The sequence below is a fragment of the Streptomyces sp. NPDC020958 genome, from assembly GCF_055562175.1.
In genome coordinates this window covers 1-52735 of the sequence record NZ_JBVHFU010000003.1, presented here as the reverse complement: position 1 = coordinate 52735, position 52735 = coordinate 1, and the positions used below count along the sequence as shown (strand labels likewise).

Sequence of the window (52735 nt, the reverse complement as noted above, 5' to 3'; positions counted from 1 at the left end):
CCGCCGACAGGCGGCGGGGGGGCCCGGGGGCCCGGGGGCGGGCGGGGTGCCCCCGGGGGCCCCGCCCCCCCCCCCCCCCCCCCCCCGTGGCACGGGCGCGTCAGGACCAGGTGGCCACCAGGTAGCAGACGCCGTACGGGGCGTCCTCGTAGAGCAGTCCCCCGGCGAGGTCCGCGTTCTCGGCAGCGCCGGCGAGGACCTGCCAGGGCGCGCGGCCGGACGCCTTGAGCCGGTACGCCAGTCCGGCGTCGAGTTCCCTGATCGCCGCGAGGTCGGCCGCGCCGAGCGCCCGGGCGACCTCGGCGTCGAAGGGGGCGGCGCGCTCGTCGAGGTAACCAGGTGCTTTGAGGGTGCGGCAGGCGCTGGCGTCGCCCATGACCAGCAGCGCCACCCGGGCGGCCCGGCCGGCCAGTTCCCGGCCGGTCGCGACACACTGCTCCGCCTCCAGCGGCTCGCCGACACCGAGCGCCTCGACCGGGGCACCGGCCCACCCGTACCGCTCCAGCAGCCAGGCCCCGACGGCGAGCGAGCCGGGCAGTTCCCGCTCCCCGTCCGTCCCCTCGCCGGCCCGTCCGCCCTCCGGCCGGCCGGTGGCTCCCAGGTGTACGTCGATCCCGACGCCGTAGCCGCGGAAGGTGCCACGGCTGCCCTGGGGGAACACGCCGCGGCCGGGCTGCTCCGCAGGGCCGACGACCAGCAGCAGGTCGGGGCGGGCCGCGGCGAGCACGCCGAGCGCGCCGGCGCAGGCGGCACGGACCACGTCCAGCTCGGGCGCGGCGCCCGCCGCGACCTCGGGGACGAGGAGCGGCGGACAGGGGCAGACGGCTGCTGCGACAAGCATGAACGGCAGCCTACTTCCGGGCGACGCGATTCAGCGCCGCCCTGCGCAAGGCCCGCGCGGTCCAGGCCCCACCCGCGCTCGGTCCGCGCGATTCAGGCGCCTCCCGCACCCGGGTCCGGCTGCTTCCATGCCCAGGGCCAGGACTCCGGGTGGGTGCTCCACGCCAGTTCGGCCAGCCGGTACATCACGCGGTGCGTGGACATCGCGCCGTCGACGGCCGCGTAGTACATGTCGCCGTCCCCCACCCGGTAGACCTGCCGGCGCTTCTGGCGCAGGACGACTCCCGGACGGTGGGTGCAGGCGATTTCGTACAGGCGGGCGCGGCGGTCGACGACCACGACCCAGCGCCCCGTCCCCCTGCCCGCCCCTTCTGGATGACCCCGGCGCGCGCTCAGTGCGCCGCGCAGCCTCCCGTCGCCGCCGGCAGCGGCTCCGGTACCCCGATCTTCGGGAGGCCCAGCATGACACCCGCCGGTCGGGCCGCCTCCACCGCGTTCCGCTTCTCCCAGGCGTCGCCCGCGCGGGTGCGCCGTACGCCGAGCGTCGGGCCCTCGGCGAGGAGGTGGTGCGGGGCGGCGTAGGTGATCTCGACCGTGACGACGTCGCCGGGGCGGACCTCCTGGTCCGGCTTGGTGAAGTGGACCAGCCGGTTGTCGGGGGCGCGGCCGGAGAGCCGGTGGGTGGCGCCGTCCTTGCGGCCCTCGCCCTCGGCGACCATCAGTTCCAGGGTGCGGCCGACCTGCTTCTTGTTCTCGTCCCAGGAGATCTCCTCCTGGAGGGCGACGAGACGCTCGTAGCGCGCCTGGACGACCTCCTTGGGGATCTGGCCCTCCATGGTGGCGGCCGGGGTGCCGGGGCGCTTGGAGTACTGGAACGTGAAGGCCTGGGTGAAGCGCGCCTCGCGGACGACGTGCAGGGTCTGTTCGAAGTCCGCCTCGGTCTCGCCGGGGAAGCCCACGATGATGTCGGTGGTGATCGCGGCGTGCGGGATGGCGGCGCGGACCTTCTCGATGATCCCGAGGTAGCGCTCCTGCCGGTAGGAGCGACGCATGGCCTTGAGGACGGTGTCCGAGCCGGACTGGAGCGGCATGTGGAGCTGGGGCATCACGTTCGGCGTCTCGGCCATGGCGGCGATGACGTCGTCGGTGAAGTCACGGGGGTGCGGGGACGTGAACCGCACCCGCTCGAGGCCCTCGATGGTGCCGCAGGCCCGCAGGAGCTTGCTGAACGCCTCGCGATCGCCGATGTCGGAGCCGTACGCGTTGACGTTCTGCCCGAGCAGCGTGATCTCGCTGACACCCTCGGCCACCAGTGCCTCGATCTCGGCGAGGATGTCGCCGGTGCGGCGGTCCTTCTCCTTGCCGCGCAGGGCCGGGACGATGCAGAAGGTGCAGGTGTTGTTGCAGCCGACGGAGATCGAGACCCAGGCTGCGTAGGCGCTCTCGCGCCGGGTCGGCAGGGTGGAGGGGAACGCCTCCAGCGACTCGGCGATCTCGACCTGCGCCTCCTGCTGGACGCGGGCCCGCTCCAGCAGCACCGGCAGCTGACCGATGTTGTGCGTGCCGAAGACCACGTCGACCCAGGGGGCCTTCTTCACGATGGTGTCGCGGTCCTTCTGCGCGAGGCAGCCGCCGACCGCGATCTGCATCCCGGGCCGGTCCGCCTTCCTCGGCGCGAGCCTGCCGAGGTTGCCGTACAGCCGGTTGTCGGCGTTCTCCCGCACGGCGCACGTGTTGAAGACCACCACGTCGGCGTCCCCGTCCGCCCCCTCGGGCGCGCGCACGTATCCGGCCTCCTCCAGCAGTCCGGACAATCGCTCGGAGTCGTGGACGTTCATCTGGCACCCGTAAGTGCGCACTTCGTAGGTCTTGGGTGCCTGAACGTCCACTACCGGGCTCCGGTCGCTGCTGCTGGTCATGCGTCAAGGGTAGGCGGTCCCGGGCGGGAGGCCGTCCGGCAGCCGCCGCGGGCGGGCCGGAGTGGTCCGGCCCGCCCGTTCCGTCATCGCCGGACGGGCCCGTTCATCTCCGGAAGAGTTCATTCAGGTCCGACTGCGGGAGCTGAACCTCGGCGTACGAGAAGGTGCCCCGCTCCGCCAGCTCCCGTGCCGCGCCCAGCAGCTGCGCGTACACCGCCCGCGCGATGCTGCCGCCCACCGTGACCCGGCGCACCCCGAGTTCACGCAGCTCGGCCAGCGACAGGTCGCCGCCCGTCAACCCCATGACCACGTTCAGCGGCCCGTCGATCTCCTTCACCAGGGTGCCGATCGTCGCCGCGTCGGCCGCGCCCGGCACGAACGCGCAGTCCGCGCCCGCCGCGAGGTAGGCGTTGGCCCGGTGAACGGCCTCGGCGAGCGGGCCTCCGGTCAGCAGCACGTCGGTGCGACCGACCAGGACGAACGGCTCGCCGGCCGCGTCGACGGCCTGGCGTGCGGCACGGATGCGGTCGGCCGAGAGCTCCGGGTCGTACAGCGGGCGGGAGCGGTCGCCGGTGAAGTCCTCGATGTTGCCGCCCGCGGCTCCTGCCCCCAGGGCCAGCGCGATCGTCTCGGCCACGGTCTCGGGCGCCCGGCCGAAGCCGTCCTCCAGGTCCGCGCTCACCGGGACGCGCAGCTCCGCGGCGATCTCACCGATGCGACCCATCATCGTGTCGCGGTCGATCCGGTCGCCGCCGTAGTCGTGGTCCGGGCGGCCCAGGGAGAAGGCCACGCCCGCGCTGGTGGTGGCCACGGCCGGGAAGCCGGCCGACTCCAGGACACGGGCGCTTCCCGCGTCCCAGGCGTTGGGCAGCAGGAAGCAGCCTTCCCGGTGCAGTTCGACGAAGCGTGCGGCCAGTTCACGGCGTTGGATGTCCACACCGGCCAGTCTGGCAGCCGGCACTGACACTCCTCCGGCGCTCGACGTGCCGAAGCGCCGGAGTGCCGGAGTGCCGGAGTGCCGGAGTGCCGGAGCGGAGTCAGTGCCAGAGTGCCGGACGGCGTACTGTCGGGGGCGTCCGGCGTCCGCTCGACCGAACCACCGAGGAGCCTCCGTCCCGTGACCTGCCGAGTCGTCCTCGTCGCCCCGGCGATCACCCCTTCGCTGCGGCGGGCCCGCTTCGACGACGGCGACTCCATCGAGAACCCCGGGGCGGTGGCGCTGGCCCTGCCCGCCGCCGGACGCGCGATCAGCTCGCCCAGCGTGCGCTGCCGTGAAACGGCCGCCGCGCTGGGCCTGGACGCCGCTGCGGAGCCCGCACTGGCGGGCCTGGACTCCGGACGCTGGCGGGGGCGGACGCTGGAGGAGGTCGGTGCCGTCGAGCCGCAGGCGCTGGTCCGATGGCTGTCCGAGCCGGGGGCCGCACCGCACGGGGGCGAATCGGTACGGGAGTTCTGCGCGCGCATCACCACGTGGTTGGAGACCGCCGGCGAGGCGGCGGGCAGAACCGTCGCCGTGGTCGAGCCGGAGGTGGTCCGGGCCGTGGTGCTGCACGCGCTGGGAGCGCCCGAGGCCGCGTTCTGGCGCCTGGACGTGCCGCCGCTGACGGCGACGGAGGTCACGGGCGGCCCCGGCCGCTGGAACGTACGGCTCGGCCAGGCCGGCGGCTAGCCCCCGGCAGGGCTGCGGTCAGTGCTCGTCGTCCGGTGTCCAGCCCTGGCTGCGCAGCACCGCCGAGACGTCCGGGGCCCGGTAGTGCGCGCCCTTGAGGACGTTGCCGTCGGCCCGTCGGGCGACCTGCCCGTCCGGACCCAGCTTGCTCATGTTCGAGCGGTGGATCTCGGCGAGCACCGCGTCGAGGTCGATGCCGTGCACCAGTGCGGTGCCGTACGCCACGTAGACGACGTCGGCCAGTTCGTGCGCGAGCCGGTCCAGGGGCCCGGCGACCGCGACCTCGGCGACCTCGGCGGCTTCCTCGGCGAGCAGTTCCCCACGGTGCGCGGCCAGTTCGGGGGACACCTCGGTCGGAGTGGTGCGGGCGTCCAGGCCGAAGGCGCGGTGGAACTCCCTGACGAGCCGGGCGGGCGAGGTGCTGGTCGGAGCGTCGGCCGAGGTGTGGCTGGTCATGCGGACGACTCTAGCGTCCGCCGCGGACAGTCCCGTTCCGTCGCGCCACGGGCGGTCCCGGTCCGCCGCCGGTTCCCCCCGGCCTGGTCAGGACCGTGACCGGCTGGCAGGATCGCCCGCATGTCCAAGGTGTTCCCCCGTATCGGCAGGCGCCGCGCGCTCCAGGGCGCGGCCGCCGGCGCCGTCGTGTTCGGGCTGCTGCTGTGGTGGCTGCTGCCGCTCGGCGAGGAGCCGCCGACCGGGACGATCACCTTCAGCACGGGCACCCTGGCCGGGGTCTACCAGGACTACGGCGAACGGCTGCGCACCGAGCTGGGCAAGGACATGCCGGGGCTGAAGGTGAAGCTGGTGCAGAGCGCCGGCTCGTACGAGAACGTACGGCGGGTGGCCACCGGCCAGGCCGACTTCACCATCGCGGCGGCCGACGCGGTGAAGACGTACGAACTGAACGACGGCAGGGGCGCCGGCCGGCTGCGCGGCGTGGCGCGGCTCTACGACGACTACGTCCAGCTGGTCGTGGCGCGGGACTCGGGCATCACCGACGTCGCGCAGCTGCGGCACAGGCGGGTCGCGATCGGGCTGCCCAACTCGGGGGTGCGGCTCATCGCCAACCGGGTGCTCAAGGCCGCCGGGATCGACCCGGCGAAGGACATCACCCCGGTGTCCGACGGCATAGACACCGGCCCCGACCAGCTGCGGCAGAAAAGGATCGACGCGTTCTTCTGGTCGGGCGGGCTGCCGACCAAGGGGCTCGTGGACCTCGCGAAGCGGTTCCCGTTCACGTTCGTCCCGATCGACGGGAACCTCGTCACCAGGCTGCACTCCGAGGGCGACGCCGCGCTCTACTACCGGGCGACCAACATGCCCGAGTCGGCGTACCCGGCCGTGCAGGAGAACACCCCGGTGGCGACGATCGCGGTGTCCAACGTCCTGATCACCCGCAAGGACGTGGACCCGCGCCTCACGGAGTGGGTGACCCGCACGGTGATCAAGAGCCGGGACGACATCGGCAACCACGTCCACTCCGCCCAACTGGTGGACCTGCGCACCGCGATCTACACGGACCCCCTGCCCCTGCAGGAGGGCGCACGCCGCTACTACCGCTCGGTGAAACCCTGACGGGAGCGCCCCGGTGCTCTCGGGGCCGCGGGGCGGTGCCCGACGAGCGTGCTCACTCTCCCCGCGGCACCGAAACGGTCACCCGCAACCCCCGTGGCTCATGGTGCTCGTACGACAGCGAACCCCCGCCCGCCGCGAGCAGCGCCCGGGTGATCGACAGCCCCAGCCCCGACCCCTTCACGTTCTGGTGCCGTCCGCTGCGCCAGAACCGGTCCCCCACACGCGCGAGTTCCTCGTCGGTGAGCCCCGGCCCCGTGTCGGTGACCACGACCTTCGCGGCCCCGCCGTCGACGGCCACGGCCACCTCGACCACGCCGCCCTCCGGCGTGAACTTCACCGCGTTGTCGATCACCGCGTCCAGTGCGCTGGACAGCGTGACGGGGTCGGCCCACCCGGTGGTCGGCGGGCAGTCACCGGCCAGCCGGACGCCCTTCGCCGCGGCGGCCGGCGCCCACGCGGCGACCCGCTCCCGGGTCAGTTGCCCCACGTCGGTCAGCATCAGGTCCGCCTCGGCGTGCTCGGCCAGCGCCAGGTCGAGCAGGTCGTCCAGGACCTGGGCGAGCCGCTTGCCCTCGGTGCGGACGGAGGCGATCTCCTCGTTGCCCTCGGGGAGTTCGAGGGCGAGCAGTTCGATGCGGAGCAGCAGCGCGGCGAGCGGGTTGCGCAGTTGGTGGGACGCGTCGGCGACGAACGCCCGCTGCTGCTCCAGCACGTCCTCGACGTTGTCGGCCATCTCGTTGAACGCGTGGGCCAGCCGTCTGAGTTCCGGCGGGCCGCCGGCCGCCGCGACCCGGGACTTCAGCCGCCCGCTGGCGATCGCGTGCGTGGTGGCGTCCAGGATCCGTACCGGCCGCAGCACCCAGCCGGTCAGCCTGAGCGCGGCGCCGACGGCGAGCAGCATCGCGGCGAACTCGCCGGCGCCGATGAACAGCCAGCCGCGCAGGGTGCGGGAGCGCATCTGGCCGGTGGGCGAGTCGGTGACCACGACGGCGACGACGTCGCCGTCCCGGATGACCGGGGAGGCCACCACCAGCCGGGTGCGCTGCCAGGGCCACACCTGCGCGGGGTCGTGGCTGCGACGGCTCAGGAGCGCCTCGTCGAACGCTTCCCTGACCTCGCCCGTCGTCGGCAGCACCCAGTCGTCGGGGGCGTTGGCCATGGAGGACGCGTTGCGGTAGAAGACGCCCGCGCGGATGCCGTAGACGCCGTAGTAGCTGGCGAGTTCGCGGCGCAGGGTCTCCAGCCGGTCGTCGGTGCGCATGGGGCGGGCGGTGGTGGGCGCGTCGGTGACGAACTGGGCCAGGGCCGCGAACCGCGCGGTGTCGTCGATCCGGTCGACGACGACCTTCTGCTGCTGGGCGGAGGCCGTGCTGACGGCGAGCGGGACGCCGAGCGCGAGCAGCACGGCCGCCAGCAGGACGATGAGCAGCGGGAGGAGACGTGTGCGCACCCGTCCCCGCTAAGCGGCCGGGGCGACGAGCCGGTAGCCGACGCCGCGTACCGTCTCGATGAGGGCGGGCATGCGCAGCTTGGCGCGCAGGGAGGCGACATGGACCTCCAGGGTGCGACCGGTCCCCTCCCAGCTGGTGCGCCACACCTCGCTGATGATCTGCTCCCGGCGGAACACCACGCCGGGCCGCTGGGCGAGCAGTGCCAGCAGGTCGAACTCCTTGCGGGTGAGCTGGACGACCGTGCCGTCCACGCTGACCTGGCGGGTGGGCAGTTCGATACGGACCGGGCCGAGCCGCAGCGCGCTGTCGCCTTCGCCGCCGGCCTGGCCCTCGTCGTGGTGGGTGCGCCGGCTGACGGCGTGGATCCGGGCGAGCAGTTCCCCGGTGTCGTAGGGCTTCACCACGTAGTCGTCGGCGCCGAGGTTGAGGCCGTGGATGCGGGAGCGGACGTCGGAGCGGGCGGTCACCATGATCACCGGGGTGCCGGTGCGCTTGCGGATCTTGCCGCAGACCTCGTAGCCGTCCTGGTCGGGCAGGCCGAGGTCGAGCAGGACGACGTCGTAGGCGTCGCTGTCGGGTACGAGGGCCTTGAGCGCCTCCTCGCCGCTGCGCGCGTGGGTGACGGAGAATCCGTGCCGGGCCAGGACGGCGGAGAGTGCGGCGGCGACGTGGTTGTCGTCCTCGACGAGCAGCAGTCTCATCCCGGCCCCCTCCGGCTGCAGTGAACGTACGCGCACGCGTGCGTGCATCAGGGCAGTCACGCTGATGGACGCGGGCGGCGTCAAGTGGGTTCCGGCGGTGGGCGGGTTCCGTTACGCGGCCGATATACGGCCGGGTCGACCCTGCTACGACAGGTGTCCGAATGCTATCGGATCGTGATGCTCAGATCTCGCTCAGATGTAATGACGCTGGTCATGCGCCCTCATTACATTCCTCCGAAACCGAGGAGGACGGAGCCCGATAGCGATGACCGAAGTATCGGTGGCCGAGGAAGACAAAGCCGCGACCGGCGAACTGGTCGTCCTGAAGAGCGTCAACAAGCACTTCGGCGCGTTGCACGTGCTCCAGGACATCGAACTGACGATCGATCGCGGTGAGGTCGTCGTGGTGATCGGCCCCTCCGGGTCCGGCAAGTCCACCCTGTGCCGCACCATCAACCGCCTGGAGACCATCGACTCCGGAACGATCACCATCGACGGCAGGCCGCTGCCCCAGGAGGGCAGGGAACTGGCCCGGCTGCGCGCCGACGTCGGCATGGTCTTCCAGTCCTTCAACCTCTTCGCGCACAAGACGGTGCTCGAGAACGTGATGCTCGGGCAGCTCAAGGTCCGCAGAACAGACAAGAAGCAGGCCGAGGAGAAGGCCCGCGCGCTGCTCGACCGGGTCGGCGTGGGCACCCAGGCCGACAAGTACCCCGCACAGCTCTCCGGCGGCCAGCAGCAGCGCGTCGCCATCGCCCGGGCACTGGCGATGGACCCGAAGGTGATGCTCTTCGACGAGCCGACCTCGGCCCTCGACCCCGAGATGATCAACGAGGTCCTGGAGGTCATGCAGCAACTGGCCCGGGACGGCATGACGATGGTCGTGGTCACCCACGAGATGGGCTTCGCCCGCTCGGCGGCGAACCGGGTGGTCTTCATGGCCGACGGCCGGATCGTCGAAGAGGCCGCCCCCGACCAGTTCTTCAGCAACCCGCGCAGCGACCGGGCCAAGGACTTCCTGTCGAAGATCCTGCACCACTGACCCGCGCGGCGATCCAGCACCCTCTCATCACTTCTTAAGGACGTTCCTCATGCAGCTCCGCAAGGTCACCGCCGTCTCGGCCGCCGTGCTCGCCCTCGCCGTGTCCGCCACCGCGTGCGGCGGCGACAAGAAGGACAGCGGTTCGTCGGGCGGCGGAAAGATCAAGATCGGCATCAAGTACGACCAGCCCGGTCTCGGCCTGCAGAACCCCGACGGCTCCTTCTCGGGCTTCGACGTGGACGTGGCCACGTACGTCGCCGGCCAGCTCGGCTACAAGCCGAACCAGATCGAGTTCGTGCAGACCAAGAGCGCCGACCGGGAGAACGCCCTCGCGCGCGGTGACGTGAAGTTCATCGCGGCCACCTACTCGATCACCGACGAGCGCAAGGCGAAGGTGGACTTCGCCGGCCCGTACCTGCTGGCCCATCAGGACCTGCTGGTCAAGAAGGACTCGACCATCTCCAAGGGCACGGACCTCAACGGCAAGAAGCTGTGTTCCGTGACCGGTTCGACCTCGGCGCAGAACCTCCAGAAGACCATCGCCCCGAAGGCGAACCTCAAGGAGGTCGGCACCTACTCGGAGTGCATCGCGGGCCTGCAGAGCGGCGCCGTCGACGCCGTGACCACGGACGACTCGATCCTCGCGGGCTTCGCCTCGCAGGACAAGTACAAGGGCCAGTTCAAGCTCGCCGGCCTGAAGCTGAGCAACGAGAACTACGGCATCGGCGTCAAGAAGGGCGACTCCGCGACCGTCGACAAGATCAACAAGGCGCTGGAGAAGATGGTCTCCGACGGCTCCTGGCAGAAGGCCGTCGACAAGAACTTCGGCCCGGCCGACTACAAGAACGAGCCCGCCCCGAAGGTCGGCGTCATCGTCAAGTAAGGCGCCACGCACGGCGGAGTCCCGCGCGGATCGCGGGACTCCGCCGACGCGGGGATCCGGCAGCAGGCCCTCGCACGGTTCCTCGGGCGCGCCGCGGCCACCGCTTCCCCGGCGGCGGCGCGCCATGCCCTCCACGTACGCCACACACCCGGAAGCGCGGGAAATCGTGTTCGACTTTCTTCAAGGCTACGACGTCCTAGGGGCGTTCTGGACGACGGTGGAACTGACCGTCCTCTCCGCCGTCGGCTCCCTGGTCTGGGGCACCCTGCTGGCCGCGATGCGGGTCAGCCCGGTCCCGCTGATGCGCGGCTTCGGCACCGCCTACGTCAACATCGTCCGGAACATCCCCCTGACGGTCATCATCATCTTCACCTCGCTCGGTCTCGCCGACATCTTCGGCGTCACGCTCGGCACCCAGGACTTCAAGGCCCAGGGCTTCCGCCTCGCGGTGCTCGGTCTGACCGCCTACACCGCGGCCTTCGTCTGCGAGGCACTCCGCTCCGGCATCAACACCGTGCCCGTGGGACAGGCCGAGGCGGCCCGCGCGATCGGGCTGAACTTCTTCCAGACCCTGCGGATCATCGTGCTGCCGCAGGCCTTCCGCGCGGTGATCGGCCCGCTGGCCAACGTCCTGATCGCGCTCACCAAGAACACCACGGTGGCCGCGGCGATCAGTGTCGCCGAGGCCGCCGCCCTGATGAAGACGATGATCGAGAACGAGGCCCAGACGCTGGCCATCGGCGCGGTCTTCGCCTTCGGTTTCGTGGTCCTGACCCTCCCGACCGGCCTGTTCCTCGGCTGGCTCGCCAAGCGCCTGGCGGTGAAGCGATGAGCTCGGTCCTGTACGACACCCCCGGGCCCCGCGCCAAGCGGCGCAACGCGCTGCTCTCCATGGTCTTCCTGCTGCTCCTCGCCCTGCTGGTGTGGTGGGTCTGGCAGAAGCTGGACGACAAGGGCCAGCTGAAGTGGGCGCTGTGGCAGCCGTTCACCACCTCCGAGGCGTGGACCACGTATCTGCTGCCGGGCCTCGGCAACACCCTCAAGGCGGCGGCGCTCGCCATGGTGATCGCCCTGCCGTTGGGCGCGGTCTTCGGCATAGCCCGGATGTCCGACCACGCGTGGGTGCGGATCCCGGCGAGCTGGGTCGTGGAGTTCTTCCGCTCGATCCCGGTACTGCTGCTGATGCTGTTCGCGAACGAGTTCTTCGTCCGTTCCACCGACGTCGGCAGCGACGAGAGGCCGCTGTACGCGGTCGTCACCGGCCTGGTGCTCTACAACGCCTCGGTGCTCGCCGAGGTCGTCCGGGCAGGCGTCCTCGCCCTGCCGAAGGGGCAGACCGAGGCGGCGTACGCGATCGGGCTGCGCAAGGGGCAGACGATGACCGGCATCCTGCTGCCGCAGGCGGTCACCGTGATGCTGCCCGCCATCGTCAGCCAGCTCGTGGTGATCGTGAAGGACACCGCGCTGGGCGGAGTGATGCTCCAGTTCACGGAACTGCTCACGGCACGCGGCACACTGGCCGCCAACTACGCCAACGTCATCCCCAGTTTCGTCGTCGTCGCCGTCATCTTCATCCTGCTGAACCTCGCGCTCACCACGTTCGCGTCCTGGCTCGAGGCCCGGCTGCGGCGCAGCAAGCGCGGCACCGGCGCGGTCCTGGGCGCCGAGGACGTCGACGAACTGAACGCGGCCGAGGTGGGTGGCGGCTTCGGCTCGGGAGCGTCCGCCTGACGCCCGGTCAACCCGCGTGAGACACCCGAGGGCGGCGGTCGTACGATCGCCGCCCTCGGGTGTGCGCGGCGCCGTGACGGGGTCCGCGCGCCCGCCATGCTGACGTGTCCCCGGGTGCGCCGCTTGACCCGCTGGCGCCCAGTCTGTTGCATACGTTCTGTGATCGTGCACCCTGCTCCACCAATCTGTTCATCCATGTCCGCCGGGACTTGCGTACGGGCAGGGGGCGTCGCGCCGTGGACCCGGTGATCATCGTCGGAGCGGGGCCCGTCGGGCTCACGCTCGCCCTGGCGCTGGCCCGTCAGGAGGTGCCGTCCGTCGTCCTGGACGAGGGGCCGGGCAAGGACGAGTCCCGGCCGGCGCGCACCGTGGTGCTGCCCGAGGACACCGCCGTTCTGATGACCCGGCTGAGCGGGGCCCCGCTGGACGAGCTGGGGGCCCGCTGGACCGGCTGGCGGTCGATGCGCCGCCGGCAGGTGATGCGCGAGGTGCTCTTCGACGACGCCACCGAGCCGTCACCGCTGCACATCGCCCAGCACGTGCTGACGAACGCCCTGCGCGCCGCGATCGCCGACGAACCACTGGTCAAGGTCGCCACCGACAGCCGCCTCGACGGCGTCGAGCAGGAACGCTCCGGCGTCACCGCGCACACCCGTGGCCCCAGGGGCACCTGGTGGCGCGGCAGCTACCTGGTCGGCTGCGACGGCCCGCGGTCGACCGTGCGCAAGCTCCTGGACATCCGCTTCCCGGGCCGCACGGCGGTGGAGCGGCACGCGGTCGCCGCGCTGCGCGCGGAACTTCCGTGGCCGGGTCAGGCGTTGCTCCATCGGACACCGCCGTGGCGGACGTCCGGGCCCTCGGCCGGGGAGGTGACCGCCCGCCCCCTCCCGGACGGCGTCTGGCGCCTGGACTGGCTGCTGCCCCCCGGCAAGGACCTGGTGACGCCCGAGCTCCTCGTCAACCGGATCCGCGAGACGCTCGCGGGCTGGACGGGCGGCACCACACCGCCGTACGACCTCCTGGACACCGGGGTCCACACGGTGCACCACCGGCTCGCCCGCCGGTGGCGGGTGGGCCGGGTGTTCGTCGCCGGGGACGCGGCCCACCTGCTCGGCGCGCTCGGCACCCACGGGCTGGACGAGGGACTGCGGGACGTCGACAACCTGGCCTGGAAGCTGGCCCCGGCCTGGCACCACGGCCCGCACGAGGCGCTGCTGGACAGCTACCAGACCGAGCGCCGCACGGCGGTCGCGGCCCGGCTGCGCGCCGCCGACCAGGTCCTGCCGGTGCTGCGCGGCGGCCGGGGGTTGCGCGGGTTCGTGCCGGGCGCGTCCCGGGGGCACGACGCGCTCCTCACCGACGGTCACCTGGGACACGGCGCGCTCGGTGCGCCGGGGGCGTACGCCGACTCGCCTCTCGCGCCCCGGCAACTGGAGCACGAGATCCCGGTCGACACCCCGCCGGGCGCCCCGGTCACCGATGTCCGGGTCACCGCGGAGGACGGGACCTTCGTGCCGCTGCGTTCGCGGCTGGGCCGCGGTGCGCTGCTGGTGGTCCTCGTCGCGCCGGGTACGGGCGTGTGGGACCGCAAGCACTGGGTCTCCGCCGGGATCATGCCCCGGCTCGCGGCGGCCGTGACCGCGCTGCCGCACCCGGCCGAGCTGCTGGTCGCCGAGGCCTACCCCGGCGCCCCGGCGCACACCGTGCTGCTCGTGCGCCCCGACGGACATCTGGTCACCGCCCTCAACGGGGTCCGGCCGGCCGATCTGTACTCGGCCGCCGAGGCGACTCTGGGCGGCAAGGAAAAGGACCGGCCGGAAAAGGAGCGAACGGAAAAGGAGAGGACGGAAACGGCGAGGACCGAAGCGGAGAGGACGGAGACGGCGAGGACGGAAGTGGAGGCCGACACCCGGGCCGGTTCCCGCGCGCGGTGACCGCGGTCACCCTGCGGTCCACCATGTGACTGTGAGTTGACCGGCCCGCACCGGCATGGTGTACTCCGCATCGTGAACGACACCACTGTGCGCCTGTGGCGGAAGGTCCATGTGGACCTGGTCCGCTATGCGGGCTGCGTGTGTCTTCCGTCCTGCTGACTTCGCATCTCCCTTTCTCTCCGGGCGCCGTCTGCGCCCTGTTCTGCGAACTCTCATCAGGAACGGTGCACGTGTCTGCCTCCCTCTCCTCCTCCGTTTCCGCTTCCGCCGCCGCGCCCCTCGACGCGCCCACCCAGGCGGACCTCCTCGACTTCGTCCGGCGTACGGCCACCGACGCCGAGCTGATCGCCTCACTCCCGCTGGACCCCGAGGGCCGCACCTGGATCCGGCTCGACGGCCCCGGCGGCAGCGAGGCCTGGCTGATCGGCTGGCCACCCGGCACCGGCACCGGCTGGCACGACCACGCCGATTCCGTCGGCGCCTTCCTCACGGCGGCCGGCGAGCTCAAGGAGCACTCGCTCGCCACCCGGCTGCCCACCGACGGCTGGCGGACCCTGGAGCTCTCCGAGGGCGTCGACCGCGAGCGCCGGCTGCCGGCCGGAAAGGGCCGCTCGTTCGGGCGCGACCACGTCCACGAGGTGCTCAACGAGTCCACCGAGCACCACGCGATCTCCGTCCACGCCTACTACCCGCCGCTGCCCCGGATCCGCCGCTACAGCCGCAGCGGCCAGGTGCTGCGCCTGGAGCAGGTCGAGCGCCCGGAGGACTGGCAGTGAGCGGTCCGGAAGAGCAACCACTCGGGATAGACGAGTTGCTGGAGCGAGTACGGACCGGCTACCGGCGCGTCGAGGCGCAGGAGGCGCACGACGCGGCCCAGGTCGGCGAAGCGCTGCTCGTGGACATCCGGTACGCGGCGCTGCGGGAGCGCGACGGACTGATCCCCGGCGCCCTCGTCATCGAGCGCAACGAACTGGAGTGGCGCCTGGACCCCCAGGGCAGTCACAAGATCCCTGAGGCCACCGGTCACGACCTGCGCATCGTCGTGATCTGCAACGAGGGCTACGCCTCCAGCCTGGCCGCCGCCTCCCTGCACCAACTCGGCCTGCACCGCGCGACCGACCTGATCGGCGGCTTCCAGGCCTGGAAGGCTGCGGGGCTCCCGGTCACCCGCTAGCGACCCGACTGCCCTGCAGCCCCCGCACTACGGTGTTCCGCTCCGGGCGGCGTCACCGCGGCCCTCGACGAGGACGGCGAGCCCGTCGAGCACGCGCCCGAGACCGAACTCCCAGGCGTGCGCGGGGCTGTACGCGGCGCCGTGCGCCGTGCCGGCCGCCGTGCCCACCCGTGCGGCGGTGGGGTAGACCCGCGGGTCGAGAACCCTCTCCAGCAGGGGGGCGTTGGCCGCCCACCACTGTTCGTCGTCCATCGCGCTGTCCCGCCGGGCGGCCCGGGCCTCCGCCGCCGACCTGGCGTTGGCCTGGACGAAGGTGAGCAGGAACGTCAGGGCCGCATCCAACTCGACGTCGTCGAGCCCGAGTCCGTCCAGCGCCGACAGTTCGTGTTCGTACTTGGCCATCATCCCCGGACCCAGCGGCGGCCGCCCGGTGGAGATCGCCGCCGCCCACGGGTGCGCCTCGAACAACGCCCGGTTCTCCTCCGCGACGGCGGTCAGTCGAGCCCGCCACGGGCGTCCGGCGGTGTCGGTCCGGGGCATCCGGAGGTAGACGGTGTCCAGCATGAGGTCCAGCAGCTCGGCCTTGCCCGGCACATAGGTGTAGAGCGTCATGGGGACCACTCCCAGCTGCTGGGCGACGCGCCGCATGGTCAGCGCGTCCAGGCCCTCGGCGTCCGCCAGTGCGATGGCGACGGCGACCACCCGGTCGACGTCGAGCCGCTGCTGCGGACCGCGCCGCGGGGCGGTGGGGACACGCCAGAGCAGTTCCAGGGAACGGGCCGGATCACCGGCGCTGCTGCGGTGGAGGGACATTCGGACATCCTCCCCCACAACCATCTCTGTACGCAGTACAGTGTACGGCGTACAGAGATGGTTAGTTGCCTTCCGGAATCAAGGGGTCCTCATGTCGATCACCGCCTCCGCCGTGTCCCTGAACGTCGACGACGTCACGGCGTCCAGCGCGTTCCTCACCGACCACTTCGGATTCCGCGAGGAGCTGGCCGCCGACGGTTTCGCCTCCCTGACCCGCGACGACGCGGGGATGAACGTCATCTACCTGCGCAGGGGTCTTGCCTCGCTCCCCGCGGACCAGCGCGAGGACCACGCCGACGGGGTGATCCTCGCCTTCGTGGTCGACAACCTGGAAGCCGAACTGGCCCGCCTGACCGCCGAGGGCGTCACGATCACCATGCCGCTGCGCGAGGAGCCGTGGGGCGAGCGCGCCTTCCAGGTCACCGACCCCAACGGCGTCATCGTCCAACTCGTCGACTGGAACGCCCCCGGCGGCCACTGAGCGACGGGCGGGCCTCGGGCGTGTTGTCGCCCTAGTCCTTCGCCGTCGCCACGGTCACCGCCGGCACCCGTAGCGCCACCCGCCCGGGCAGGGCCGCGGCCACCAGGGCGAGCAGCGCGGCGGTCGCGACGACGGTCACGTACAGCAACGGCGTGACCGTCGGCGCGGCCCGTCCCGTCATGCCGACGCTGAACGCGGTCAGTACGGCGACCGCGATGCCGCTGCCGAGCGCCGTGGCCAGTGTCAGCACCGCAAGCACCTCCCTGCGCAGCATCCGCAGCACCTGGCGACGGGTCGCGCCGGCCAGCCTGAGCAGCGCGAACTCGCGGACGCGGTCGGTGACCGACATCGCGAGCGTGTTGACCACGGCGATGGCGGTGAAGGCCAGCACCAGCCCCATGGCGAGGTAGTTGACCTCGGCGTTGTCCCGCTGCCGGTCGGCCTGGAGGGAGTCCGCCGCGGCCGGCGAAAGAACGTCGAGCCCCGGGAACTTACGGAGCGTAGTCACGAGTTGTGCTTGTGTACGGGCGGTGCTGACCAGGACGGAGGAGGCGAGCGGGTTGTCCACGTGGTGTACGACGAGGTCGTGGGCGAAAGTGAGGTCGCCGAAGCCGAGACCCCGGCTGTAGACGGCGGCGACGGTGAGCGTGGCGGGCGTGCCGTCGCCGAGGGTGACCCGCAGGGTGCTGCCGGGCCTGAGGTGGTGCTGTCCGGCGGCCAGTTCGCTGACCGCGACGGTGCGGTCGGTCAGCCGGCCGAGGGAGCCGGCGGTGACCTCGGGGTCCCAGGTGCGGGTGAGTCCTTCCGGGGTGACGCCCTGGGCCGGGTACTTGTCGAGTCCGATGCGGACCGTCGTGCGGACCACTTCGGTGACGGCGTCGTGGTGGGCGCGCAACCGCCGTGCCGCCTCGGCCGGTACGCCCGGTCCCCGGGCGGCGACGACCCAGTCGGCGGTGACTCCGGCGCGGCTCTGGGCGCGGGCGGCGTCGGCGAGGGTCGACTGGACGAACAGCACGGTGCAGGTCATGCCGACGAGCAGGGTGAGGGGGGTGACGACGGAGGCCATCCGGGCGGCGTTGCCGCGCAGGTTGGCGGTGGCGAGCCGGCCGCCGTGACCGGTGAGGCGCAGGGGGCCGGCGAACAGCAGCGCGGCCGCCCTGACCAGCAGCGGGCCGAGCAGTGCGACGGAGGTGGCGAGCACAACGACGGCGAGGAAGGTGACGGGAGTCGACGCGGGCTCGGTGCGCAGGGAGGTGAGCAGGACGACGAGGGCGGCTCCACCGGCGAGCAGCAGCAGACCGGCGGCGATCCGTCCCGGGGCGGGCCGGGCGGGCTCGATCCTGGACTCGGCCAGCGCCTCGGTCGGCCGGATCCGGCTGATCCGCCGGGAGGCGATCCGGGCGGCCCCCCAGGCACCGGCCAGGGTCGCGGCGAGGGCGGCGAACGGCGGGAAGACACCGGTGGTGTGCTGAAGCGTGGCGGGTACGGCGCCCATGGCGACGAACCTGCTCTGCAGCCAGGCGCCGAGGGGCAGGCCGAGGAGCGCGCCCAGGGTGCCGGCCAGGGCGCCGACGACCAGCGCCTCCCGGCCCAGCAGCCGGCGGATCTGCCCGGGGGTGGCGGCGATGGCGCGCAGCAGGGCGAGTTCGCGGTGGCGTTGCTGGACGGTGAGCGCGAAGGTGCCGACGACCACCAGGATCGCCACGAGCAGCGAGGTACCGCCCATGGCGGCGCCCATGCTGACCAGCCGGACCCTGGCGGCGGCAGCGTCGAGGAACTCCACGGGGCCGCGCGCGTCCCCGGTGGAGACCTGGGCGGTGGTACCGGCCAGCGCCCGCTTCACGGCCTGCTCCAGCCGGCCCGGGTCGGTGCCCTGCGCGGGCAGCACACCGAACGCGGTGACCTGCCCGGGGTGCCCGGCCAGCCTGCGGGCCTCGGCAGCGGAGAAGAAGAGGGACGTCTGGTGGCGCACGTCCGTGGCCGGGGCGGCGACTCCGGTGATCCGGTAGGCGCGCGGGCTCTGCGTCGACTGCACGGTGAGCAGGTCGCCGGGCCGCAGCCCGGCACGGGCGGCGAGGTCGCGGTCGACGACCAGGTCGGTGGCGGCCCGCGGCGCGGTACCGGTGACCAGCCGGTAGGGGGTGAGCGGGGCGGACTCCCAGGCGTGGCCGTAGGCGGTACGGCCGCCCGTGCCGGCCGGGGTCGAGGGCTGTGCGAGGAAGGTCAGTTCGGGCACGACTCGCGCGACACCGGGCGTGCGGGCGATGCGGGCGGCGAGGTCCGCCGGCAGCCAGGCGCGTTCGGCGATGGGTTTCGCCTTGTGCTTGACCTTGGTCCTGCCGTGCTTGTGCTTGACAGTGGTGCGGTGGACGTACTGGTCGGCGGAGACCACGACGGGCGCCGCCGCGTAACGCTCGGTGCGGATCGTGCCGCGCAGTCCGGTGTCGAGGAGGGTGCCGCAGGCCGAGATCAGTGCGGCCGCGCACAGCAGAGCGAGAAAGGCTCCGAGGAAGGCGGCCTTGCGGGCGCGGACGGTCTTGAGTGCGTAGCGCAGCATCATGGCGTACACCGTCGTTCACCCGGTGGTCGCGGGGCACTGCGGTGGTCCGGCGTCTTCGCCGGGGGTTATCCCCACCCCGTCGGCACGCACCGCCCCGGATCCGGCCGCCCGTCAGAAGTCGTCGCCCGCCAGGAAGTCGGTGTCCTCGCCCTCCTCCTCCAGGGCCTGCCGGACGACTCTGAGGGCCATGCCCTCGGAGTACCCCTTGCGGGCGAGCATGCCGGCGAGGCGGCGGATGCGCCGGTCGCGGTCGAGTCCCCGGGTGGCGCGGAGTTTGCGGGCGACGAGTTCGCGGGCCGTCTCCTCCTCCTGCTCGGAGTCGAGTCGGCCGACGGCGTCGTCGATGAGCGCGGAGTCGACGCCTTTGGTGTGCAGTTCCCTGGCGAGGGCGCGCCGGGCCAGCCCCCGGCCGTGGTGCCGGGACTCCACCCAGGCGTCGGCGAACGCGCTGTCGTTGATCAGCCCCACCTCCTCGAACCGCGACAGCACCTCCTCGGCGACGTCGTCCGGGATCTCCCGCTTGCGCAGGGCGTCCGCGAGCTGTTTGCGGGTGCGCGGGGTCCCGGTGAGCAGGCGCAGGCAGATCGCCCGCGCCCGCTCGGCCGGGTCCGCTGGAGGCTCCCCCTGCTCGGCCCTCGACGAGGAGGAGGAGCCCCCGTCCTCACCGGACGGCTCCCCGAAGCCGCGCCGACGGCGCGTCCCGGGCTTCCGCGAGCCACGGCCGGGTGTCCCGTGACCGCGGTGCCCGTCCGGACCGTCGGATGCCCCTTCGCCCCCGTACCCGCCTGTGCCGTGGGCCTGTTCGCCGTCCCCGGTGGAGCCCGGGTGGCCCCCGGTGCCCCTCCCCCGTAGGGCACCGGGGGACGTGTACTCGTGGTCGGCCCAGTCGGTTCGTCGTGTCACGGCGTCAGCTCTTGGCGGTGGTGGCCTTGGGCTTGGTGACCTTGGCGGCGGCCGGGGCGGGCACCGTCTTCGCCGTGTCGTCCGCGGCCGCGGTGGTGACCGCCGCGTCGGCGCCCGGCTCGGCGGCGGGCTCCTCCGGGCGGACCCCGACGCCCAGTTTCTCCTTGATCTTCTTCTCGATCTCGTTGGCCAGGTCGGGATTGTCCTTGAGGAAGTTGCGGGCGTTCTCCTTGCCCTGGCCGAGCTGGTCGCCCTCGTACGTGTACCAGGCGCCGGCCTTGCGGACGAACCCGTGCTCCACGCCCATGTCGATCAGGCCGCCCTCGCGGCTGATGCCCTGGCCGTACAGGATGTCGAACTCGGCCTGCTTGAAGGGCGGCGCGACCTTGTTCTTGACGACCTTCACACGGGTGCGGTTGCCGACCGCCTCGGTGCCGTCCTTGAGGGTCTCGATGCGGCGGATGTCGATACGCACCGAGGCGTAGAACTTCAGCGCGCGGCCACCGGTCGTGGTCTCCGGGGAGCCGAACATCACGCCGATCTTCTCGCGGAGCTGGTTGATGAAGATCGCGGTGGTCTTGGACTGGTTGAGCGCACTGGTGATCTTCCGCAGCGCCTGGCTCATCAGACGGGCCTGCAGACCGACGTGGCTGTCGCCCATCTCGCCCTCGATCTCCGCGCGCGGCACGAGCGCGGCGACGGAGTCGATGACGATGAGGTCGAGGGCGCCGGAGCGGACCAGCATGTCCACGATCTCCAGGGCCTGCTCGCCGTTGTCCGGCTGGGAGAGGATCAGGTTGTCGATGTCGACGCCGAGCTTCTTGGCGTACTCGGGGTCGAGGGCGTGCTCCGCGTCCACGAACGCGACCTGGCCGCCGGCCTTCTGGGCGTTGGCCACGGCGTGCAGGGTCAGGGTCGTCTTTCCGGAGGACTCCGGGCCGTAGATCTCCACGACGCGGCCCCGCGGCAGGCCACCGACACCGAGGGCGACGTCGAGCGCGGTCGAGCCGGTCGAGATGACCTCGATGGGCTCCTTGGCCCGCTCGCCCATGCGCATGACGGCGCCCTTGCCGAACTGCCGTTCAATCTGTGCGAGCGCGGCGTCGAGCGCCTTCTCGCGGTCGGTTCCTGCCATGGGTTCCACCCGGTTTGCTTGAGTCGATCGCTTCACGTCAAAGACGCTAACGCCTGCCACTGACAATGCGCCCCGACGCCGGTCCGGCCTGTGGATAACTCGGGGACATATCCATCGAAAACATGCCGAACTGACACTGGATTCCCCGTAGTGAGCCGAGCCGGAGCTTCTATAAGAATGGATGTTCGATTTTCGTGTCAAGCGCACCACACGGCACTCCCGCACTTCCCCGCACGGCACTCACCCGCCCCGCACGGACGGCTTCCGAGGCCCTGTCCCGCCCGCGGCCCGCACTGCCTGGCGAGGGGGTCACCCACTCGTGAGTTACCGCATGACCGCGCCCGTCGTGCCGCGATGCTCGAAGAGGCGGCTGGTGGACGGCGCCGCCCTGTGTGCCATGACCGGGAGAGCGCATGACACGTGAGACGGGACGACGTGGCCTGGACGAACACGCCGTACTGCTGGCCGCGGGGCTGGCGGACCTGGCGGTGAGCACCCTGGGGACCGCGTGGGGGATGGTGCGGGGGCTGCTGCGGCGCTCGGACGCCGGGGCGCTGGCCGCGGAGGCCGAGCACGACCTCGCCGCACGGGGCCGATTGGTCCTGGACCGGTACACGGCCGTCCCCCCGGCCCATCTGGAGGTCCTCGCCCGGCGGGCCGCCACGATGACTGACCGCTGGGATCCGGGCGCCTTCAAGAGCCGCGTCGACGACGTACTGCGCCGCTTCGCCGCCCAGTAAGCCGATCTGTTCGCGGCGATCGACCCGCTCCTGGCCCCGGTGGCCGAGCAGCTGGAGGCGGCGGTCACGGACGGCAAACGGCTGCGGGCGGCGTTCTGCTACTGGGGCTGGCGCGCGGTCGGCCAGCCGGACCAGCGACGCGCTGGTCCGGGGGGGCGGCCTCCATGGAGCTGGTGCACGCCGCGGTCGTCGTGCACGACGACCTCATCGACGACAGCCCGCTGCGCCACGGCCGCCCCACCCCGCACATCGCCCTGCGCACCGCCGTGACGGACCGTCCGCACGCCGGCGACACCGCACGGTCGCTGGCGATGCTCGTGGGCGATCTGCTGATGTCGCTGGCCGGCCAGCTCTTCGCGACCTGCGGACTGCCCGCCGCCTACCTCGCCCGGGCCCGCCCTCTGCGGTCGATGCTGGCCCGGGACCTGATCGCGGGCGAGTGCCTGGAGATCCTGCGCACCGGGGCCGGTCCGGACACCGCCGCCTCGCTGAAGGTGATCCGTTACAAGACCGCCAAGTACACCGTCGAGCAGCCTCTGTTGATCGGTGGTGCCCTGGCCGGAGCCGGTGAGCGGCTGCGCGAGGGGTTGTCCGCGTACGGGCTGCCGCTGGGTGAGGCGTTCCAGCTCCGCGACGACCTTCTCGGGCTGTTCGGGGCACCGGAACACACCGGCACGGCGTCCCGGGCGGCGTCCCCCGCAGCAGGCGCTGGCCCCCGCCGGCCGTCACGGTCTCCTGACCGCCGCGGCCTGCGCCGGGCGCGCGGTGCCGCCGACCGCGGGGGCGGTCAGGACGGGCTCTCCTCGGGCTCCTCGGCCGGTCGCTGCCCTGTCAGCCGACGCGCGCGCGTGAGCATCCCCGGTCCGCCCGTGCCGCGGCGGCGGTGGCCGTGCACGCGAGGGTCGTCGGTGACGTCGTACCGCTTCACATAGGCGCCCAGGAAGGCCTGGAGCGTGGCAACCGCCGGGATCGCGATCAGGGCTCCGACGGCACCGAGGAGCGCGGTGCCCGCGATCACCGACCCGAAGGCGACCGCGGGGTGGATGTCGACGGACTTGGAGGTCAGCTTGGGTTGCAGCATGTAGTTCTCGAACTGCTGGTAGACCACGACGAACACCAGCACCCACACCGCGTACAGCGGGTTGACGGTGAACGCGATCAGCATCGGCAGCGCGCCCGCGAGATAGGTGCCGATGGTGGGGATGAACTGCGAGACCAGACCCACCCAGACGCCCAGCACGGGCGCGTAGGGCACGCCGAGCGCCTCCAGCAGGATGTAGTGGGCGATGCCCGAGATCAGCGCCATCACACCGCGCGAGTACAGGTAGCCGCCGGTCTTGTCGACGGCGATCTCCCAGGCGCGCAGCACCTCGGCCTGCCGGGCGGGCGGCAGCACGGAGCACAGGGTGCGGCGCAGCCGGGGGCCGTCGGCGGCGAAGTAGAAGGCGAACAGCCCGATCGTCAGCAGCTGGAACAGGCCGCCGAGCACCTGCCCGGACACGTCGAGCACACCGGCCGCGCTGTTCTGCGCGTACTTGCGCAGCCAGTCGGAGTGCAGCAGGCCCTCCTGGACGTCGACCCGTCTCACGTGGGTGTGGAAGGTCTCGTTGACCCAGTTGATGACCGAGTCCAGGTAGTCCGGGAAACCCTCGACCATCTTGATGATCTGGCCGGCCAGCATCGAGCCGAGCAGGGTGACGAACCCCGCGACGGCGATCGCCAGGCCGAGGAAGACCAGGAAGGTGGCGAAGCCGCGGCGCATACCGCGCAGGGACATCCAGCTCACCGCGGGCTCGATGGCGAGCGCCAGGAAGAACGCTATGAGGATGTTGATCAGCAGGCCGGTGAGCTGGTGGAAGGCCCAGCTGCCCAGCTGGAACGCGGCGATGAGGGCGAGCGCCAGCACCATGGCGCGTGGCAGCCAGCGCGGCATGCGGGCGCCCAGCGGCGCGGCGCCGGGTGCCGGGGAGGCGGCGGGCGGCGTCGTGCCTGCCGGGGATGCGTGCCGGGCGGTACGCCCGTCGTCGTCAGTGGGTGCCACGGTGCAAGTCTCGCCGACGCCACCGACAACGCGTGGCCCGTGCCCGATCTCCGTGCACGGTCAGCGCTTCTCCCCCGGAACGTTCATGACCGCGCAGACCACGCGCCACACGTCCTTGGCCTCCCAGCCGGAGTCCAGCGCCTGGTGCACGGTCAGTCCGCCGAGTTCCGTCATCACATGATCGCGCGCGAAGGTGTCGGCGTACCCGGACGAACCGAAGTGTTCCGCCATCCGCTGCCAGAAGACCGTCAACCGCATGACACCAGTATCCCGCCCCTGAGAGTGGGCCCTGCCCGGGACCGCTTGCCGATACCGCTTTCCGCCCTACGGTCTTTCGCATGTCCGAAACCGGAGCTTCCCCACTCCCCCCTACGCCCCCGGTGCGCTCCCCCCTCTTCCGCGCCGAACAGTTCATGTGGCTCACCGCGCGCGTGCTGGAGCAGCGTCTGTTCTCGTACCACTTCCTGAACGGCGGTCCCGATCCGGTGGAGACGGCGCTGGACGCCTACCGCAACGAGGACGGCGGCTACGGCCACGCCCTGGAGCCCGATCTGCGCGGTCCGGTGAGCCAGCCGCTGCACACGGCGCACGCGCTGCGCGTCCTGGACGCGATCGGGCGGTGCGGCGGCCAGCGGGTGGAGCGCGTGTGCCGCTATCTCACGTCCGTCTCCACCGCGGACGGGGCACTGCCGGCGATCCATCCGAGCCAGCGCGGCTATCCGACGGCTCCCTTCGTCCCGGTCGTCGACGACCCGCCCAGTGAGCTCCTCGCCACCGGACCGGTGGTGGGCCTGCTGCACCGCAACGAGGTGTGGCACGCGTGGCTGTTCCGGGCCACGGACTTCTGCTGGGAGGCGGTGGAGTCCCTGGACAAGACGCACCCCTACGAGGTGGAGGCCGCGGTCGCCTTCCTGGACGCGGTACCCGACCGCCCGCGCGCGGAGGCGGCCGCCGACCGGCTGGGTCGCCTGGTGCGCGAGCACCGGCTGGCCGCGCTGGACCCGGGCCGCCGCGACGCGTACCCGGTCGCGCCCGGCTACGCACCGGGCGAGCACCACTTCCCGCACGACTTCGCCAGGTCCCCGGACTCCCTCGCGCGCGCGTGGTTCACCGACGTGGAGATGGAGCGGTCGCTGGAGTTCCTCGCCGCCGAGCAGTCCGAGGACGGCGGCTGGCCGATCCGGTGGCGGCGGTGGGCACCGGCCGCCGCTCTGGAGGCCCGCCCCCTGGTGACGATCGAGGCGTTGCGCACCCTCAGGGCGTACGGCCGCTTCGTGGGGTGACCGGTCTCTCAGCCGGTCACGGCGCGCAGCCCCGCCGTCACCACCACGGCGACGCCCACGACGACCAGGAAGGGCGCGCGCAGCAACAGCGCCACGGCCGCCGCCCCGACCCCGGCGGCCCGGGCGTCCAGCACCAGCGTGTGCCCGTGAGCGAAGGTCTGCTGGGCGGTGAGGGCGGCGAGCAGGGCCACCGGCAGCAGGGCGGCCAGCCGCCGCACCATCGGCCGCTCCAGGGCGCCTGTGGGTACCAGCAGTCCGGCGAGCTTGACGGCGTAGCAGCCGACGGCGGTCGCGGCGATCGCGGTCCAGAAGTTCACCGGGTCTCCTCGGGGGAGTCGTCGTGGGTACGGCCGGTCCGCCGGCCGGAGACGAACAGGGCCGCCGGCGCCGCCAGCGCGGCCACCAGGACCGGGACGCCGGCGGGCAGCACCGGCAGCAGGCCGAGCCCGAGCAGCGCCGCGAGGGCGGCCACCGCGCGGTCGGTCGTGGACTTCAGCATGGGGGCGAGCAGCGCCAGGAAGACGGCGGGTCCGGCCGCGTCCAGGCCCCAGGCGTCGGTGTTCCCCACGGCCTTGGCGCCGAGCGCGCCGAGCAGGGTGGTGAGGTTCCACAGCACGTACAGGGTCAGCCCGGTGACCGTGAAGCCGATCCGGGCGGCGCGCCGCGTGGGCTGGGCGAGGGTCACCGCGGTGGTCTCGTCGATCACCCACTGGGCGGCGAACGGCCGCACTGCGCGCGGGAGGGCGAGCATCTGGGAGAGCCGCAGCCCGTAGAACGCGTTGCGCGCCCCCAGGAAGAAGGCGCCGGCCGCCGCGGTGAGCGGGTTGCCGCCCGCCGCGAGCGCGCCGACCAGGGCGAACTGGGAGGCGCCGGTGAACACCAGGAGGCTGAGCGCGCAGGTCTGGAGCAGGCCGAGCCCGCTGCCTGCCGAGGTCACCCCGAAGGCGAACCCGGACAGTCCTACGGCGACGCCGACGCCGAGGGCGTCCCGGACGACGGCGGAGTCCGGCTTCGGCGCGCCTGCGTTGCCGTGCGTGTCCGCGAGTGCTGTCTGCTGTGCCACGCCCGGGACGTTACGGGGGCTCTCACCGCGTGTCTTGTACGTTCTTGCGCTCGCGTTGGTAGGCACCGGGCGGGACGCCGACGATCCGGGCGAAGTGGCGGTTGAGGTGCGGCTGGTCGGTGAAGCCGACGGCGACGGCCGCGTCGGCGGGGGCCGTGCCGGCGTCGAGCAGGTGCCTGGCCCGGCGCACCCGGGCGTCGGTCAGCCAGGTGTGCGGTGGCATGCCGTACGCGTCGCGGAACGCCCGCAGCAGGGCGAAGGGGCTGCTGCCGAGGCCGGTGGCGAGGCTTTCCAGGGTCGGCGGCTCGGCCATCCGGTCCTCCAGCACGGCACGCGCGCGTGCGGCGAGCCGGGCGCCGGCGGTGCGGACCGGCCGCTGTGGCAGCGGGCCGCCGTTGAGCCGCAGCAGCCTGGTCACGGCGACGCGCAGTAGGGTGTCGGCGGCGAGCGCGTTGCCCTCGTCGGCGGCGCGCAGCACCCGGTGCACCAGGGCGACGGCGTACGGATCGTCGAGCGTCGGACTGACGAACCCGGGGGTGCCCCGGATCGCGGTGGTCTCGGCGGCGATCGCGGCCACCAGCTCGGGCGCTGGGTAGACCGCTCCGTACCGCCAGCCCTCGGGCACTCCGGCCCGGCCGGTGTGCGCGGTGTCGGGGTTGACGAGCGCGAGCGCCCCGGTTCCGACGGTCACGTCCGTGCCCCGGTGCCGGAAGACCTCGACCCCGGCTGCGATCCCGGCGATCACGAAGTGCTCGTGGGTGTGCCGGACGAAGGTCTTCCGGATGTACCGGGCGCACAGCAGGTCGACGTCGGGCAGTGCCTCGTACCGCCAGTGCCGCGCCCGCTCGCCCGATCCGCTCATATGACCATTGTCAGCCGCACCACCCCGCCCACGACCAGCCCGACCGTGCCGCACCCGCACCCGCACCCGCACCCGCACCCGCACCCGCACCCGCACCCAGCCTCCCCCTGCCGCCGGGCGGCACCGGCCCCTGTCACTCGCGTTTGCGCAGGTCAGCTCGATTGTCGGTGGTCGGGTGCAGGATGGACCCATGGCGAAATCCGCTCACCGAGCCCTCGACGGCTTCTCCCCCGCGACCCGCGGCTGGTTCACGGGGGCGTTTTCCGCGCCCACCGCGGCCCAGGCGGGCGCGTGGCAGGCCATCGGCGCGGGCTCGGACGTGCTGGTGGTCGCCCCGACCGGCTCGGGCAAGACGCTGGCCGCCTTCCTCGCCGCCCTGGACCAGCTGGCCTCCACCCCGCCGCCGGCCGACCCGAAGAAGCGCTGCCGGGTGCTGTACGTGTCGCCGCTGAAAGCCCTCGCCGTCGACGTCGAGCGGAACCTGCGCAGTCCGCTGACCGGGATCCGCCAGGAGTCCGTCCGCCTCGGCCTGCCCGAGCCGGAGGTGAAGGTCGGCATCCGCTCCGGCGACACCCCGGCCGCCGAGCGCCGCGCCCTGTCCACCCGACCGCCGGACATCCTGATCACCACTCCGGAGTCCCTGTTCCTGATGCTGACGTCGGCCACGCGCGACGCGCTGACGGGCATCGAGACGGTGATCCTGGACGAGGTGCACGCGGTCGCCGGCACCAAGCGCGGGGCTCATCTCGCGCTCTCCCTGGAGCGGCTGGACGAACTGCTGCCGAGGCCCGCCCGCCGCATCGGTCTGTCCGCGACCGTCCGTCCGGTCGACGAGGTGGCCCGCTATCTGTCGCCGCGCCGCAAGGTGGAGATCGTCCAGCCCGAGTCCGGCAAGGAGTTCGACCTCTCCGTGGTCGTGCCGGTCCAGGACATGGGCGAGCTGGGCGGCTCCCCGGCCCGAGACGGCGCCGAAGGAGCGGAGAAGCCGTCGATCTGGCCGCACGTGGAGGAGCGGATCGCCGACCTGGTGCAGGCCCACCGCTCCACGATCGTGTTCGCCAACTCCCGCCGGCTGGCGGAGCGCCTGTGCAACCGGCTCAACGAGATCGCCTACGAGCGGGTGACCGGCGAGCCCCTGGACGAACACCATTCCCCGGCGGAGCTGATGGGCGGCTCGGGCGCGGCCCAGGGCGCCCCGCCGGTCATCGCCCGCGCGCACCACGGTTCGGTCTCCAAGGAGCAGCGCGCGCTGGTCGAGGAGGACCTCAAGGCCGGCCGGCTGCCCGCGGTGGTGGCCACCTCCAGCCTCGAGCTGGGCATCGACATGGGCGCGGTGGACCTCGTCGTCCAGGTCGAGTCCCCGCCGTCGGTCGCCTCCGGACTGCAGCGCGTCGGCCGCGCGGGACACCAGGTCGGCGCGGTCTCCACCGGGGTGGTCTTCCCCAAGTACCGCGGCGACCTGGTACAGGCGGCCGTGGTCACCGAGCGGATGCGCACCGGCTCCATCGAGTCCCTGCGGGTCCCCGCCAACCCGCTCGACGTGCTGGCCCAGCAGCTGGTCGCGATGACCGCCCTGGACACCTGGCAGGTGGACGATCTGCTGACCACGGTCCGCCGCGCGGCCCCCTTCGCCTCCCTGCCGGAGTCGGCGTTCACGGCGGTCCTGGACATGCTCGCGGGCCGCTATCCGTCGGACGCGTTCGCGGAGCTGCGCCCGCGGGTGGTCTGGGACCGGGTCACCGGTACGGTCACCGGCCGCCCGGGCGCCCAGCGGCTCGCCGTCACCTCCGGCGGCACCATCCCCGACCGCGGTCTCTTCGGTGTGTTCCTCGCCGGCGCCGACCCCAAGAAGGGCGGCGGCCGGGTCGGCGAGCTGGACGAGGAGATGGTCTACGAGTCCCGGGTCGGCGACGTCTTCACCCTCGGCACCAGTTCCTGGCGGATCGAGGACATCACCCGCGACCGGGTCCTGGTCTCCCCCGCGCCCGGCGTCCCCGGCCGGCTGCCCTTCTGGAAGGGCGACCAGCTGGGCCGCCCGCTCGAACTGGGCCGCGCGGTCGGCGCGTTCCTGCGCGAGGTGGGTTCGCTCTCCAAGGAGGACGCCCGGCTGCGCCTGCTGGCGGCGGGCCTCGACGCCTGGGCGGCGGACAACGTGCTGTCGTACCTGGACGAACAGCGCGAGGCCTGCGGCCATGTCCCCGACGACCGCACGATTGTCGTGGAGCGCTTCCGCGACGAACTGGGCGACTGGCGCGTGGTCGTCCACTCCCCCTTCGGAGCCCAGGTGCACGCACCCTGGGCGCTTGCCCTCGGCGCCCGCCTGTCCGAGCGGTACGGCATGGACGCGCAGGTCATGCACGCGGACGACGGGATCGTGCTGCGGCTGCCCGACGCCGACCTCATGGGCCTGGACCTGCTGGACCAGGCGCCGGTGCGGGCCGGCAGCGAGTACGACGCCGAGCAGGCCCCGGTCGGCGCGGCGGACGTCGCCTTCGACAAGGGCGAGGTCGACCAGATCGTCACCGACCAGGTCGGCGGCTCCGCCCTGTTCGCCTCCCGCTTCCGCGAGTGCGCCGCCCGCGCGCTGCTGCTCCCGCGCCGCAACCCCGGCAGGCGCACCCCGCTGTGGCAGCAGCGCCAGCGTGCCGCCCAGCTCCTCCAGGTGGCCGGCGAGTTCGGTTCGTTCCCGATCGTCCTGGAGGCGGTCCGCGAGTGCCTCCAGGACGTCTTCGACGTGCCCGGACTGGTCGAGCTGATGGGCGACCTGGAGTCCCGCAAGGTCCGCCTGGTCGAGGTCACCACCCCCGAGCCCTCCCCCTTCGCCCGCTCCCTGCTGTTCGGGTACGTCGCCCAGTTCCTGTACGAGGGCGACTCGCCGCTCGCCGAGCGCCGCGCGGCCGCCCTCTCCCTGGACTCGCGGCTGCTGGCCGAGCTGCTGGGCCAGGCGGAGCTGCGCGAACTGCTCGACGCCGAGGTCCTCACGGAACTGGAGAGCGAACTCCAGTGGCTCAGCGAGGACCGCCGGATCAAGGACCTGGAGGGAGTCGCCGACGTACTGCGGCTGCTGGGACCGCTGACGGAGGCCGAGTTGGCGGAGCGGGGCGCCGAACCGCAGTGGGCCCGGGACCTCTCCGACGCCCGTCGGGCCATCAAGGTGCGGATCGGCGGCACCGACCACTGGGCGGCGATCGAGGACGCGGGGCGGCTGCGCGACGCCCTCGGCACGGCCCTGCCGGTCGGCGTCCCCGAGGCGTTCACCGAGCCGGTGAAGGATCCGCTCGGCGACCTCCTCGCCCGGTACGCGCGCACCCACGGCCCGTTCACGTCGGCGACCGCTGCCGACCGCTTCGGGCTCGGGGTGGCGGTCACCGAAGGCGCGCTGCAGCGGCTCGCCGCGGGCGGCCGGGTGGTGCAGGGCGAGTTCCATCCGGCGGGCATCGGTCAGGAGTGGTGCGACGCGGCCGTGCTGCGCAGGCTGCGCCGCCGTTCCCTGGCCGCGCTGCGGCACGAGTTGGAGCCGGTGGCACCGGCCGCGCTCGCCCAGTTCCTGCCGCAGTGGCAGCACATCGGCAAGGGGCACGGGCTGCGGGGCGTCGACGGACTGGTCCGCGCGGTCGAGCAGTTGCAGGGCGCGTCCGTCCCGGCGTCGGCACTGGAGAAGCTGGTCCTGCCGTCCCGCGTGGTCAACTACACGCCGTCCATGCTGGACGAACTGACCGCGGCCGGCGAGATCGTGTGGGCCGGCGCCGGCGCCCTGCCCGGCAAGGACGGCTGGGTCTCCCTGTACCTGGCGGACGCGGCGCCCCTGCTCCTTCCGCCACCCCACCCCCTGGAGCTGACGGCCCTGCACCAGTCCGTGCTGGACGCCCTGTCCGGCGGCTACGGCCTGTTCTTCCGTCAGATCGCCGACCAGGTCCGTGCCACCACCCATCCCGACGCCACCGATCCTCAACTGGCCGACGTGCTCTGGGACCTGGCGTGGTCGGGGCGGCTCACCAACGACACCCTGGCCCCGCTGCGCTCCCTGCTGGGCTCCGGCCGCACCGCCGGGTCCACGGCCCACCGTGCCAAACGCACCGTCCCGCGCGGCCGCTACGGCTCCCTGACGGCCGCCGCCCGCACGGCCTCCCGTACCGGCCCGCCGACCGTCGCCGGCCGCTGGTCCCTGCTGCCCGAGCCCGAGCCGGACACCACCGTGCGCGCCCACGCCCTGGCCCGCACCCTGCTGGACCGGCACGGTGTGGTGACCCGGGGCGCGGTGGCGGCGGAAGGTGTCGAGGGCGGCTTCTCGGCGGTGTACCGGATCCTGTCGGCGTTCGAGGAGAGCGGGCAGGCCCGCCGGGGCTACGTGGTCGAGGGGCTGGGCGCGGCCCAGTTCGCGATGGACGGCGCGGTCGACCGGCTGCGCGCCGTGTCCAACGCCCGTGAACGCGGCGAGGGTACGCCCGGCACCGGCCTGCGGAACGGCACCGGTCCGGGTGCCGACACCGGCTTCAAAAACGGCGGCCGCATCCCTTCGGCCGCCTTCGGCGCCGGGACCCCCGTCACCCCCCTCGGCCCCTTCGACGGAACCGGCCCCGCGGTTGTCGGCGACGACTTCACCTGGCCCCCCGAGCCGCCCACCACCCCCGGCGACTACCTCTCCCCCAAGGACTTCGCCCCCGGCGGCCCCTTCGCCGAATCCCCCGCCGACCCCTTCGCCGACCCCTTCGCCGCCCCCGGCTACGGCGGCCCCCGGGGCGGCAGCCCGGCCACCCCCCACACCTACGGCAACCACCACACCCGCACCCCGGCGGGGCCCGACCCCAGAGCCGCGGTCCTCGCCGCGGCCGACCCCGCCAACGCCTACGGCGCCGCGCTCCCGTGGCCCGAGCCACCCACCGGCGCCGGGCACAAGCCGGGCCGCAAGGCAGGCTCGCTGGTCGTCCTGGTCGAGGGCGAGCTGACGCTGTACATGGAGCGCGGCGGCAAGACGCTGCTGGCCTGGCCCTCCGCCCCGGACACGGCCGCACCCGACGACCCGCGCCTGCGGACGGCGGCGGAGGCGCTCGCTGCGGCCGCCCGCGCGGGCAGCCTCGGCACGGTGACGGTGGAGCGGGTCAACGGCGCCGCGGCCCTGACCTCGCCGCTGGGCACCCTGCTGGAGGGGGCGGGTTTCATCGCCACCCCGCGCGGCCTTCGGCTACGGGCGTGAACGCCATGCACGTCCGCCGTGCTCACCGTGCGCCCCTCGTGCCCTTTGCGACCCGGCCCGGCACCCGCGTGCCACTCTTGACCCATGCCCGAGGGTGACACGGTCTGGCAGGCCGCACGGCGCCTGCACGACGCGCTCGCCGGCAAGGTGCTGGCCCGCAGCGACTTCCGGGTGCCCAGATACGCCACGGTCGACCTCGGCGGGCGTACCGTCCTCGGCACCGTGCCCCGTGGCAAGCACCTGCTGACCCGTTTCGAGGGCGGCCTGACCCTGCACACGCATCTGCGGATGGAAGGCGCCTGGAAGGTGTTCGGCGCCGGGGAGCCCTGGAAGGGTGGCCCCGCCCACCAGATCCGGGTGGTCCTGAGCACCGCCGACCGCACGGCCGTCGGCTACCGCCTCCAGGTCCTGGAGCTCCTGCGCACCGGCGAGGAGGACGCCGCGGTGGGCCACCTCGGCCCCGACCTGCTGGGCCCGGACTGGGACCCCGAGCGCGCCCTCGCCAACCTGCTCACCGACCCCGGCCGCCCGCTCGGCGAGGCCCTGCTCGACCAGCGCAACCTCGCCGGCATCGGCAACGTCTACAAGAGCGAGCTCTGCTTCCTGATCGGCGCCACCCCCTGGCTGCCGGTGGGCGCGCTCTCCGCCGACCGCGCCGCGCACCTCCCCCGCCTCGCGCAGCGGCTCCTGGAGGCCAACCGAAACCGCCCGGTCCGCCGGACCACGGGCCTGCGCCACCAGGACCTGTTCGTGTACGGCCGCGCGGCCCGCCCCTGCCTGCGCTGCCGCACCCCGATCCGCCTGGCCGACCAGGGCGACGGCTCCCGCGACCGCCCCACCTACTGGTGCCCGGCGTGCCAGACCGGCCCGGCCCCGGCCCCGGGCTCGCCCCCGTCCCGCAGAACACGCACCACCAATTGACGACCCGTCAGAAACGCTCGTACCGTCCCTTCATGCCAGTCAATGCGTACGACCTCACCGGACGCACCGCATTCGTCACCGGCGCCGCCAGCGGTATCGGCCGGGCCTCGGCCGTGCTGCTCGCCGAGGCGGGCGCGACCGTGCACTGTGGAGACCTCGACACGGACGGACTGCACGGGACCGCCGCACTGATCAAGGACGCCGGTGGCACCGCCCACATCCACACCCTCGACGTGACCGACCGGGCGCGGCTCGCACGGGCCGTACGGTCCTGCGAGCGGCTGGACATCATGGCGGCGGTCGCCGGGATCATGCACCGCAGTTCCGTCCTGGAGACCCGCGACGAGGACCTCGACCGGGTGCTGGCCGTCAATTTCAAGGGCGTCCTGCACAGCTGCCAGGAGGCGGCGCGGCTGATGCTGGAGCGGCGGACCGGGGGCAGCATCGTCACCATGGCGTCCGGCGCGATCGACACCGGCGGCCCCGGCCTGCTCTGCTACGGCGCCGCCAAGGCGGCCGTGGTGCAGCTGACCAAGACGCTCGCGAACGAGGTCGGCGGGCACGGCATCCGGGTCAACGCGGTCGCCCCGGGCTGGATCCGGACGCCCATGACCGACCGCGACGACAGTACGGAGCAGCGGCGCACGGAGGCGGCGATGGCCCGGATGTCGCCGCTGGGCCGGGTCGGTGAGGCGGCGGACATCGCGCACGCCGTGCTCTATCTGGCCTGCGACGCCTCGTCGTTCATGACGGGCCAGATCCTGCGCCCGAACGGAGGGGTGGCGATGCCCTGGTAGGGCGCCGGCCCTGCCAGGCGGCCCGCCACCTGCCCGGGCCGAGGGCGCCCGCGGCCCGGGACCGCGGCACGCAGTTCACCGGCAGCAGACTCAGCCCCCAGCCACCGGCGGCCACGGTCGCCTCCAGCACCCCGGCGCCGTCGGTGAACGCGATCCGCAGCACGGCCCACCACCACAGCGCCGTGAACCCCAGGGCAACCCCCCAGCGCATCATCCGCCCCATCTTGGCCGCCACCTCCAGCCGGACGCTAGAACGCCGCCCGGCCCACCGGGGAGGCGCACCGAGGGCTCACCGATGCAACGGCCGTCGGCCGACGTCGGCCTCTGCTAAGCGTTCTCCGCCTGGAACATCCAGTGATGCTTCTCCAGGTCCGCCGTGACGGCGATGAAGATGTCCTGGGACACCGGGTCCGGCTCCGCGGTCGCTGTGATCCGCTCCCGCATCCGGGCGATCACCGCGCCCAGCCCGTCCGCCAGGGCCGCCACCGCGTCCGAGTCCTTGACCCAGCCCGCGGGGGCCGCCGAGACGCCGCTGCCCGCGGCCACGGTGGCCGCACGCCCGTCCGGTGAGACGCCCAGCGCGGACGCCCGTTCCGCGACCGTGTCGGAGTGCGTACGGGCCGAGTCCACCACCTCGTCGAGCTGGAGGTGGACGGAACGGAAGCGGGGGCCGACCACGTTCCAGTGGACCTGTTTGGCGACCAGGGCCAGGTCCACCAGGTCGACGAGGGCGCCCTGCAGCGCCTCGGCCACGGTCTTCAGGTCCGCGTCGGACAGCGGGCTCTTCACGACGTACATGCGTACTCTCCGGTGGTCGGCCCCCTGTCATGTTCCTCCACGATGACCGCAGCGCCGGGTACCGGCAAACGGACGCACCTCGGCGCCGGGGTGCACGAAGGCCCCGGCTGCGCCCTCCCAGGTGCTCCTGGGGAGGCGGGGCCGGGGCTTCGCGCACTTCTTCGGCGCCGGGTCGGCGCCACGTCGGTCAAGACCGGCGCGGGCGTTACGCCGCGACCACGTCCACCGCTTCGGCGGGTGCCTTGATGGTCACCCGTTCCGGTGGCACACCGGTCACCGAGACGGTGCCCAGCATCGGGCGAACCGGCGTCGGCACGGACTCGGTGGCCTGGGCGGACTGGGCCAGCTCGGCGAGGGCGAGCTCGTCGCTCACTTCCCGCATGAGTTCGGACATCCGTACGTCCAGCGCGTCGCAGATGGCGGAGAGCAGCTCGGAGGAAGCCTCCTTCTGCCCCCGCTCCACCTCGGAGAGATAGCCGAGCGAGACTCGGGCGGACGAGGAGACTTCGCGCAGAGTACGGCCCTGGCGCTGGCGCTGCCGACGCAGCACGTCACCCAGCAGGCGACGGAGCAGAATCATCGGTGGCTCCCTCCTCGGACCGTGTAACCGCATCCTTCACGCCCCACCGTACCGCCTTGCGCCGCGGCCGTGCGGGGAGCGATGTCGTGTTCACTCAGGGCTGCAAACATCAAAACCCCCCGTTCTGTTCCGTATCCTGTGTCCGCTCATTCCCGGTCTGTTCGTTCGCAAGCTCCTTCAGGAGCAGCGCGAGTACGCTCCGTACACTCTCTCTACGAATTTCCGCACGGTCGCCGTTCAACCGCAGGGCCGCCACTTTTCCGCCGCCGGCAGAACCGGAACCCGCCGCGAAGGGGCCGTCGACCGCCACGAACACGGTGCCCACGGGGCGGCCGTCCTGCGGTTCGGGTCCGGCGACGCCGGTGGTCGCCAGGCCCCAGTCGGCGCCGAGCACCTTGCGTACCCCGGCGGCCATCTGGGCCGCGACCTGCGGATCCACCGCTCCCCGCTGGGCCAGCAGGGTGGCGTCGACACCGAGCAACTCGTGCTTCAGTTCGGTGGCGTAGGCGGTGACGGAACCGCGGAACACCTTGGAGGCCCCCGGGACCGTGGTGATCTCGGCCGCGACCAGCCCACCGGTCAGCGACTCGGCCACGGCCAGGCTCTGGCCTCTCACCGTCAGTAGTCGCACCAGTTCGGCGGCCGTGGAATTCACGCTTCCGTCTCCTCCGAGGCCGTTGTCCGCTCGGCGATCCCCTGCCGCCGCAGCACAATGGCTTGTCTCACATAGTCGAGGCCCGTGACGACCGTCAGGACGACGGCCACCGCCATCACCCAGAACCTCAGGGTCGCCAGCCATCCCGTCAGTGCCAGCACGTACATGCCGACGGCCACGCCCTGGGTGAGGGTCTTGAGCTTGCCGCCGCGGCTGGCAGGGATCACGCCGTAGCGGATGACGACGAAGCGCATGAGCGTGATGCCGAGTTCCCGGGCCAGGATCACGATCGTCACCCACCAGGGCAGGTCGCCCAGCGCGGACAGGCAGACCAGTGCCGCTCCCATGATCGCCTTGTCGGCGATGGGGTCGGCGATCTTGCCGAAGTCGGTGACCAGGTTGTAGGTACGGGCCAGATGGCCGTCGAACAGGTCGGTGATCATGGCGATGGCGAAGGCCGCCCAGGCGAATGAGCGCCATGCCGGGTCGTATCCGCCGTCGGCGAGCATCAGCGCGACGAAGCCGGGCACCAGGACCAGCCGGAGCATGGTCAGCAGGTTGGCGACGTTCCACACGCTGGCCTGGTTGACGGCGGCGGCCGCGATCTTCCCGCCGCGCGGCGGCTTCTCCTCGTACGGCGAGCCGCCCTGCGCGCCGCCCTGCGCGCTGTCCTGGACGCTGCCCTGGGCGGGGGTGGGACCGGAGGTGGCGGCGGAGCCCGCGGCGCCGGGCGCGCCGGAGGGGCCGCCCGCGGCGGACGCCGGGACTCCGGTCATCTGCCGTCCTCCTCGCTCCACGCGGTCGAGCCCCGCAGCGGCTCGGCCACCAGGTCGACACCTTCCGTGCCGACCACCTTGGCCTCGACCATACGACCGGGACGCAGTCCCTCGCCGCTCGTGAGCAGTACCTGTCCGTCGGTCTCGGGCGCCTGGTGGGCCGCCCGGCCGTACACGCCGTCCTCTTCGTCCACGGACTCCACGAGGACGTGCAGGGTCTCGCCGACGCGCTCCTCGGAGCGCTGCGAGACGAGCTCCTCGGCGAGCTGGGAGATGTGCGCGAGGCGCTCGGCGACGACGTCCTCGTCGAGCTTGTTCTCGTACGTGGCCGCCTCGGTGCCCTCCTCGTCGGAGTAGCCGAAGACCCCGATGGCGTCCAGCCTGGCGCCGTTCAGGAAGCGCTCCAGCTCGGCCAGGTCGGACTCGGACTCACCGGGGAAGCCGACGATGAAGTTGGAGCGGACACCGGCCTGCGGGGCCTTGCCGCGGATGGTGTCGAGCAGCTCCAGGAAGCGGTCGGTGTCGCCGAAGCGCCGCATGGCCCGCAGCACGCCAGGGGCTGAGTGCTGGAAGGACAGGTCGAAGTAGGGGGCGACCTTCGGGGTGGAGGTCAGCACGTCGATCAGGCCGGGGCGCATCTCGGCGGGCTGGAGGTAGCTGACGCGCACCCGCTCGATGCCGTCGACCTCGGCCAGCTCGGGCAGCAGGGACTCCAGGAGGCGGATGTCGCCGAGGTCCTTGCCGTAGGAGGTGTTGTTCTCGGAGACCAGCATGATCTCCTTGACGCCCTGCTCGGCCAGCCAGCGGGTCTCGTTGAGCACGTCGCTCGGGCGGCGCGAGATGAAGGAGCCGCGGAAGGACGGGATGGCGCAGAAGGTGCAGCGCCGGTCGCAGCCGGAGGCGAGCTTCACCGAGGCGACCGGGGAGCCGTCCAGGCGGCGGCGCAGGGGCGCACGCGGCCCGGAGGCGGGCGCGAGGCCCTCCGGGAGGTCGGCCGGCGCGTGGCCCGGCAGTGCCACCGAGGTGGCCGAGTCCTGTCGCTCGGCCGGGCTGATGGGCAGCAGCTTGCGTCGGTCGCGCGGGGTGTGGGCGGCGTGGATGCCACCGCTGAGGATCGTCTGCAGCCGGTCGGAGATGTCGGCGTAGTCGTCGAAGCCGAGCACGCCGTCGGCCTCGGGCAGCGCCTCGGCGAGTTCCTTGCCGTACCGCTCGGCCATGCAGCCCACCGCCACGACGGCCTGGGTTCTGCCGTGGCCCTTGAGGTCATTGGCCTCCAGGAGGGCGTCCACGGAGTCCTTCTTGGCGGCCTCGACGAAGCCACAGGTGTTGACGACGGCGACGTCGGCGTCCGACGCGTCCTCGACGAGGTGCCAGCCGTCCGCCTCCAAACGGCCTGCGAGCTCCTCCGAGTCCACCTCGTTACGGGCGCAGCCGAGAGTGACAAGTGCGACGGTACGGCGTTCAGGCATGGGCTCAAGACTACTTTGTCTCACCGACAGCCCACGTCGAAGGGGCTGGCCGATCATGGCCAACCCCTCGGGTACGTGCTCGATCCGAACGCTTATCCGACTTCCGGGTCGCCCTTGGTGTACGTCAGGCGCTCCACGGCACCCGGCTGGAACTGGTCCTCGATCTTCTTGCCGTTGACGTAGAGCTGGATGGCTCCGGCGTCGCCGAGGATCAGGTTGATCTTGGAGCTGTCCTGGAAGGTCTTGGAGTCGCCTTTCTTCAGGAGCCCGTCGAAGAGCATCCGGCCGTTGTGGTCCTTGGCCGAGATCCAGCTGCGTCCGTTGGCCGCGCTGACCTGGACGGTGACCTTGTCCTGGGGCGCGGCGGCGATCGCGCTGTCGGAGGGCTCGGGGGCCTTGCCGGGCTTGCTCTCCTTGGGGGTGGGCGAGGCCGGCTTGCTGGTCGACGGGGTGGCGCCCTCGGCGACCGACTGCTTGGTGTCGTCGCCACCACCCTTGAAGGCGGTGAAGCCGACGAAACCGATCACGACGACGATCGCGGCGACCATGGCCGCCGTCCAGTTGGGTCCGCGCCGCTCGGGCCGGATGCGTTCCGCCTCGAACAGCGGTGCGGCGGGCGTCGGCGCGGGCCGCCCACCACCGTGCTCGGCCGCGAACTGCGCGAGCAGCGGCTCGGGGTCGAGACCGACGGCCCTGGCCAGGGTCCGGATGTGGCCTCGGGCGTAGACGTCGCCGCCGCAGGGGGCGAAGTCGTCGGCCTCGATGGCGTGCACGATGGCGATCCGGACCCGGGTCCTCCCGCTGATGTCGTCGACGGTCAGCCCGGCGGCGATGCGGGCCTGCTTGAGGGCTCGGCCTACGGAGGGGCGGTTTTCCTCGGACACGTCTTGGAACGGACGCTCGTCTTCAGGGGAGTTGCTGCCGATGGACACGGGGGCGCCTTTCGAGCGTTTAGCCGCCTGTGCTGGAGGTTCAGTCTAGGGGGGGTACGAAAGGGTGAGGCAACCGGACGATACGACTTTCTACGCCATCGGTATGGCCGGACACCCCGATGACAGGTCAGGTGTGCGCCCCAAGATGGAGTACACACCTTTCCTCTCGCTCAACTTGACGTACGTCAAAGGGAAACGGTTGCCCGACGATCTCTAACGGGTGGATCACGACATGCCTCCACCCGGCCTACAGGCGCCCGCGCCCCTGGGACAGACCTACCCCTCAGACTCCCCACGGATCACGGCGAGCACTCCGTCCAGCTCATCGGGTTTCACAAGAACGTCACGTGCCTTGGACCCCTCGCTGGGCCCGACGACCCCGCGCGACTCCATGAGGTCCATGAGCCGGCCGGCCTTGGCGAAACCGACGCGCAGCTTGCGCTGGAGCATGGACGTCGAGCCGAACTGCGTGGAGACGACCAGCTCGGCCGCCTGGCACAGCAGGTCGAGGTCGTCGCCGATGTCCTCGTCGATCTCCTTCTTCTGCTTGGTGCCCACGGTGACGTCGTCCCGGAAGACGGGCGCCATCTGGTCCTTGCAGTGCTGGACGATCGCCGCGACCTCCTCCTCGGTGACGAACGCGCCCTGCATACGGGTCGGCTTGTTCGCCCCCATCGGAAGGAAGAGACCGTCGCCCTTGCCGATCAGCTTCTCCGCGCCGGGCTGGTCGAGGATGACCCGGCTGTCGGCGAGCGAGGAGGTGGCGAAGGCGAGCCGGGAGGGCACGTTCGCCTTGATCAGACCGGTGACGACGTCGACCGACGGGCGCTGGGTGGCGAGCACCAGGTGGATGCCGGCGGCCCGCGCGAGCTGCGTGATACGCACGATGGCGTCCTCGACGTCACGCGGGGCGACCATCATCAGGTCGGCGAGCTCGTCGACGATCACCAGCAGGTACGGGTACGGACTGAGCTCCCGCTCGCTGCCCTCGGGCAGCTTCACCTTGCCCTCGCGGATCGCCTTGTTGAAGTCGTCGATGTGCCGGAACCCGAACGCGGCCAGGTCGTCGTAGCGCAGGTCCATCTCGCGCACGACCCACTGGAGCGCCTCCGCGGCCCGCTTGGGGTTGGTGATGATCGGCGTGATGAGGTGCGGGATGCCCTCGTAGGCGGTCAGCTCGACGCGCTTGGGGTCGACGAGGACCATCCGCACGTCCTCCGGGGTGGCCCGCATCATGACCGAGGTGATCAGGCAGTTGATGCAGGACGACTTGCCGGAGCCGGTGGCGCCCGCGACCAGCATGTGCGGCATCTTCGCCAGCGAGTGCATGACGTACCCGCCCTCGACGTCCTTGCCAAAGGCGACCAGCATCGGGTCGTCGTCCTCGGCGGACTCGGCGAGCCGCAGCACGTCACCGAGGTTGACCATCTCCCGGTCGGTGTTGGGGATCTCGATGCCGACCGCGGACTTGCCGGGGATCGGGCTGATGATCCGCACGTCCGGGCTGGCGACGGCGTACGCGATGTTCTTGGTGAGCGCCGTGATCCGCTCGACCTTCACGGCGGGACCGAGTTCCACCTCGTACCGGGTGACCGTCGGTCCACGGGTGAAGCCGGTGACGCGCGCGTCGACCTTGAACTCCGAGAAGACGGTGGTGAGGGAGGCGACGACGGCGTCGTTGGCCGCGCTGCGGGCCTTGCCGGGGCCGCCGCGGGTGAGCAGGTCCAGCGAGGGCAGCGAGTAGGTGATGTCGCCGGAGAGCTGGAGCTGCTCGGCGCGCGGGGGCAGGTCGCGGGGTTCCGCGGGGGCCGGTTTCGTCAGGTCCGCGACGACCGGTTCGCCCTGGAGCTTCTCCTGCTTGGGCCGCGCCGCCGGGACCGGGTTCGGGACCGGCACAGGTCCGGGCGTGGGCGTGGGCGTGGTCTCCTCGCGGTCGCCCACGCCGACGCCCTGGGTGAGGTCGGCGACGAGCGGCGAGGGCGGCATGCCGTGCAGGACCGCGCCGTCCAGCGCGGCGGCGGCCGCCGCCGCGACGTCCACCGCGTCCAGCCGGCGGCCCATCTCGGGCTGCGGCACCGCGGAGCGCCTCGGGCGGCCCCGGCGCCTGCTGAGCGCCTCCTGCTCGGCGGCCTCGGGGTCGTACTCCGCCGGGGCGCCGGTGCGCTTGCGGGGGCGCGCGGGCAACACCTCGCGCCACTGGTCGTCGTAGCGCTCGTCGTCCTCGGTGTACTCGGGGTAGTCGTCCGGTTCGGGGTCGTGCAGCAGACCGAGGCGCACGCCCAGCGCACGCAGCCGCTGCGGGATCGCGTTCACCGGGGTCGCCGTGACGACCAGCAGCCCGAAGACCGTGAGCAGCACCAGCAGGGGTACGGCGAGGACCTCGGTCATGGTGTACGTCAGCGGGGTCGCCGCCGCCCAGCCGATGAGGCCGCCGGCGTCCCTTATGCCCTGCATGCCGTCGCTGCGGGCGGGCGCGCCGCAGGCGATGTGGACCTGCCCGAGCACGCCGATGACCAGCGCGGACAGCCCGATCACGATCCGGCCGTTGGCCTCCGGCTGCTCGGGGTGGCGCATGAACCGTACGGCGATCACCGCGAGCAGTATCGGCACCAACAGGTCGAGACGCCCGAAGGCGCCGGTGACGAGGATCTCGACCAGGTCGCCGACCGGGCCGTGCAGGTCGGCCCAGGTGCCGGCGGCGACGATCAGGGCGAGGGCGAGCAGCAGCAGGGCGACACCGTCCTTGCGGTGGGCCGGGTCCAGGTTCCTGGCTCCCTGTCCTATGCCGCGGAACACGGCGCCGACGGCGTGCGCGAGGCCGAGCCAGAGGGCGCGCACCAGGCGGACGACGCCCTCGGTGGGGCTGGGCGCCGGCCTGGGCGGTGGGGCGGACTTCTTCGCCGCGGTCCTCTTGGCTGGCGCCTTCTTGGCCGGGGCCTTCTTCGCGGCGGCCCTCTTCACCGGAGCCTTCGAGGGAGCGGCCTTCTTCGCGGGCTGCTTCTTGGCTGCCGAGGGACGTGAGGCCATGGGTGTGAGGTTACCGGGGGATGCGACGGGGGACACGTGTGCCCACTGCTTCACCCGTTCGTGTCGCCCTTGCCGGGGCACGGAACTGACGCACGCTCATGGGCAACGGTGTCCGCCGCCGCGGTCAGTTCTGCGACGGGAGCGGTGCGGTACCGCCGCCCGTACCCGGTTCGAGGGCGTCGAGCGCCCGCCGCAGGCCGGTGAGTTTGCGCTCCAGATGGGCCGCCGTGGCCACCGCGGCCGCGTCCGCGGACTCGTCGTCCAGCTGCTTGGACAGTGCCTCGGCCTGCTCCTCGACGGCGGCGAGCCGCGCCGACAGCTCGGCGAGCAGCCCCGCGGACTCCTTGCCGGCCACCGCGCCGCCCTTGCCACCGCCCTCCAACTGCAGCCGCAGCAGCGCCGCCTGCTCGCGGAGCTGGCAGTTCTTCATGTACAGCTCGACGAACACCGAGACCTTGGCGCGCAGCACCCACGGGTCGAAGGGCTTGGAGATGTAGTCGACCGCGCCCGCCGCATAGCCCCGGAAGGTGTGGTGGGGGCCGTGGTTGATGGCGGTGAGGAAGATGATCGGGATGTCCCGGGTCCGCTCCCGCCGCTTGATGTGCGCCGCGGTCTCGAAACCGTCCATGCCCGGCATCTGGACGTCCAGCAGAATGACCGCGAAGTCGTCCGTGAGCAGTGCCTTGAGTGCTTCCTCCCCGGACGATGCCCGCACCAGTGTCTGATCGAGCGCAGAGAGGATGGCCTCCAGCGCCAGCAGATTCTCCGGCCGGTCATCGACCAGGAGGATCTTGGCCTTCTGCACCATGGCCCGCCCTCCTCGCCCCGGATGTGCACCGGGCGCCGCCCCAGGGGACGACTCCGTTTCGCCGCCCGTCCTTGTGCCGGTCATGGTAGCCGCACCCCGCCTGTCGCCACACCCTGTCACCGCGATGTCACTGTGCACGTAGCAGAAACGCAGCCGGAGACCAGAAGGTTCCCCCAATCCCGCACTTCTACACGGGTTCGGCCACCGTGAGTCAGCGACTTCCCGCGCTCACGGAAGGTTCCCACAGCGTTCACATCACACCTGATCGTTTCGGTCACTCCCCGCGCATCCACTGCTCCATCACCGCCAGAAGGTGATCAGGATCGACCGGCTTGGTGACGTAGTCGGAGGCACCCGACTCGATCGCCTTCTCCCGGTCGCCCTTCATCGCCTTCGCGGTGAGCGCGATGATCGGCAGCCCGGCGAACTGCGGCATCCGACGAATCGCGCTGGTCGTCGCATAGCCGTCCATCTCCGGCATCATGATGTCCATCAGCACCACCGCCACATCCTCGTGCTGTTCCAGCACCTCGATGCCCTCCCGGCCGTTCTCGGCGTACAGCACCGACAGACCGTGCTGCTCCAGGACGCTGGTGAGCGCGAAGACGTTGCGGATGTCGTCGTCGACGATCAGCACCTTCTCCCCGCCGAACCGCACCCCCCGGCGCGGCTGCGGGGCCGCCACCTCCTGCTCGGCCAGCACCGGCCAGGTCTCGGGCACCGCTGGAGCACCCCGGCGCCGCCGCCGGAAGAGCGCCGCGGCACCGTTCTGGGTCTCCTGGTACGACTTCACCTCGGCCGGCGTCTCGATCTCCACCCCCGACAGCTCCGAGCTGCGGTTCTGCGAAGCCACCAGGTCCCCGGCCTCCAGCGCGGGCACGGACTGCTGATAGCCCTGCGGCGGCAGCTCACTCGGGTGCAGCGGCAGGTACAGCGTGAACGTCGAACCACGGCCCGGCTCGCTCTGCGCATGGATCTCACCACCGAGCAGCTGCGCGATCTCCCGCGAGATCGACAGCCCCAGCCCCGTGCCCCCGTACTTGCGGCTCGTCGTGCCGTCGGCCTGCTTGAACGCCTCGAAGATCACACGCATCTTGCTGGCCGCGATGCCGATGCCGGTGTCGGTCACCGAGAACGCGATCAGCGGCGCGTCCGGATCGCTGAGCGAACCGGCCTCCAGAAGCTGTTCCCGGATCCCCGCCGGCACCTCGCCGCTCGCCGGCCGGATCACCAGCTCCACCGAACCGGAGTCGGTGAACTTCACCGCGTTGGACAGCAGGTTGCGCAGCACCTGAAGGAGCCGCTGCTCGTCGGTGTGCAAGGTGGCGGGCAGCTCCGGCGAGACCCGCACCGACAGGTCCAGGCCCTTCTCCGCGGTCAGCGGCCGGAAGGTCGCCTCCACGTAGTCCACGAGCTGGACGAGCGCGATGCGCGTCGGCGAGACGTCCATCTTGCCCGCCTCCACCTTCGACAGGTCGAGGATGTCGTTGATGAGCTGCAGCAGATCGGAACCGGCGCCGTGAATGGTCTCGGCGAACTCCACCTGCTTCGGCGACAGATTGCCCTCGGCGTTGTCGGCGAGCAGCTTGGCCAGGATCAGCAGCGAGTTGAGCGGGGTGCGCAGCTCGTGCGACATGTTGGCGAGGAACTCGCTCTTGTAGCGCATGGAGACCGCGAGTTGCTCGGCACGCTCCTCCAGGACCTGCCGGGCCTCCTCGATCTCGGTGTTCTTCACCTCGATGTCCCGGTTCTGCTGGGCCAGCAGCTCCGCCTTCTCCTCCAGTTCGGCGTTGGACGCCTGCAGGGCCTTCTGCCGGTTCTCCAACTCCGCCGACCGCTCCTGCAGTTGCTCGGTCAGCTCCTGCGACTGCTTCAGCAGCACCTCGGTCTTGGTGTTCACCGAGATGGTGTTGACGCTGGTCGCGATCATCTCGGCGATCTGGTTCAGGAAGTCCTTCTGGATCTGCGTGAACGGCGTGAACGACGCCAGCTCGATCACGCCGAGCACCTTGCCCTCGAACAGCACCGGAAGCACGATCACCTGCGCCGGCGGAGCCTCGCCCAGCCCCGAGGAGATCTTCAGGTAACCGGTCGGCGCCTTCTCCACCAGGATCGTGCGCTTCTCGTGGGCGGCCGTGCCGATCAGCGCCTCACCCGGCCGGAACGACGTCGGCATGGAGCCCATCGAGTAACCGTACGAACCCAGCATCCGCAGCTCGTACGCCTCCTCGCTCTCCGCGCTCAGATCCTTGCCATCGACCAGCGGCATCGCCAGGAAGAACGCGCCGTGCTGCGCGGAGACCACCGGCGTCAACTCGCTCATGATGAGCGCGGCCACGTCCGCCAGGTCCCGGCGCCCCTGCATCAGCGCGGAGATACGCGCCAGGTTGCCCTTGAGCCAGTCCTGCTCCTCGTTGGCGATCGTGGTGTCACGCAGGTTCGCGATCATCTTGTTGATGTAGTCCTGCAACTGCAGGATCTCGCCGGAGGCGTCCACGTCGATCTTCAGGTTCAGATCACCACGGGTCACCGCGGTCGCCACCCGCATGATGGCGCGCACCTGCCGGGTCAGGTTCCCGGCCATCTCGTTCACGGACTCGGTGAGGTCGCGCCAGGTACCGTCCACGTCACGCACGCGAGCCTGACCGCCCAGCTCCCCTTCGGTGCCCACCTCGCGGGCGACCCGGGTGACCTCCTCGGCGAAGCTGGACAGCTGGTCGACCATCGTGTTGATCGTCGTCTTCAGTTCGAGGATCTCACCGCGCGCGTCGATGTCGATCTTCTTGGTCAGGTCGCCCTTGGCGATGGCCGTCGTCACCATCGCGATGTTGCGCACCTGCCCGGTCAGGTTGGACGCCATCTGGTTCACCGACTCGGTGAGGTCCTTCCAGGTCCCCGCCACACCCGGTACGTGCGCCTGACCACCCAGAATGCCGTCCGTACCCACCTCACGGGCCACCTTGGTGACCTGGTCGGCGAACGAACTCAGCGTCTTCACCATCTGGTTGATGGTGTCGGCGAGCTGCGCCACCTCACCGCTCGCCTCGATGGTCACCTGCCGCGTCAGGTCGCCGTTGGCGACCGCAGCCGAGACCTGGGAGATGTTCCGCACCTGCATGGTCAGGTTGTTGGCCATCAGGTTCACGTTGTCGCTGAGGTCCTTCCAGATGCCCGTGACACCCGGAACGCGCGCCTGACCACCCAGGATGCCCTCCGTGCCCACCTCACGGGCCACCCGGGTCACCTGCTCGGCGAAACTGGACAGCTGGTCCACCATCGTGTTGACCGTCGTGACGAGCTCGAGGATCTCGCCCTTCGCGTCAACGGTGATCTTCTTCGACAGGTCGCCCTTGGCGACCGCCGTCGTGACCTCGGCGATGTTGCGCACCTGGATGGTCAGGTTGTTCGCCATGAAGTTCACGGACTGGGTGAGGTCCTTCCAGGTGCCCGCCACCCCCTGCACCTCCGCCTGACCGCCCAGGATGCCCTCGGTGCCCACCTCGCGCGCCACGCGCGTGACCTCCTGGGCGAACGACGACAGCTGGTCCACCATCGTGTTCAGGGTGTTCTTCAGCTCCTGGATCTCACCGCGCGCGTCCACGGTGATCTTCTGGGACAGGTCACCCCGGGCCACCGCGGTCGCCACCTGCGCGATGTTGCGGACCTGCGCCGTCAGGTTGCCGGCCATGCCGTTCACGGAATCCGTCAGGTCCCGCCACACCCCGGCCACGCCCGGCACCTGCGCCTGCCCGCCGAGCCGGCCCTCCGTACCCACCTCACGGGCCACCTTCGTGACCTGGTCGGCGAAGGCCGACAGTTGATCAACCATCGTGTTGATCGTGTTCTTCAGTTCGAGGATCTCACCGCGCGCGTCGACGTCGATCTTCTGGGACAGGTCGCCCCGCGCCACCGCCGTCGTCACCTGGGCGATCTGCCGCACCTGCGAGGTGAGGTTGCCGGCCATGAAGTTGACGGAGTCCGTCAGCTCCTTCCAGGTGCCCGAGACACCGTCCACCCGGGCCTGCCCGCCCAGCCGGCCCTCCGTGCCCACGTCCCTGGCCATCCGCGTCACCTGGTCGGCGAAACTGGACAGCTGGTCCACCATCGTGTTCACGGTGTTCTTCAGCTTCAGCATCTCGCCCGAGACGTCGACCGTGACCTTCTGCGACAGGTCACCGTTGGCCACCGCCGTCGTCACCTGGGCGATGTTGCGCACCTGACCGGTGAGGTTGCGGAACGCCGTGTTGACGGAGTCCGTCAGGTCCTTCCAGGTACCCGCCGCCCCCGGCACCTGCGCCTGACCACCCAGCTCACCCTCGACACCGATCTCCCGGGCCACCCGGGTGACCTCCGCACCGAACGACGACAGTTGATCAACCATGCCGTTGACGGTGTTCTTGAGCTCCAGCATCTCGCCGGCCACATCCACGGTGACCTTCTGCGACAGGTCACCGTTGGCCACCGCCGTCGTCACCGCCGCGATGTCACGCACCTGCGTGGTCAGATTCCTGAAGACCGTGTTGACGGAGTCCGTCAGGTCCTTCCAGGTACCCGCCGCCCCCGGCACGTTCGCCTGCCCGCCGAGCCGCCCCTCGCCACCGACCTCGTTGGCCACCCGCGTGACCTCGTCCGCGAAGATCCGCAGCGTCTCGGTCATCTGGTTGATCGTCTCGGCGAGCTGCGCGACCTCACCGCGCGCCGGAACGGTCACCTTGCGCGACAGGTCACCGTTGGCGACCGCGGTCGTCACCTCCGAGATCCCGCGCACCTGCGCCGTCAGGTTGCCCGCCATGGTGTTGACGGAGTCCGTGAGCTCCTTCCACGTACCCGCGACACCCGGTACGTGCGCCTGACCGCCCAGGATGCCGTCCGTACCCACCTCACGGGCGACCCGGGTCACCTCCGAGGAGAACGCCGACAGCTGGTCCACCATCGTGTTGACGGTTTCCTTCAGCTCCAGCATCTCCCCGGCCACCTGCACGGTGACCTTCCGGGACAGATCACCCTTGGCGACCGCGGTCGTCACCAGCGCGATGTCCCGCACCTGCGCCGTCAACCGGTACGCCATCGTGTTCACCGAGTCCGTCAGGTCCCGCCAGGAACCCGACATGCCACGCACGCGTGCCTGCCCGCCCAGCTTGCCCTCGGTGCCCACCTCACTGGCCACCCGCGTGACCTCGTCGGTGAACGTCGACAACTGGTCGACCAGGTTGTTGACAGTGCGGCCGACCTTGAGGAACTCGCCGCGCAGCGGATGCCCCGCCCCGTCCGGCGACGGCGTCCGCAGCTCCATCCGCGGCGACAGGTCACCCTCGGCCACCGCCGTCAGGACCCGGCCCACCTCGGAGACCGGCCGCACCAGGTCGTCGACCAGGTCGTTCGAATTGTCGATCGCAGCCGCCCAGGAACCCTCGCAGGCACCCGTCTCCAGCCGCTCCGTGAGTTTTCCCTCACGTCCCACGACACGCCGTACCCGCGACAACTCACCCGTGAGGTGGAGATTGCGGTCGGCCACCTCGTTGAAGACCGCCGCGATCTCCGACATCACGCCGTCCCCGGACACCGTGAGCCGCTTGCGGAAATTCCCGTCCCGCATGGCCACCAGAGCCACCAGCAACCGGTCCAAGGACGCCGAGTCCACCTCCGTGGTCCCGCCGCCCCGCCGCCTGCTCAGGGACGGTCCGCCTTTCGCGCGCGCCTGAGTGCTCCGCGTCGCTGCGCCAGACTCCACTGTGTCCCTCCCGCAGGGGTCGACCGTTACTGCTGTGCCACTGCCGTGCCCGGATACCGCCGTACTCGGCGTACCACTTACTTCGGCGTACCAGTTACTGCTGCGTATTTCTGCCAGATGGGATCCGGTCACACCAAGGGCTGCTGCCCTCCGTACACGGAACGCACGCAGGCTGACCGGACCTTCAACAGAAGCTTGCCCAGTGTTTCACCCCGGCCGAACCAGGCCATAACAGTTCGGCAGCTTCGCACATCGTCCGCACACCCTTGGGGCGTAAACACCGGCGACCGGCATCCGCCCGGACGGCGAAGGTAAGTAACCTTGCATGCGGCTGTCCAGCCGCACCGGTCCGTCCGGCCTGGGCGGTGGCACGAGAACGAGCGGGCATTCGGAGGGGCGGCCGCAGACCATGACCACCGGAGTGATCCCCGGGGGACACAACCCGGAGCCACGGCCCACGGGCGAGCGCATGCCGCAGCAGCGGCACGAGCCCACCGGCCGGCAGAGTCCGCACGTCGAGACCCGGACGAGGAGTTCAGTGATCACCGCGCGCGCGGCCGCCACCTTCGAGCCCGTGGGGCGATCGGTCGCGACCGCCCGGGCCTTCGTCCGCGACACCCTCCAGGGCTGGGGCTTCGCCGACATCGTCGACGACGCCGTGGTCCTCACCAGCGAACTCGTCACCAACGCCGTGGTGCACGCGGGCACCCACGCCGACGTCCTGTGCCTGCGCACCGAGGACGGCGTACGCATCGAGGTCGCCGACCGCTACCCGGAACGCGAGGTCCCGCTCCAGGGATCCGCCGTCAACATGGGCAGCCCCGACCGCGAGGGCGGCCGCGGCCTCCAGCTCTGCGCGGCCCTCGCCGCCCGCTGGGGCGTCGAGTACACCCCCACCCACAAGAACGTCTGGTTCCAGCTCGACCTCCCCGAGCGCCCCGTCGGCACCCGCGCCGCCGGCCCGTCCCTCCCCGCCGAACTGCTGCCCCTCGCCGACGGCCGGGTCCGCGTGGCGGTCGTCCAGATCGACCGCAAGGGCTCCGTGACGGCCTGGAACGAGGACGCCGAGGACCTTTTCGGCCACACCGCCGCCGAGGTCACCGGCAAGGCCCTCACCGACCTCGCGGCCTGGCCGCACACCCCGGGGACCGGCACCGGCGTCGCCGAGGCCCTCCAGCTCTCCCGCTGGGAGGGCAGCTACGGCATCCGCGGCGCGGACGGCCGCGTCACCCCCGTCTACGCCTCCCACCTGAGAGTCCGCGACACCGGCGGCGAACCCTCCACCGTCTGCCTGCTCGTACGGGACCACGAACGCGCCGTCCTGCAGACCCCGTTGCGCGTGCCCGCCTCAGACGCCACCGGCGCCGCCGACGGCCAGAGCGCGGACCCCTTCGAGGTGTTCATCGGCTCCCCGGCCCCGGACGACCTCGACGGCCTCCTCCAGCGCACCGTGGAACGCGCCCGGGACATGCTCGACGGCGACTCCGCCTTCCTGCTCCTCGCCACCGACGACGAGACCGAGCTGGAGGTCCGCGCCTCCACCGGCCTGCCCTCCGCACGCCAGCGCTTCGCGCGCGTGCCCGTCGAAGCGGGCCCCGGCCGCTACGGCTCGGCCCGTATGCCGGCCGTACACGACGATCTGACGGCCGTACCGGGCGCCGTGCCCCTCCTGGCAGGCACCGGCATGCGTTCGGTCGTCACGGTCCCGCTGAAGGTCGAGGGCCGCCTGACGGGCTCCCTGGGCGTCGCGGCCGAGGCTCCGGGCAGGTACTCCAACGAGGAGGCGCTGCGCCTCCAGTTCGCCGCCGACCGCATCGCCCTGGCCGTCGAGTCGGCCCGACTGGGCGAGTTGGAGCGGCTGCGCCGCGGCTCGCTCAGCTTCCTGGTCGAGGCCTCGGACCTGCTCGCCGGCACCCTGGACCGCGACCAGACCCTCGCCCTGATGGCGCAGATGACGGTCCCGACCCTGGCCACCTGGTGCGCCGTCTACACGATCGCCGACCAGGCCTCCGAGCCGTACCTGTCGTACGTCCTGCACGAGGACGAGGAACTCATCGACGGCATCAAGTCGTTGCTCTCCAAGGTGCCCCCGCCGGACCCGGTGCCCACGCCCGGCGCCCGCGTCTGGGCCGCCCCCGGGGAACACGCCCACCGGGCGGCCCTGCGCAGCTCCATGCGCAGCCTGGGCCTGACCGGCGGCCCCACCCGCCAGGTCTCCTCCGGCATCGGCCCCACCCTCGCCACGGCCTCCGCCGTCGGCGGCGAGACCGTCGTCCTGCCCCTGGTGGCCCGCAACCGCGTCATCGGCATGCTGACGCTCGGCAAACCCACCGACGAACACTTCCGCCAGGAGATCCTGGAACTCGCCGAGGACCTCTCCCGTCGTGCCGCCCTGGCCCTGGACAACGCCCGCCTGTACTCGGAGCGCACCGCCATCAGCCAGGCCCTCCAGCGCAGCCTGCTGCCCCCGGGGACCCCGCACATCGAGGGCATGGAGGTCGAGGTCATCTACCGCGCGGCCGGCGAGGGCAACGAGGTCGGCGGCGACTTCTACGACGTCTTCCCCATCTCGGACGGCGCGTACGGCTTCGCCATCGGCGACGTCTGCGGCACGGGCCCGAACGCGGCCGCGGTGACCGGCCTGGCCCGGCACGCCCTGCGGCTGCTGGCCCGCGAGGGCCTCAGCGGACCGGCCGTCCTGGAGCGCCTGAACTCGGCCATCCTCGACGAGGGCGACCGCAGCCGCTTCCTGACCCTCCTGTACGGCGAGATGCGCCCCCAGGAGGACGGCAGCGCCGAGATGAAGGTGGTGTGCGCCGGCCATCCGCTCCCGCTGCGGCTGCGCCAGGACGGCACGGTGGAGGCCGCCGCCGAACCCCAGCCGCTCCTCGGCGTCATCGAGGACCTGGACCTTTACGAGGAGACGGTCACTCTCGACCCGGGCGACGTCCTGCTGTGCGTCACGGACGGCGTGACGGAACGCCGGGAAGGCACGCGCATGCTCGGCGACGACGGCCTCGCGGACGTGCTGACGACCTGCACGGGACTGACGGCGGGCGCGGTGGCCGCACGCATCATGCGCGCGGTGGAGCGTTTCGCGTCGGACGCGCCTTCGGACGACATGGCGATTCTGGCGATGCGGGTCCCCGGCCTTCAGAAGGACTGAGGGGGCCGGGGAAAAGGGCATGAAAAAGGCCCCACCCGTGAGGGTGGGGCCTTTTCGACGGAGCCCCCAAACGGAATCGAACCGTTGACCTTCTCCTTACCATGGAGACGCTCTGCCGACTGAGCTATAGGGGCCTGTCGCCTTTTCGAGGTTTCCCCCGCGGCAACGGAATAGATCATACCCCGACGACGCCCGACTTCCCAAATTCGCTCAGAAGGCGGTCTGGAGCAGTCCGCCGAGGGCGTTGCAGGCGGACACGATCCGCTGCATCTCCCGCTTCGTCAGCGAGGCCTCCACCGGCAGCGCCAGCGTCTCGTCGGCGGCCAGTTCCGTCTCTGGCAGGGACACGCACCGCCGGAACTCCGGCAGCCGGTGTACGGGCGTCTTCACCGGCACCCGGCAGTCAACTCCCTTGCCGCGCAGAGCCCGGGCGAAGGCGTCCCGGTCGGGCCTGCCGTTCCCGGGCACCCGTACGACGTACTGCTGGTAGGTGTGCCCGTCGCCACCGTCCGGGGTCCGTACCCCGCGCAGCTTCGCGTCGAGGTAGCCGGCCCGCTGCCGACGCTGCGCGATCTCGTCGTACGGCGCCTCGGACTCGCCCTGCTCCAGGACCAGCAGTCCGTACCGCTGCCCCAGGGCGTGCAAGCGCGGGATGTCAGCCCACCGCCCGAATCGGTGTACGACAACGACCGCCGCCGAACGCTCCGTTATGGCCGCTTCCACCGCCGACGGGTCGAGGCAGTAGGTCAGCGGATCTATGTCGGCGAACACCGGAAGCGCACCGGCCAGTGTCACGGCCTCGGCGACCTCGGCGTTCCCGAAGGCCGGCACGATCACCTCGTCGCCGACTCCGACGCCGGCGGCCCTGAGCATTGCAGCAGTACCCATGCTGGGATGCTCGGTGCGCAAAGTGAACGTCAAGTTAAGCAAAACAAAAAAGGGTTGGGCCCTGAACCGAAGTTCAGGGCCCAACCCTTTCAATGTTTGTTCGGCGGCGTCCTACTCTCCCACAGGGTCCCCCCTGCAGTACCATCGGCGCTGTGAGGCTTAGCTTCCGGGTTCGGAATGTAACCGGGCGTTT

General features: G+C 71.7%; 43 protein-coding genes, 1 tRNA gene, 1 rRNA gene and 1 pseudogene. 18 read left to right on the top strand and 28 right to left on the bottom strand.

Translation table 11 applies throughout. The annotated features are described in order from the left end of the window. Positions 1 to 100: 100 nt before the first annotated feature. The 4 genes from ACZ3KP_RS10560 to ACZ3KP_RS10545 form a co-directional block, all read right to left on the bottom strand. Positions 101 to 841 carry a class III extradiol dioxygenase subunit B-like domain-containing protein gene (locus tag ACZ3KP_RS10560; protein ID WP_467498173.1) on the bottom strand — a complete coding sequence of 247 codons (741 nt, stop codon included), beginning with the start codon at positions 839 to 841 and terminating at the stop codon, positions 101 to 103. A 92-nt stretch (positions 842 to 933) separates the two neighbouring features. Then, positions 934 to 1179: a hypothetical protein gene (locus ACZ3KP_RS10555; RefSeq protein ID WP_467498171.1), complete on the bottom strand. Its 246-nt coding sequence runs from the start codon at positions 1177 to 1179 to the stop codon at positions 934 to 936. A 53-nt stretch (positions 1180 to 1232) separates the two neighbouring features. Continuing rightward, entirely contained in the window at positions 1233 to 2759 is a 1527-nt protein-coding gene (gene miaB / locus ACZ3KP_RS10550; protein ID WP_467498169.1) for a tRNA (N6-isopentenyl adenosine(37)-C2)-methylthiotransferase MiaB, read from the bottom strand. A gap of 103 nt (positions 2760 to 2862) precedes the next feature. Further along, on the bottom strand, positions 2863 to 3720 hold the full coding sequence (locus ACZ3KP_RS10545; RefSeq protein WP_467498167.1) for an isocitrate lyase/PEP mutase family protein: 858 nt from the start codon (positions 3718 to 3720) through the stop codon (positions 2863 to 2865). Between the two features lie 156 nt (positions 3721 to 3876). Here ACZ3KP_RS10545 and ACZ3KP_RS10540 point away from each other — a divergent pair, with 156 nt between their 5' ends. Then, positions 3877 to 4428 carry a histidine phosphatase family protein gene (locus ACZ3KP_RS10540; RefSeq protein ID WP_467498165.1) on the top strand — a complete coding sequence of 184 codons (552 nt, stop codon included), beginning with the start codon at positions 3877 to 3879 and terminating at the stop codon, positions 4426 to 4428. Positions 4429 to 4446: 18 nt separating this feature from the next. On the opposite strand, the gene ACZ3KP_RS10535 is transcribed toward ACZ3KP_RS10540, so the two are convergent. After that, entirely contained in the window at positions 4447 to 4884 is a 438-nt protein-coding gene (locus ACZ3KP_RS10535) for a pyrophosphohydrolase domain-containing protein (protein ID WP_467498163.1), read from the bottom strand. A gap of 120 nt (positions 4885 to 5004) precedes the next feature. Here ACZ3KP_RS10535 and ACZ3KP_RS10530 point away from each other — a divergent pair, with 120 nt between their 5' ends. Next, positions 5005 to 6003 (top strand): TAXI family TRAP transporter solute-binding subunit, encoded by a 999-nt coding sequence (locus ACZ3KP_RS10530; RefSeq protein ID WP_467498161.1) that lies wholly within the window; start codon positions 5005 to 5007, stop codon positions 6001 to 6003. A 52-nt stretch (positions 6004 to 6055) separates the two neighbouring features. Here the strand turns inward: ACZ3KP_RS10530 and ACZ3KP_RS10525 are convergent, their stop codons facing one another. Then, the gene (locus tag ACZ3KP_RS10525; RefSeq protein WP_467498159.1) at positions 6056 to 7453 is read right to left on the bottom strand and encodes a sensor histidine kinase; all 1398 of its coding nucleotides are present in this window, start codon (positions 7451 to 7453) and stop codon (positions 6056 to 6058) included. Between the two features lie 9 nt (positions 7454 to 7462). Further along, positions 7463 to 8155 (bottom strand): response regulator transcription factor, encoded by a 693-nt coding sequence (locus ACZ3KP_RS10520; protein ID WP_358979471.1) that lies wholly within the window; start codon positions 8153 to 8155, stop codon positions 7463 to 7465. A 265-nt stretch (positions 8156 to 8420) separates the two neighbouring features. On the opposite strand from ACZ3KP_RS10520, the gene ACZ3KP_RS10515 reads away from it, so the two are divergent. The 8 genes from ACZ3KP_RS10515 (at position 8421) to ACZ3KP_RS10480 (ending at position 14919) form a co-directional block, all read left to right on the top strand. Beyond that, a complete protein-coding gene (locus ACZ3KP_RS10515) occupies positions 8421 to 9197 on the top strand; it encodes an amino acid ABC transporter ATP-binding protein (RefSeq protein ID WP_358979469.1) in 777 nt (258 codons plus the stop codon). Positions 9198 to 9246: 49 nt separating this feature from the next. Beyond that, positions 9247 to 10080 (top strand): glutamate ABC transporter substrate-binding protein, encoded by an 834-nt coding sequence (locus ACZ3KP_RS10510; RefSeq protein ID WP_467498156.1) that lies wholly within the window; start codon positions 9247 to 9249, stop codon positions 10078 to 10080. Between the two features lie 166 nt (positions 10081 to 10246). Beyond that, complete coding sequence (locus ACZ3KP_RS10505; protein ID WP_358979466.1) at positions 10247 to 10912, top strand: amino acid ABC transporter permease; 666 nt, start codon at positions 10247 to 10249, stop codon at positions 10910 to 10912. After that, a complete protein-coding gene (locus tag ACZ3KP_RS10500; RefSeq protein WP_467498153.1) occupies positions 10909 to 11811 on the top strand; it encodes an amino acid ABC transporter permease in 903 nt (300 codons plus the stop codon). The genes ACZ3KP_RS10505 and ACZ3KP_RS10500 overlap by 4 nt, the downstream gene beginning before the upstream one ends. Positions 11812 to 12047: 236 nt before the next feature. Next, complete coding sequence (locus ACZ3KP_RS10495; protein ID WP_467498151.1) at positions 12048 to 13745, top strand: FAD-dependent monooxygenase; 1698 nt, start codon at positions 12048 to 12050, stop codon at positions 13743 to 13745. Between the two features lie 72 nt (positions 13746 to 13817). After that, positions 13818 to 13904, top strand: a complete 87-nt coding sequence (locus ACZ3KP_RS10490; RefSeq protein WP_350779852.1) for a putative leader peptide — start codon at positions 13818 to 13820, stop codon at positions 13902 to 13904. A gap of 71 nt (positions 13905 to 13975) precedes the next feature. Continuing rightward, a complete protein-coding gene (locus ACZ3KP_RS10485; protein ID WP_467498149.1) occupies positions 13976 to 14521 on the top strand; it encodes a cupin domain-containing protein in 546 nt (181 codons plus the stop codon). Further along, positions 14518 to 14919, top strand: a complete 402-nt coding sequence (locus ACZ3KP_RS10480) for a rhodanese-like domain-containing protein (protein ID WP_467498147.1) — start codon at positions 14518 to 14520, stop codon at positions 14917 to 14919. The genes ACZ3KP_RS10485 and ACZ3KP_RS10480 overlap by 4 nt, the downstream gene beginning before the upstream one ends. A 27-nt stretch (positions 14920 to 14946) precedes the next feature. Here the strand turns inward: ACZ3KP_RS10480 and ACZ3KP_RS10475 are convergent, their stop codons facing one another. After that, positions 14947 to 15732, bottom strand: a complete 786-nt coding sequence (locus ACZ3KP_RS10475) for a TetR/AcrR family transcriptional regulator (protein WP_467498145.1) — start codon at positions 15730 to 15732, stop codon at positions 14947 to 14949. A 91-nt stretch (positions 15733 to 15823) separates the two neighbouring features. Between ACZ3KP_RS10475 and ACZ3KP_RS10470 the strand changes: the two genes are divergently transcribed. Beyond that, positions 15824 to 16213 carry a VOC family protein gene (locus ACZ3KP_RS10470; RefSeq protein ID WP_358979454.1) on the top strand — a complete coding sequence of 130 codons (390 nt, stop codon included), beginning with the start codon at positions 15824 to 15826 and terminating at the stop codon, positions 16211 to 16213. A gap of 31 nt (positions 16214 to 16244) precedes the next feature. On the opposite strand, the gene ACZ3KP_RS10465 is transcribed toward ACZ3KP_RS10470, so the two are convergent. The 3 genes from ACZ3KP_RS10465 to recA form a co-directional block, all read right to left on the bottom strand. Then, positions 16245 to 18773, bottom strand: a complete 2529-nt coding sequence (locus tag ACZ3KP_RS10465) for an FtsX-like permease family protein (RefSeq protein WP_467498143.1) — start codon at positions 18771 to 18773, stop codon at positions 16245 to 16247. 111 nt (positions 18774 to 18884) lie between these two features. Beyond that, complete coding sequence (recX, locus tag ACZ3KP_RS10460; protein WP_467498141.1) at positions 18885 to 19676, bottom strand: recombination regulator RecX; 792 nt, start codon at positions 19674 to 19676, stop codon at positions 18885 to 18887. Positions 19677 to 19680: 4 nt separating this feature from the next. Then, positions 19681 to 20811, bottom strand: a complete 1131-nt coding sequence (recA, locus tag ACZ3KP_RS10455) for a recombinase RecA (protein WP_132894354.1) — start codon at positions 20809 to 20811, stop codon at positions 19681 to 19683. Positions 20812 to 21224: 413 nt separating this feature from the next. Here recA and ACZ3KP_RS10450 point away from each other — a divergent pair, with 413 nt between their 5' ends. Beyond that, complete coding sequence (locus ACZ3KP_RS10450) at positions 21225 to 21551, top strand: polyprenyl synthetase (RefSeq protein WP_467498138.1); 327 nt, start codon at positions 21225 to 21227, stop codon at positions 21549 to 21551. A gap of 6 nt (positions 21552 to 21557) precedes the next feature. Beyond that, positions 21558 to 22351: pseudogene (locus ACZ3KP_RS10445) on the top strand (polyprenyl synthetase family protein); the annotation flags it as partial. Here ACZ3KP_RS10445 and ACZ3KP_RS10440 read toward each other — a convergent pair. Further along, on the bottom strand, positions 22339 to 23592 hold the full coding sequence (locus tag ACZ3KP_RS10440; protein WP_467498136.1) for an AI-2E family transporter: 1254 nt from the start codon (positions 23590 to 23592) through the stop codon (positions 22339 to 22341). The pseudogene ACZ3KP_RS10445 and the gene ACZ3KP_RS10440 overlap by 13 nt on opposite strands. A gap of 60 nt (positions 23593 to 23652) precedes the next feature. Then, on the bottom strand, positions 23653 to 23850 hold the full coding sequence (locus tag ACZ3KP_RS10435) for a DUF3046 domain-containing protein (protein ID WP_358979444.1): 198 nt from the start codon (positions 23848 to 23850) through the stop codon (positions 23653 to 23655). Between the two features lie 80 nt (positions 23851 to 23930). Here ACZ3KP_RS10435 and ACZ3KP_RS10430 point away from each other — a divergent pair, with 80 nt between their 5' ends. Continuing rightward, a complete protein-coding gene (locus tag ACZ3KP_RS10430) occupies positions 23931 to 24875 on the top strand; it encodes a hypothetical protein (protein ID WP_467498134.1) in 945 nt (314 codons plus the stop codon). Between the two features lie 8 nt (positions 24876 to 24883). Here ACZ3KP_RS10430 and ACZ3KP_RS10425 read toward each other — a convergent pair whose 3' ends face one another. The 3 genes from ACZ3KP_RS10425 to ACZ3KP_RS10415 are packed head-to-tail and all read right to left on the bottom strand — an operon-like array spanning position 24884 to position 26800. Beyond that, the gene (locus ACZ3KP_RS10425; protein WP_467498132.1) at positions 24884 to 25192 is read right to left on the bottom strand and encodes an AzlD domain-containing protein; all 309 of its coding nucleotides are present in this window, start codon (positions 25190 to 25192) and stop codon (positions 24884 to 24886) included. Next, positions 25189 to 25938: an AzlC family ABC transporter permease gene (locus tag ACZ3KP_RS10420; protein WP_467498130.1), complete on the bottom strand. Its 750-nt coding sequence runs from the start codon at positions 25936 to 25938 to the stop codon at positions 25189 to 25191. The genes ACZ3KP_RS10425 and ACZ3KP_RS10420 overlap by 4 nt, the downstream gene beginning before the upstream one ends. Positions 25939 to 25960: 22 nt before the next feature. Beyond that, a complete protein-coding gene (locus tag ACZ3KP_RS10415; protein ID WP_467498128.1) occupies positions 25961 to 26800 on the bottom strand; it encodes a helix-turn-helix transcriptional regulator in 840 nt (279 codons plus the stop codon). A 190-nt stretch (positions 26801 to 26990) separates the two neighbouring features. On the opposite strand from ACZ3KP_RS10415, the gene ACZ3KP_RS10410 reads away from it, so the two are divergent. The 3 genes from ACZ3KP_RS10410 to ACZ3KP_RS10400 all read left to right on the top strand — a co-directional run bounded on the left by ACZ3KP_RS10410 (position 26991) and on the right by ACZ3KP_RS10400 (position 33712). Beyond that, the gene (locus tag ACZ3KP_RS10410; RefSeq protein WP_467498126.1) at positions 26991 to 31994 is read left to right on the top strand and encodes an ATP-dependent helicase; all 5004 of its coding nucleotides are present in this window, start codon (positions 26991 to 26993) and stop codon (positions 31992 to 31994) included. Between the two features lie 84 nt (positions 31995 to 32078). Then, on the top strand, positions 32079 to 32915 hold the full coding sequence (locus ACZ3KP_RS10405) for an Fpg/Nei family DNA glycosylase (protein ID WP_467498124.1): 837 nt from the start codon (positions 32079 to 32081) through the stop codon (positions 32913 to 32915). A 32-nt stretch (positions 32916 to 32947) separates the two neighbouring features. Continuing rightward, positions 32948 to 33712, top strand: a complete 765-nt coding sequence (locus ACZ3KP_RS10400; RefSeq protein WP_467498122.1) for an SDR family NAD(P)-dependent oxidoreductase — start codon at positions 32948 to 32950, stop codon at positions 33710 to 33712. Positions 33713 to 34039: 327 nt separating this feature from the next. Here ACZ3KP_RS10400 and ACZ3KP_RS10395 read toward each other — a convergent pair whose 3' ends face one another. From ACZ3KP_RS10395 to ACZ3KP_RS10355, 9 genes are all read right to left on the bottom strand, one after another. Then, the gene (locus tag ACZ3KP_RS10395) at positions 34040 to 34510 is read right to left on the bottom strand and encodes a Dps family protein (RefSeq protein WP_467498120.1); all 471 of its coding nucleotides are present in this window, start codon (positions 34508 to 34510) and stop codon (positions 34040 to 34042) included. 205 nt (positions 34511 to 34715) lie between these two features. After that, complete coding sequence (locus tag ACZ3KP_RS10390; RefSeq protein WP_132894382.1) at positions 34716 to 35090, bottom strand: helix-turn-helix domain-containing protein; 375 nt, start codon at positions 35088 to 35090, stop codon at positions 34716 to 34718. A 109-nt stretch (positions 35091 to 35199) separates the two neighbouring features. Next, positions 35200 to 35745 carry a CinA family protein gene (locus ACZ3KP_RS10385; RefSeq protein WP_467498118.1) on the bottom strand — a complete coding sequence of 182 codons (546 nt, stop codon included), beginning with the start codon at positions 35743 to 35745 and terminating at the stop codon, positions 35200 to 35202. Further along, entirely contained in the window at positions 35742 to 36521 is a 780-nt protein-coding gene (gene pgsA, locus ACZ3KP_RS10380) for a CDP-diacylglycerol--glycerol-3-phosphate 3-phosphatidyltransferase (protein ID WP_467498116.1), read from the bottom strand. Before pgsA ends, ACZ3KP_RS10385 begins: the two co-directional genes overlap by 4 nt. Continuing rightward, on the bottom strand, positions 36518 to 37990 hold the full coding sequence (rimO, locus tag ACZ3KP_RS10375; RefSeq protein WP_467498114.1) for a 30S ribosomal protein S12 methylthiotransferase RimO: 1473 nt from the start codon (positions 37988 to 37990) through the stop codon (positions 36518 to 36520). Before rimO ends, pgsA begins: the two co-directional genes overlap by 4 nt. Positions 37991 to 38082: 92 nt before the next feature. Continuing rightward, positions 38083 to 38922, bottom strand: a complete 840-nt coding sequence (locus ACZ3KP_RS10370; RefSeq protein ID WP_467498112.1) for a helix-turn-helix domain-containing protein — start codon at positions 38920 to 38922, stop codon at positions 38083 to 38085. 276 nt (positions 38923 to 39198) lie between these two features. Then, positions 39199 to 41949 (bottom strand): DNA translocase FtsK, encoded by a 2751-nt coding sequence (locus ACZ3KP_RS10365; RefSeq protein WP_467498110.1) that lies wholly within the window; start codon positions 41947 to 41949, stop codon positions 39199 to 39201. 124 nt (positions 41950 to 42073) lie between these two features. Continuing rightward, positions 42074 to 42757: a response regulator gene (locus ACZ3KP_RS10360; RefSeq protein WP_467498108.1), complete on the bottom strand. Its 684-nt coding sequence runs from the start codon at positions 42755 to 42757 to the stop codon at positions 42074 to 42076. Between the two features lie 274 nt (positions 42758 to 43031). Then, positions 43032 to 48488 carry a HAMP domain-containing protein gene (locus ACZ3KP_RS10355; protein ID WP_467498106.1) on the bottom strand — a complete coding sequence of 1819 codons (5457 nt, stop codon included), beginning with the start codon at positions 48486 to 48488 and terminating at the stop codon, positions 43032 to 43034. A gap of 409 nt (positions 48489 to 48897) precedes the next feature. On the opposite strand from ACZ3KP_RS10355, the gene ACZ3KP_RS10350 reads away from it, so the two are divergent. After that, positions 48898 to 51654 carry a SpoIIE family protein phosphatase gene (locus ACZ3KP_RS10350; protein ID WP_467498104.1) on the top strand — a complete coding sequence of 919 codons (2757 nt, stop codon included), beginning with the start codon at positions 48898 to 48900 and terminating at the stop codon, positions 51652 to 51654. A gap of 61 nt (positions 51655 to 51715) precedes the next feature. On the opposite strand, the gene ACZ3KP_RS10345 is transcribed toward ACZ3KP_RS10350, so the two are convergent. From ACZ3KP_RS10345 to rrf, 3 genes are all read right to left on the bottom strand, one after another. Beyond that, positions 51716 to 51788: transfer RNA gene (locus ACZ3KP_RS10345), tRNA-Thr, on the bottom strand. Between the two features lie 76 nt (positions 51789 to 51864). Next, positions 51865 to 52527, bottom strand: coding sequence for a DegT/DnrJ/EryC1/StrS family aminotransferase (locus ACZ3KP_RS10340; RefSeq protein ID WP_358979655.1), 663 nt, complete (start codon positions 52525 to 52527; stop codon positions 51865 to 51867). A gap of 113 nt (positions 52528 to 52640) precedes the next feature. Then, positions 52641 to 52735, bottom strand: a 5S ribosomal RNA gene (gene rrf / locus ACZ3KP_RS10335); the annotation flags it as partial.

Excerpts from the sequence above, each read along its gene's own strand:
- ACZ3KP_RS10470 (WP_358979454.1), top strand. The coding sequence starts at position 15,824 with ATGTCGATCACCGCCTCCGCCGTGTCCCTGAACGTCGACGACGTCACG.
- ACZ3KP_RS10450 (WP_467498138.1), top strand. The coding sequence starts at position 21,225 with ATGACACGTGAGACGGGACGACGTGGCCTGGACGAACACGCCGTACTG.
- ACZ3KP_RS10475 (WP_467498145.1), bottom strand. The coding sequence starts at position 15,732 with ATGTCCCTCCACCGCAGCAGCGCCGGTGATCCGGCCCGTTCCCTGGAA.
- ACZ3KP_RS10350 (WP_467498104.1), top strand. The coding sequence starts at position 48,898 with ATGACCACCGGAGTGATCCCCGGGGGACACAACCCGGAGCCACGGCCC.
- ACZ3KP_RS10530 (WP_467498161.1), top strand. The coding sequence starts at position 5,005 with ATGTCCAAGGTGTTCCCCCGTATCGGCAGGCGCCGCGCGCTCCAGGGC.
- ACZ3KP_RS10435 (WP_358979444.1), bottom strand. The coding sequence starts at position 23,850 with ATGCGGTTGACGGTCTTCTGGCAGCGGATGGCGGAACACTTCGGTTCG.
- ACZ3KP_RS10515 (WP_358979469.1), top strand. The coding sequence starts at position 8,421 with ATGACCGAAGTATCGGTGGCCGAGGAAGACAAAGCCGCGACCGGCGAA.
- ACZ3KP_RS10360 (WP_467498108.1), bottom strand. The coding sequence starts at position 42,757 with ATGGTGCAGAAGGCCAAGATCCTCCTGGTCGATGACCGGCCGGAGAAT.
- recA (WP_132894354.1), bottom strand. The coding sequence starts at position 20,811 with ATGGCAGGAACCGACCGCGAGAAGGCGCTCGACGCCGCGCTCGCACAG.
- ACZ3KP_RS10535 (WP_467498163.1), bottom strand. The coding sequence starts at position 4,884 with ATGACCAGCCACACCTCGGCCGACGCTCCGACCAGCACCTCGCCCGCC.
- ACZ3KP_RS10415 (WP_467498128.1), bottom strand. The coding sequence starts at position 26,800 with ATGAGCGGATCGGGCGAGCGGGCGCGGCACTGGCGGTACGAGGCACTG.
- rimO (WP_467498114.1), bottom strand. The coding sequence starts at position 37,990 with ATGCCTGAACGCCGTACCGTCGCACTTGTCACTCTCGGCTGCGCCCGT.
- pgsA (WP_467498116.1), bottom strand. The coding sequence starts at position 36,521 with ATGACCGGAGTCCCGGCGTCCGCCGCGGGCGGCCCCTCCGGCGCGCCC.
- ACZ3KP_RS10405 (WP_467498124.1), top strand. The coding sequence starts at position 32,079 with ATGCCCGAGGGTGACACGGTCTGGCAGGCCGCACGGCGCCTGCACGAC.
- ACZ3KP_RS10365 (WP_467498110.1), bottom strand. The coding sequence starts at position 41,949 with ATGGCCTCACGTCCCTCGGCAGCCAAGAAGCAGCCCGCGAAGAAGGCC.
- ACZ3KP_RS10390 (WP_132894382.1), bottom strand. The coding sequence starts at position 35,090 with ATGATTCTGCTCCGTCGCCTGCTGGGTGACGTGCTGCGTCGGCAGCGC.
- ACZ3KP_RS10340 (WP_358979655.1), bottom strand. The coding sequence starts at position 52,527 with ATGCTCAGGGCCGCCGGCGTCGGAGTCGGCGACGAGGTGATCGTGCCG.
- ACZ3KP_RS10510 (WP_467498156.1), top strand. The coding sequence starts at position 9,247 with ATGCAGCTCCGCAAGGTCACCGCCGTCTCGGCCGCCGTGCTCGCCCTC.
- ACZ3KP_RS10560 (WP_467498173.1), bottom strand. The coding sequence starts at position 841 with ATGCTTGTCGCAGCAGCCGTCTGCCCCTGTCCGCCGCTCCTCGTCCCC.
- ACZ3KP_RS10395 (WP_467498120.1), bottom strand. The coding sequence starts at position 34,510 with ATGTACGTCGTGAAGAGCCCGCTGTCCGACGCGGACCTGAAGACCGTG.
- ACZ3KP_RS10465 (WP_467498143.1), bottom strand. The coding sequence starts at position 18,773 with ATGATGCTGCGCTACGCACTCAAGACCGTCCGCGCCCGCAAGGCCGCC.
- ACZ3KP_RS10410 (WP_467498126.1), top strand. The coding sequence starts at position 26,991 with ATGGCGAAATCCGCTCACCGAGCCCTCGACGGCTTCTCCCCCGCGACC.
- ACZ3KP_RS10500 (WP_467498153.1), top strand. The coding sequence starts at position 10,909 with ATGAGCTCGGTCCTGTACGACACCCCCGGGCCCCGCGCCAAGCGGCGC.
- ACZ3KP_RS10400 (WP_467498122.1), top strand. The coding sequence starts at position 32,948 with ATGCCAGTCAATGCGTACGACCTCACCGGACGCACCGCATTCGTCACC.
- ACZ3KP_RS10520 (WP_358979471.1), bottom strand. The coding sequence starts at position 8,155 with ATGAGACTGCTGCTCGTCGAGGACGACAACCACGTCGCCGCCGCACTC.
- ACZ3KP_RS10430 (WP_467498134.1), top strand. The coding sequence starts at position 23,931 with ATGTCCGAAACCGGAGCTTCCCCACTCCCCCCTACGCCCCCGGTGCGC.
- miaB (WP_467498169.1), bottom strand. The coding sequence starts at position 2,759 with ATGACCAGCAGCAGCGACCGGAGCCCGGTAGTGGACGTTCAGGCACCC.